The sequence below is a fragment of the Flavobacterium sp. RHBU_3 genome (assembly GCF_046613565.1).
Classification (GTDB): Bacteria; Bacteroidota; Bacteroidia; order Flavobacteriales; family Flavobacteriaceae; genus Flavobacterium.
Genome location: NZ_JBKJHC010000003.1, coordinates 115344 through 172268, shown reverse-complemented (window position 1 = coordinate 172268; position 56925 = coordinate 115344). Strand labels below are relative to the sequence as shown.

General features: G+C 41.7%; 57 protein-coding genes, 1 other RNA gene and 1 riboswitch (2 of these 59 running past the window's edge). Of the genes, 23 read left to right on the top strand and 35 right to left on the bottom strand.

The annotated features are described in order from the left end of the window. From ACLI1A_RS05075 to uvrA, 5 genes are all read right to left on the bottom strand, one after another. Nucleotides 1–53: the beginning of a hypothetical protein gene (locus ACLI1A_RS05075; protein WP_411406763.1), read on the bottom strand. It extends 139 nt beyond the left edge of the window; only the first 53 of its 192 coding nucleotides appear in the window; its start codon is at nt 51–53; its stop codon lies beyond the left edge, outside the window. Nucleotides 54–157: 104 nt separating this feature from the next. Further along, nucleotides 158–433 carry a hypothetical protein gene (locus ACLI1A_RS05070; RefSeq protein WP_411406761.1) on the bottom strand — a complete coding sequence of 92 codons (276 nt, stop codon included), beginning with the start codon at nt 431–433 and terminating at the stop codon, nt 158–160. Between the two features lie 41 nt (nt 434–474). After that, a complete protein-coding gene (locus ACLI1A_RS05065) occupies nt 475–693 on the bottom strand; it encodes a hypothetical protein (protein ID WP_411406759.1) in 219 nt (72 codons plus the stop codon). A 36-nt stretch (nt 694–729) separates the two neighbouring features. Continuing rightward, nucleotides 730–1335, bottom strand: a complete 606-nt coding sequence (locus tag ACLI1A_RS05060; protein ID WP_411406757.1) for a hypothetical protein — start codon at nt 1333–1335, stop codon at nt 730–732. Nucleotides 1336–1432: 97 nt separating this feature from the next. Further along, on the bottom strand, nt 1433–4222 hold the full coding sequence (gene uvrA / locus ACLI1A_RS05055; RefSeq protein ID WP_411406755.1) for an excinuclease ABC subunit UvrA: 2790 nt from the start codon (nt 4220–4222) through the stop codon (nt 1433–1435). A gap of 214 nt (nt 4223–4436) precedes the next feature. Between uvrA and ACLI1A_RS05050 the strand changes: the two genes are divergently transcribed. Then, a complete protein-coding gene (locus tag ACLI1A_RS05050; protein ID WP_411406753.1) occupies nt 4437–4787 on the top strand; it encodes a YciI family protein in 351 nt (116 codons plus the stop codon). Beyond that, nucleotides 4787–5986, top strand: a complete 1200-nt coding sequence (locus tag ACLI1A_RS05045; RefSeq protein WP_411406751.1) for an RNA polymerase sigma factor — start codon at nt 4787–4789, stop codon at nt 5984–5986. The genes ACLI1A_RS05050 and ACLI1A_RS05045 overlap by 1 nt, the downstream gene beginning before the upstream one ends. 227 nt (nt 5987–6213) lie before the next feature. Here the strand turns inward: ACLI1A_RS05045 and ACLI1A_RS05040 are convergent, their stop codons facing one another. Next, the gene (locus ACLI1A_RS05040; RefSeq protein ID WP_411406749.1) at nt 6214–7134 is read right to left on the bottom strand and encodes a DUF2167 domain-containing protein; all 921 of its coding nucleotides are present in this window, start codon (nt 7132–7134) and stop codon (nt 6214–6216) included. A gap of 121 nt (nt 7135–7255) precedes the next feature. Between ACLI1A_RS05040 and ACLI1A_RS05035 the strand changes: the two genes are divergently transcribed. From ACLI1A_RS05035 to ACLI1A_RS05025, 3 genes are all read left to right on the top strand, one after another. Next, nucleotides 7256–7723 carry a DUF1905 domain-containing protein gene (locus ACLI1A_RS05035; protein WP_411406747.1) on the top strand — a complete coding sequence of 156 codons (468 nt, stop codon included), beginning with the start codon at nt 7256–7258 and terminating at the stop codon, nt 7721–7723. Nucleotides 7724–7973: 250 nt separating this feature from the next. Continuing rightward, nucleotides 7974–8558 carry an RNA polymerase sigma factor gene (locus ACLI1A_RS05030; RefSeq protein ID WP_411406745.1) on the top strand — a complete coding sequence of 195 codons (585 nt, stop codon included), beginning with the start codon at nt 7974–7976 and terminating at the stop codon, nt 8556–8558. Between the two features lie 60 nt (nt 8559–8618). Then, nucleotides 8619–8762 carry a hypothetical protein gene (locus tag ACLI1A_RS05025; RefSeq protein WP_411406743.1) on the top strand — a complete coding sequence of 48 codons (144 nt, stop codon included), beginning with the start codon at nt 8619–8621 and terminating at the stop codon, nt 8760–8762. Between the two features lie 23 nt (nt 8763–8785). On the opposite strand, the gene ACLI1A_RS05020 is transcribed toward ACLI1A_RS05025, so the two are convergent. Next, nucleotides 8786–9448, bottom strand: coding sequence for an endonuclease III domain-containing protein (locus tag ACLI1A_RS05020; protein WP_411406741.1), 663 nt, complete (start codon nt 9446–9448; stop codon nt 8786–8788). A 34-nt stretch (nt 9449–9482) separates the two neighbouring features. Between ACLI1A_RS05020 and bcp the strand changes: the two genes are divergently transcribed. Continuing rightward, nucleotides 9483–9938 carry a thioredoxin-dependent thiol peroxidase gene (gene bcp, locus ACLI1A_RS05015; protein ID WP_411406739.1) on the top strand — a complete coding sequence of 152 codons (456 nt, stop codon included), beginning with the start codon at nt 9483–9485 and terminating at the stop codon, nt 9936–9938. A gap of 87 nt (nt 9939–10025) precedes the next feature. Further along, complete coding sequence (locus tag ACLI1A_RS05010) at nt 10026–10778, top strand: LuxR C-terminal-related transcriptional regulator (RefSeq protein WP_411406737.1); 753 nt, start codon at nt 10026–10028, stop codon at nt 10776–10778. Between the two features lie 29 nt (nt 10779–10807). Here ACLI1A_RS05010 and ACLI1A_RS05005 read toward each other — a convergent pair whose 3' ends face one another. From ACLI1A_RS05005 to ACLI1A_RS04980, 6 genes are all read right to left on the bottom strand, one after another. Continuing rightward, on the bottom strand, nt 10808–11416 hold the full coding sequence (locus ACLI1A_RS05005) for a DNA polymerase III subunit gamma/tau (RefSeq protein ID WP_411406735.1): 609 nt from the start codon (nt 11414–11416) through the stop codon (nt 10808–10810). A gap of 59 nt (nt 11417–11475) precedes the next feature. Continuing rightward, the gene (gene dnaX, locus ACLI1A_RS05000; RefSeq protein ID WP_411406733.1) at nt 11476–12561 is read right to left on the bottom strand and encodes a DNA polymerase III subunit gamma/tau; all 1086 of its coding nucleotides are present in this window, start codon (nt 12559–12561) and stop codon (nt 11476–11478) included. A 311-nt stretch (nt 12562–12872) separates the two neighbouring features. Then, the gene (locus ACLI1A_RS04995) at nt 12873–14117 is read right to left on the bottom strand and encodes a T9SS type A sorting domain-containing protein (protein WP_411406731.1); all 1245 of its coding nucleotides are present in this window, start codon (nt 14115–14117) and stop codon (nt 12873–12875) included. Continuing rightward, entirely contained in the window at nt 14117–15373 is a 1257-nt protein-coding gene (locus tag ACLI1A_RS04990) for a Na+/H+ antiporter (protein WP_411406729.1), read from the bottom strand. The genes ACLI1A_RS04995 and ACLI1A_RS04990 overlap by 1 nt, the downstream gene beginning before the upstream one ends. A gap of 263 nt (nt 15374–15636) precedes the next feature. Next, on the bottom strand, nt 15637–16713 hold the full coding sequence (locus ACLI1A_RS04985) for a DNA topoisomerase IB (RefSeq protein WP_411406727.1): 1077 nt from the start codon (nt 16711–16713) through the stop codon (nt 15637–15639). A gap of 3 nt (nt 16714–16716) precedes the next feature. After that, nucleotides 16717–17019: a hypothetical protein gene (locus tag ACLI1A_RS04980; RefSeq protein WP_411406725.1), complete on the bottom strand. Its 303-nt coding sequence runs from the start codon at nt 17017–17019 to the stop codon at nt 16717–16719. A 221-nt stretch (nt 17020–17240) separates the two neighbouring features. On the opposite strand from ACLI1A_RS04980, the gene rnpB reads away from it, so the two are divergent. After that, nucleotides 17241–17559: RNase P RNA component class A (rnpB, locus tag ACLI1A_RS04975), an RNA gene on the top strand. Nucleotides 17560–17575: 16 nt separating this feature from the next. Then, complete coding sequence (locus ACLI1A_RS04970; RefSeq protein WP_411406723.1) at nt 17576–18076, top strand: nuclear transport factor 2 family protein; 501 nt, start codon at nt 17576–17578, stop codon at nt 18074–18076. 103 nt (nt 18077–18179) lie between these two features. On the opposite strand, the gene ACLI1A_RS04965 is transcribed toward ACLI1A_RS04970, so the two are convergent. Both ACLI1A_RS04965 and prmA read right to left on the bottom strand, forming a co-directional pair. Beyond that, nucleotides 18180–18455, bottom strand: a complete 276-nt coding sequence (locus ACLI1A_RS04965; RefSeq protein WP_411406721.1) for an ATP-dependent Clp protease adaptor ClpS — start codon at nt 18453–18455, stop codon at nt 18180–18182. Between the two features lie 19 nt (nt 18456–18474). Beyond that, a complete protein-coding gene (prmA, locus tag ACLI1A_RS04960) occupies nt 18475–19311 on the bottom strand; it encodes a 50S ribosomal protein L11 methyltransferase (RefSeq protein ID WP_411406719.1) in 837 nt (278 codons plus the stop codon). A 203-nt stretch (nt 19312–19514) separates the two neighbouring features. Here prmA and ACLI1A_RS04955 point away from each other — a divergent pair, with 203 nt between their 5' ends. The 7 genes from ACLI1A_RS04955 (at nt 19515) to ACLI1A_RS04925 (ending at nt 26938) form a co-directional block, all read left to right on the top strand. Continuing rightward, nucleotides 19515–20063, top strand: coding sequence for a hypothetical protein (locus ACLI1A_RS04955; RefSeq protein WP_411406717.1), 549 nt, complete (start codon nt 19515–19517; stop codon nt 20061–20063). A 130-nt stretch (nt 20064–20193) separates the two neighbouring features. Further along, nucleotides 20194–21027: a S1 RNA-binding domain-containing protein gene (locus tag ACLI1A_RS04950; RefSeq protein WP_411406715.1), complete on the top strand. Its 834-nt coding sequence runs from the start codon at nt 20194–20196 to the stop codon at nt 21025–21027. A gap of 76 nt (nt 21028–21103) precedes the next feature. After that, complete coding sequence (locus tag ACLI1A_RS04945) at nt 21104–21280, top strand: CAL67264 family membrane protein (protein WP_411407215.1); 177 nt, start codon at nt 21104–21106, stop codon at nt 21278–21280. A gap of 53 nt (nt 21281–21333) precedes the next feature. Then, on the top strand, nt 21334–23028 hold the full coding sequence (ettA, locus tag ACLI1A_RS04940; protein ID WP_411406713.1) for an energy-dependent translational throttle protein EttA: 1695 nt from the start codon (nt 21334–21336) through the stop codon (nt 23026–23028). Between the two features lie 306 nt (nt 23029–23334). Beyond that, entirely contained in the window at nt 23335–24483 is a 1149-nt protein-coding gene (locus ACLI1A_RS04935; protein WP_411406711.1) for an alpha-hydroxy-acid oxidizing protein, read from the top strand. An 82-nt stretch (nt 24484–24565) separates the two neighbouring features. After that, nucleotides 24566–25561: a glycoside hydrolase family 43 protein gene (locus ACLI1A_RS04930; RefSeq protein WP_411406709.1), complete on the top strand. Its 996-nt coding sequence runs from the start codon at nt 24566–24568 to the stop codon at nt 25559–25561. Nucleotides 25562–25690: 129 nt separating this feature from the next. Next, the gene (locus tag ACLI1A_RS04925; protein ID WP_411406707.1) at nt 25691–26938 is read left to right on the top strand and encodes a cation:proton antiporter; all 1248 of its coding nucleotides are present in this window, start codon (nt 25691–25693) and stop codon (nt 26936–26938) included. A 46-nt stretch (nt 26939–26984) separates the two neighbouring features. Here ACLI1A_RS04925 and ACLI1A_RS04920 read toward each other — a convergent pair whose 3' ends face one another. Continuing rightward, entirely contained in the window at nt 26985–27413 is a 429-nt protein-coding gene (locus ACLI1A_RS04920; RefSeq protein ID WP_411406705.1) for a DUF1573 domain-containing protein, read from the bottom strand. Nucleotides 27414–27570: 157 nt separating this feature from the next. On the opposite strand from ACLI1A_RS04920, the gene ACLI1A_RS04915 reads away from it, so the two are divergent. Then, the gene (locus ACLI1A_RS04915; RefSeq protein ID WP_411406703.1) at nt 27571–30201 is read left to right on the top strand and encodes a valine--tRNA ligase; all 2631 of its coding nucleotides are present in this window, start codon (nt 27571–27573) and stop codon (nt 30199–30201) included. A 73-nt stretch (nt 30202–30274) separates the two neighbouring features. On the opposite strand, the gene ACLI1A_RS04910 is transcribed toward ACLI1A_RS04915, so the two are convergent. The 4 genes from ACLI1A_RS04910 to ACLI1A_RS04895 form a co-directional block, all read right to left on the bottom strand. After that, nucleotides 30275–32740 carry a DUF5686 and carboxypeptidase regulatory-like domain-containing protein gene (locus ACLI1A_RS04910; protein ID WP_411406701.1) on the bottom strand — a complete coding sequence of 822 codons (2466 nt, stop codon included), beginning with the start codon at nt 32738–32740 and terminating at the stop codon, nt 30275–30277. Between the two features lie 109 nt (nt 32741–32849). Then, nucleotides 32850–33413: a DUF4256 domain-containing protein gene (locus ACLI1A_RS04905; protein WP_411406699.1), complete on the bottom strand. Its 564-nt coding sequence runs from the start codon at nt 33411–33413 to the stop codon at nt 32850–32852. Nucleotides 33414–33472: 59 nt separating this feature from the next. Continuing rightward, a complete protein-coding gene (locus ACLI1A_RS04900) occupies nt 33473–33943 on the bottom strand; it encodes a hypothetical protein (protein WP_411406697.1) in 471 nt (156 codons plus the stop codon). Nucleotides 33944–33953: 10 nt separating this feature from the next. Continuing rightward, nucleotides 33954–34433 carry a hypothetical protein gene (locus ACLI1A_RS04895; protein ID WP_411406695.1) on the bottom strand — a complete coding sequence of 160 codons (480 nt, stop codon included), beginning with the start codon at nt 34431–34433 and terminating at the stop codon, nt 33954–33956. Nucleotides 34434–34690: 257 nt separating this feature from the next. On the opposite strand from ACLI1A_RS04895, the gene ACLI1A_RS04890 reads away from it, so the two are divergent. The 4 genes from ACLI1A_RS04890 to ACLI1A_RS04875 all read left to right on the top strand — a co-directional run bounded on the left by ACLI1A_RS04890 (nt 34691) and on the right by ACLI1A_RS04875 (nt 37235). Further along, the gene (locus ACLI1A_RS04890; RefSeq protein WP_411406693.1) at nt 34691–35581 is read left to right on the top strand and encodes a cation diffusion facilitator family transporter; all 891 of its coding nucleotides are present in this window, start codon (nt 34691–34693) and stop codon (nt 35579–35581) included. A 29-nt stretch (nt 35582–35610) separates the two neighbouring features. Further along, nucleotides 35611–36180, top strand: coding sequence for a cytochrome b/b6 domain-containing protein (locus tag ACLI1A_RS04885; RefSeq protein ID WP_411406691.1), 570 nt, complete (start codon nt 35611–35613; stop codon nt 36178–36180). Between the two features lie 86 nt (nt 36181–36266). Further along, nucleotides 36267–36569, top strand: a complete 303-nt coding sequence (locus ACLI1A_RS04880) for a hypothetical protein (RefSeq protein WP_411406689.1) — start codon at nt 36267–36269, stop codon at nt 36567–36569. A gap of 6 nt (nt 36570–36575) precedes the next feature. Then, the gene (locus ACLI1A_RS04875) at nt 36576–37235 is read left to right on the top strand and encodes a DUF4279 domain-containing protein (RefSeq protein WP_411406687.1); all 660 of its coding nucleotides are present in this window, start codon (nt 36576–36578) and stop codon (nt 37233–37235) included. A gap of 71 nt (nt 37236–37306) precedes the next feature. Here ACLI1A_RS04875 and ACLI1A_RS04870 read toward each other — a convergent pair whose 3' ends face one another. The 12 genes from ACLI1A_RS04870 to ACLI1A_RS04815 all read right to left on the bottom strand — a co-directional run bounded on the left by ACLI1A_RS04870 (nt 37307) and on the right by ACLI1A_RS04815 (nt 50500). Further along, on the bottom strand, nt 37307–37732 hold the full coding sequence (locus tag ACLI1A_RS04870; RefSeq protein WP_411406685.1) for a DUF1456 family protein: 426 nt from the start codon (nt 37730–37732) through the stop codon (nt 37307–37309). A gap of 97 nt (nt 37733–37829) precedes the next feature. After that, nucleotides 37830–41852, bottom strand: a complete 4023-nt coding sequence (locus ACLI1A_RS04865; protein WP_411406683.1) for a T9SS sorting signal type C domain-containing protein — start codon at nt 41850–41852, stop codon at nt 37830–37832. A gap of 444 nt (nt 41853–42296) precedes the next feature. Then, on the bottom strand, nt 42297–43097 hold the full coding sequence (locus ACLI1A_RS04860) for a hypothetical protein (RefSeq protein ID WP_411406681.1): 801 nt from the start codon (nt 43095–43097) through the stop codon (nt 42297–42299). A gap of 233 nt (nt 43098–43330) precedes the next feature. Further along, nucleotides 43331–44389: a nucleoid-associated protein gene (locus ACLI1A_RS04855; protein WP_411406679.1), complete on the bottom strand. Its 1059-nt coding sequence runs from the start codon at nt 44387–44389 to the stop codon at nt 43331–43333. Between the two features lie 50 nt (nt 44390–44439). After that, nucleotides 44440–44799: a four helix bundle protein gene (locus tag ACLI1A_RS04850; protein WP_411406677.1), complete on the bottom strand. Its 360-nt coding sequence runs from the start codon at nt 44797–44799 to the stop codon at nt 44440–44442. Between the two features lie 61 nt (nt 44800–44860). After that, nucleotides 44861–45403 carry an IS1096 element passenger TnpR family protein gene (locus ACLI1A_RS04845; RefSeq protein ID WP_411406675.1) on the bottom strand — a complete coding sequence of 181 codons (543 nt, stop codon included), beginning with the start codon at nt 45401–45403 and terminating at the stop codon, nt 44861–44863. An 84-nt stretch (nt 45404–45487) separates the two neighbouring features. Beyond that, nucleotides 45488–45877, bottom strand: a complete 390-nt coding sequence (locus tag ACLI1A_RS04840; protein WP_411406673.1) for a VOC family protein — start codon at nt 45875–45877, stop codon at nt 45488–45490. A gap of 9 nt (nt 45878–45886) precedes the next feature. Then, nucleotides 45887–46258 (bottom strand): VOC family protein, encoded by a 372-nt coding sequence (locus ACLI1A_RS04835; protein WP_411406671.1) that lies wholly within the window; start codon nt 46256–46258, stop codon nt 45887–45889. A gap of 56 nt (nt 46259–46314) precedes the next feature. After that, on the bottom strand, nt 46315–47514 hold the full coding sequence (locus ACLI1A_RS04830) for an outer membrane beta-barrel protein (RefSeq protein ID WP_411406669.1): 1200 nt from the start codon (nt 47512–47514) through the stop codon (nt 46315–46317). Nucleotides 47515–47529: 15 nt separating this feature from the next. After that, nucleotides 47530–48741, bottom strand: a complete 1212-nt coding sequence (locus tag ACLI1A_RS04825; protein WP_411406667.1) for a hypothetical protein — start codon at nt 48739–48741, stop codon at nt 47530–47532. A 14-nt stretch (nt 48742–48755) separates the two neighbouring features. After that, nucleotides 48756–50003: a hypothetical protein gene (locus tag ACLI1A_RS04820; RefSeq protein ID WP_411406665.1), complete on the bottom strand. Its 1248-nt coding sequence runs from the start codon at nt 50001–50003 to the stop codon at nt 48756–48758. Nucleotides 50004–50098: 95 nt separating this feature from the next. Continuing rightward, nucleotides 50099–50500 (bottom strand): hypothetical protein, encoded by a 402-nt coding sequence (locus tag ACLI1A_RS04815; RefSeq protein ID WP_411406663.1) that lies wholly within the window; start codon nt 50498–50500, stop codon nt 50099–50101. A 177-nt stretch (nt 50501–50677) separates the two neighbouring features. On the opposite strand from ACLI1A_RS04815, the gene ACLI1A_RS04810 reads away from it, so the two are divergent. After that, nucleotides 50678–52831, top strand: a complete 2154-nt coding sequence (locus ACLI1A_RS04810) for a TonB-dependent receptor (protein WP_411406661.1) — start codon at nt 50678–50680, stop codon at nt 52829–52831. An 88-nt stretch (nt 52832–52919) separates the two neighbouring features. Here the strand turns inward: ACLI1A_RS04810 and ACLI1A_RS04805 are convergent, their stop codons facing one another. The 3 genes from ACLI1A_RS04805 to ACLI1A_RS04795 all read right to left on the bottom strand — a co-directional run bounded on the left by ACLI1A_RS04805 (nt 52920) and on the right by ACLI1A_RS04795 (nt 56436). Continuing rightward, nucleotides 52920–53171 (bottom strand): hypothetical protein, encoded by a 252-nt coding sequence (locus ACLI1A_RS04805; RefSeq protein WP_411406659.1) that lies wholly within the window; start codon nt 53169–53171, stop codon nt 52920–52922. Between the two features lie 359 nt (nt 53172–53530). Continuing rightward, a complete protein-coding gene (locus ACLI1A_RS04800) occupies nt 53531–54598 on the bottom strand; it encodes a YncE family protein (RefSeq protein ID WP_411406657.1) in 1068 nt (355 codons plus the stop codon). Nucleotides 54599–54609: 11 nt separating this feature from the next. Next, on the bottom strand, nt 54610–56436 hold the full coding sequence (locus tag ACLI1A_RS04795) for a TonB-dependent receptor plug domain-containing protein (protein ID WP_411406655.1): 1827 nt from the start codon (nt 56434–56436) through the stop codon (nt 54610–54612). A gap of 30 nt (nt 56437–56466) precedes the next feature. After that, nucleotides 56467–56675: riboswitch (cobalamin riboswitch) on the bottom strand. Between the two features lie 55 nt (nt 56676–56730). On the opposite strand from ACLI1A_RS04795, the gene ACLI1A_RS04790 reads away from it, so the two are divergent. Beyond that, nucleotides 56731–56925: the 5' portion of an ABC transporter substrate-binding protein gene (locus ACLI1A_RS04790; protein ID WP_411406653.1), read on the top strand. 942 nt of this gene lie beyond the right edge of the window; 195 of the gene's 1137 nt are visible here — the first part of the coding sequence; the start codon lies at nt 56731–56733; its stop codon lies off the right edge, out of view.

Below are 56925 nucleotides of genomic sequence, written 5' to 3'. Positions count from 1 at the left end.
GCTGCTGTAGTACAAAGTAGTGTAAAAAGGCTTAGCGTAAATAGTTTTTTCACTGAAGGTTGACTTAGATAATTAATAAATACGGAGCAGTTTCCTGCTCCGCATAAAAGTATAAAATATTTTATTCTCTGGTAGGAGTGTAGCCCTAACCGGAAAATTATTTTGTTTTAAGCGAGTTCATTATTTCCTTAGCCACAGGAGTCCAGTTGGTTATATCTTTTTTAGTGCAGTTAAAAGAGCAAATGAGCAGCTTGCCATTAAGATCTGTAATAAAAATAAGGTTGTAAATTTGGGTATCCATTGCCGGGGTCACTAATTCTATATACGCCACTTTTTTACCGTTAATGGTTTTCAGTCCGCTGTCTTTCCAGTCGGCAGTGGGGTGCATGCTTTTAAAACTTTTTACAAAGCTGTCCTTAAGGCTTGGCATCATTTGTTGGTTTGCCTGGTTATTTGTAAGGTTTACTGTTACGTTTATACTTCCTGGTTCGTTAGTGTATACCAGGCTGGCCTGCTTTGAGACGGGTATTTTACTTTTATCATCTCTTCAGGCATTATTGTAAAATCCTTCGGTATTTTTAGCTGCACCTTATTGTTAAGCAGCGATTTTAGTTCTAAATCTACAGGAGTGGTAAATGCAGAGGTGATTACAATTGTAAAAATAATCAGGCCGATTGTTTTGATGCTTTTCATGGTTTTGGGTTGTATGTTTTTTGTTTGTGAGGTGTCTTAATTTAGGAAGAACTCAATAGGTTTTTTATAGTCATTAAACAAAGCGTCTAACTCGGCAAGGAATTCCTGGTATTCTTTTGGGGTTATGACTTCGTTTGCCTTTAGAGAATTCAGGCTGTTTAATTGTAGCTCGTATGAGAGGTTTTTGGTAATGCGTAAATAAGTTTCCCGTAGATATCTTTGTCGCTGGTTAAATAATTCTTCAATAAATTCATCTACTTCAACTTTACTGGGTTTTTTGATGTTAATGAAGATATTACTGTTGTTATGGATGCGTAACCGCCATACTTCTTCTTTATAAAGGAAATGAAATATACAGGTAGCTACCATAAATCCTGCAAGTATCATCCATATATAGGGAATTACATCTTTTTCATTTCGTACTGTAAATGCGATTAAACTGCTTAATGTGAAAGCGCCTATTAGTACTTTAATGTCTTTAATTTCAGAAGTAAATGGTGTGATATGGGCAGTAATATCTTCATAAGGTATACTAACACCCATTTCTTTTCCAAATCTGTTAATATGGATTACAACTTTAGTTTCCTCTATTATGATTTTCCGTTTAATAAAAACGGTGTTTTGGTTTAGCTCCCGAATCATTTTCAGTTGGTTTATATTGCGGTCTCCCAAATTTATAAAATATTTCCTTCAATAGCATGAGTGAAGCTCCAACCTTAAACTTTAAACCTCAAACAAACTACAACTTACTCTTCAAATACTCTCCTGTAATGGATTTAGGGTTCTTAGCCACTTCTTCCGGTGAGCCAAAAGCAATCAGGTGCCCGCCGTTTTCGCCACCCTCAGGGCCTATGTCTATAATATAATCAGCACACTTAATCAGGTCTAAGTTATGCTCTATCACTATGATAGAGTGGCCTTTATCCAACAGGGCATCAAAGCTGGCCAGCAATTTTTTAATATCGTGGAAGTGCAGCCCGGTAGTAGGCTCGTCAAATACAAACAAAGCTTTTTCTTTAGTAGCACCTTTAACCAGAAACGATGCCAGTTTAATACGCTGCGCCTCACCACCCGAAAGGGTAGAGGAGCTTTGCCCCAGCTGTACATAGCCAAGTCCCACATCCTGAAGCGGTTGTAGCTTGGTCATTATCTTGGTTTGCTTATGTTCCCCAAAGAACGCCACGGCATCGTCTATGGTCATGGTCAGGATGTCGTCTATGTTCTTATCCTGAAACATAATTTCAAGGATTTCCTTTTTAAAACGCTTACCACCACAGGTTTCGCACACCAGGTGTACGTCTGCCATAAACTGCATTTCTATGGTTACTTCACCATCTCCTTTACACGTTTCGCAACGGCCGCCATCTACGTTAAACGAAAAATGCTTGCTTTGGTAGCCACGTGCCTGTGCCAGTTTTTGTTTGGCAAACAGGTCGCGTATATCGTCGTAAGCTTTAATGTACGTAACCGGGTTAGAGCGAGAACTACGACCTATAGGGTTTTGGTCTACGTATTCAATATGCTTAATGTGGCCGTAACTGCCACGCAGTTCGGTAAACTGTCCGGCTTTTTCGCCCACGCCTTCCAGTTCTTTTTGCAAGGCAGGGAAGAGGATCTTTTTTACCAGTGTACTCTTTCCACTACCTGATACCCCGGTAATTACCGTAAGGCAATCCAGCGGGAAGGTAACATCTATGCTTTTCAGGTTGTTTTCGCGTGCGCCCACCACATCAATATGGTTTTTAAACTTACGGCGTTTTTTTGGTACCGAAATTTCAAGTTCGCCGTTGAGGTATTTAGCGGTAAGGGAATCGCTTTTTAGTATTTCGTCAAACGTTCCCTGGGCTACCAGCTGGCCGCCGTGTGTACCTGCTTCCGGCCCGATGTCAATAATCATATCGGCCATTTTCATGATGTCCTCGTCGTGCTCTACTACGATAACGGTATTGCCAAGGTCACGCAGGCCTTCCAGTACCTTAATAAGACGTTCGGTGTCTTTTGGATGCAGGCCAATAGAAGGCTCATCCAGTATGTACATACTACCTACCAAGCTACTGCCTAATGATGTTGCAAGGTTAATGCGCTGGCTTTCCCCACCCGAAAGCGTATTAGAACGGCGGTTTAGGGTAAGGTAATCCAGCCCCACTTCCTGCAAAAAGCGCAAGCGATTATTAATCTCTATTAATAGTCTTTTGGCTACTTTGGCATCGTATTCATTTAGTTCCAGCTTGTTAAAGAACTCAACCAGGTTCTTAATTGGCTGGTCTACCAGGTCGGTAATGGTGCTGCCGCCCACTTTTACGTAATTGGCTTCCGGGCGCAGGCGTTTGCCTTTACAGTCAGGGCATTTTGTTTTGCCGCGGTAACGGCTCAGCATTACGCGGTTTTGTATCTTGTAGTTCTTCTCCTCAAGCTCGGCAAAGAAGTCATTCAATCCTGTAAAGTATTGGTTACCGTGCCAAACCAGCAGACGGTCTTTCTCACTAAGCTGGTAGTAGGGCTTATGCACGGGAAAGTTGAACTTATGGCTGTTGTTTACCAGCTGGTCGCGGTACCAGCCCATGCTTTCGCCCCTCCACGGGAAGATGGCGTTTTCGTATATAGAAAGCGCAGTGTTTGGAATCACCAAATCTTCGTCGATACCAATGATGCTGCCGTAACCTTCACAAGAAGGGCAGGCACCATACGGGTTGTTAAAGCTGAACAGATGCACGTTTGGCTCTACGAACGTTACGCCGTCCAACTCAAAGTTGCTGCTAAACGGCAGGCGGTTACCTGTGCTTACATCCTGAAGGAATGCTTCGCCTTTACCTTCGTAAAACGCTGTCTGTATAGCATCGGCAAGGCGGTTGTAAAATTCTTCCTCGTGCTTTACCACAATACGGTCTACCACGAGCAGCACCTCTTTATTGGTAAGGTCTGTACCGGCAAGTTCGTCAAGCCTGAGGGTTTCTCCATCTACCAAAATACGCGCAAAACCCTGCTGTAGCAGTACGCCCAGCTTTTCCTCTATGGTACGGCCTTTCTCGGTATGCACGGGCGCAAGGAGCAGCCAGCGCGTACCTTCTTCAAAGCCCTTAACTGCGTTTACAATATCGGTCACCGTGTGCTTCTTCACCTCACGTCCCGATACGGGTGAGTAGGTGCGGCCCACACGTGCAAACAGCAGCTTCAGGTAGTCGTATATTTCGGTACTGGTGCCCACGGTACTGCGGGCATTGGTAGTATTTACTTTTTGCTCTATGGCTATGGCAGGGGCTATGCCCTTAATGTACTCTACTTTTGGCTTATCAAGACGACCCAAAAACTGGCGCGCGTAAGACGACAGGCTCTCCACATAGCGGCGCTGCCCCTCGGCATACAGCGTATCAAACGCCAGACTCGACTTACCTGAACCCGAAAGCCCGGTTACCACCACCAGCTTATTACGTGGAATGGCTACGTCTATGTTCTTCAGGTTGTGTAGCCCTGCGCCTTTTATCAGTATGTTTTTCTTTGGTTCTAACTTCGAAAAATCAGTCTTTATCATGATGCAAAAGTAATGTACAAAGATACGGGTTTTGAGGGAGATTTTTGTTAAGGGATGAAGAAGTTCCCCAGGTTTTAAAATACAAATATTACTTTGTAAAAAGGATCATAACATTTGTAACCGTTAGAAGTATTAAATTTGGAAAGCTTGAAATAAAATGTCCAATACCTGCTATATGCTGCGTCATTAGGGTATAACATTAAAAAAATATATCATGAAACAGTTTATGCTTATTTTCAGGAACGATTTTAAATCGGAATTTCAGCAATCTCCGGAACAAATGCAACAGGTAATGACACAGTGGATAGACTGGCTTGCCGGTATTACTGCCGAAGGCAAAATGGCCGATAACGGAAACAGACTGGGAAGCACCGGAAAAACCGTAAGAAATGAGCTTGTAACCGATGGGCCTTTTACAGAGATTAAAGAGATAGTAGGAGGCTATATAATTGTTCATGGCAATGAGGTTGGCGAAGCAGTGCTGATTGCACAAAAATGCCCGATACTTAGCTTAGGGGGAAGCGTAGAAGTGCGAAATGTAGTGGATATTAACGGTAATGCCTGATGCAAGGTAAAGGCGTAAATATTATTCCGGGATTATTCAGAACAGAGTACGGCAAAATATTAGCCACACTCTGTTCCCGTTTTTCACAGGTGGAGCTTGAGGTTCTTGAAGATGTGCTTTCTGATACTTTTTTTAAGGCAATGCAGGTATGGCCACACATGGGAGTGCCTAAAAAACCTCAGGCATGGCTGTATACAGTTTCTAAAAATGCGGTATTAAGCTACCTGCGCAGTAAAAAGACAACTGATGTACCACAGCATTTGGGGCAGGATGCAGATGAACCTGACTTTACCAAGGCTGAAATGGACGACAGTCAGTTAAAAATGATTTTGGCTGTATGCAGTACAGATATTGGGGACAAAGCTAAAATAGCTCTGGTGCTTAATGTTTTGTGCGGATTCAGCCCGCAAGAAATTGCCGCCGCATTATTAACCGAAAGAGATACTGTTTATAAAAATCTTCAACGGTCTAAAGCCGCTTTAAAAGATAGTTTAGTATTATCTGAATATATCTGTAGTGCTGAAAATATGGACGTGGTTTTACATATATTGTATTTGCTGTTTAATGAGGGCTACCGCACTGCGGTGTCTGATACCGTGGTAAAACATGAACTTTGTTTTGAAGCCATGCAGCTTTTGTATTTCCTGTTACAATATCCGGAAGTAGCCAATAATAAGTCAAATGCGTTAATGGCTCTTATGTGCTATCAGGCTTCACGAATTGATGCCCGGCTAAAAGACGACCGGCAGCTATTATATCATAAGCAGGATGTTTCACTATGGAACGGTGAATTAATACAAAAAGGGGATTATTATTTACAGAAGTGTATAGGTAATACATTTGCCGAACGCTATACCATTGAGGCGTCTATAGCATACTGGCATGCCCACCCCGAAGTTGATCCTGAAAAATGGGAGTATATTTTAAAGCTTTATGCTTTACTGATACCGATAAATCAGTCGCCGGTTGTGGTGCTTAATTATGTTTACGCTTATTCAAAAGTATACGATAGTAAGAGTGCCTTAAAAATACTGTATGCATCACAAGTACCTCAAGATCATTACTATTATACACTTGCAGGGGTGCTCCTTAAAGAAGATAATCCTCAGGAAGCTATAAAGTGTTTTCAGGCAGCGCTTGTTACTGCCCGGGATAAACAGGTTATAGAGGGGTATATTAATGAAATTTTGTATGATTGATATTTTCCTGAAATTGGAGATTCGGCGACTCAAAAACAAAAAAGATGTAAGTGATTAGGAGTTAAAGGAGGCGCTAATAAAACTATATTTACAATATGAACCATCTTATACAATCTTCCCTTTTAGGGCTTGCCGAAGGTGATGCCCTTGAAGTGTTTTTTATATTTTAAAGCATAAAAAAAATACCCATTGAAAATATGTTTTTCTCAATGGGTATTTAGTTTCTTTTAAGCCTCAGATGTTGGCTCTATTGCGGGAGTGTCATTATTGTCTGACTCCTCTTCTTTTTTCCTGCCTCTCATTCGTCTCCACAGAGCGGTGAAAAATCCGCCAACAGCTATGGCAATTACTTTCCCAAATTTCGCAATTACTGCAAAGAAGCCCACTTTGGCTAATACTTTACCGGCTACAAGTCCACCTATGGTCCATGCTGCAACCTGGTCTACCGATGGGTCGAAATCAGAGTATTTATAACCGTCATTAAACGTTACAATGTTAAGTACGTTATGTATGTCTTTTTTTACCAGTGGTAATTCCTGCATAGACGAAATGGCGTTTAATACCAGTACACCTTTTCGGCCAAGAATCCTTACGTTGTAGTTAAGGGTGTGTAGTTTGTCGTTTCCAAACTGTATATCTTTAGCCCAGTGAAGTATTTTGTGCTCTTTGTCATAAAAAGGACTCGAAGCCCAACCCACAAGTTGTATTGGGTCATAACCCTGCTTGGTGCGCTCTTTGTTTTCTTCTTCAGTGTCTTTTTGCATTTCTGCAAGCAGGTCGTCATAGTTTATATCGTCTGCATCATCATCTTTTACATAGCCTATTTCGTCGTACTGAATATTAAAAACATAGCCATGTTCATCAAGTATACCTTGTTTTTCGGGCAGTATCATACCTAATGAAATGTCTTCGCTGTCCGGGTTTCCCCAAATATCTACAATAACATATTTAGATTGTTCGGGGTTCAGGTATTTAAAACCTTCCGGTACTGTGATTTCTCCAATACCGTTTTTTAGCTGAACTTTACCATGCTGGTACTTAAATGTGTTTTCTATAGAGTCTATTACCGCCTGGTTATCGTTTTGGGCGTGTAAAATCGTGGTAAATACAGTAACCATTAAGGCACTGAATAGCAGTCTCATTTTCATAGTTCGTTGATTTCTGTTAAAGGGGCCAAATATATACATTAGGTTTTTTTTAACAAATTTTTTTAAGTTACCGAAAGAATAAAAAATCATGCCCGGTAATAAATTTTTATTTTTACACATAATGGAAGTAATTATAAACACACAAATAACCCTTGAACGCATACCCGGTAAGGGCGGGTGGACGTACGCGCGTATACCCGGCATTCAAAAGGAAGACGGAGCGGCATTTGGTATGGTACGGGTTAAGGGCAGTATAGACGGTTACGAAATTGATACCTGCAGCATTATGCCTATGGGCAACGGAGGGCATTTTTTGCCGGTAAAGGCCGAGATACGCAAAGCCATTAAAAAGGAGGAGGGCGACTCCGTACACATCATACTCTACAAAGACGATGAGCCTTATAAAGTGCCTGCCGAATTGCAGCTAAGGCTGGAAGAGGAGGGCGTATACAAAAACTTCCTGAAACACAAGCAGTGGGAACAGCGCATGTGTGCCAAATGGATATTCTCGGCTAAACGTACCGAAACAGTAAACGAACGTATTATTAAAACAATATTGAGGCTAAAGCGGAACGAGAAGATTATTTAAGAGTTGTGCCAAAAGCGTAGTACTATACCGTTGTAACCCGAAATTTCGGCAGTTGTATGGGGCCTTAACAAATATTATTGCCTTTTTATTGTTAAAATTTTCTCTGACACTTGTTTTTTATGATTTAATTATATTATATTTGGCTCAACATTAATTCTTAATTAACAAGTAGCCTATAGCATACAATTACTTTTTAGAAAAAACCCGTAAGGTTAGAAACCAAAAATTAAAAACGCTAAAAAGTATCGCTATGGCTAATGTTGTAATCCCTGACGCTGTTCTGGTAACAAATTACATAGGTGGAGATGAAAATGCTCTATCTGTATTAATTAACAGGCACCAATCGAAGATTTACGGTTTTATCTACTCTAAAGTATCTGATAGGGATATCGCTGATGATATCTTTCAGGACACTTTTATAAAAGTGATAAAAACGCTGAAAAGTAACTCCTACAACGAAGAAGGTAAATTTTTGCCATGGGTAATGCGCATTTCGCACAACCTTATTGTGGACCATTTCCGCCGCAACAAAAAAATGCCGATGCAACGTGATACTGAAGAGTTTTCAATTTTCTCTATCATGACCGATAACAGCCCTAACGTGGAAACCCGCATTATAGGCGAACAGGTAGAAAACGACCTGCAGCGCATTATAGAGGAGCTTCCGGCAGACCAGAAAGAGGTGCTGTTAATGCGTATATACCAGGATCTTAGCTTTAAAGAAATAGCTGATCTTACAGGTGTAAGCATCAACACAGCGCTGGGACGTATGCGCTACGCGCTGATGAACCTACGTAAGGTAATTGAAAAAAATAATATTATTTTGACCAATTAGGCAATATAAGAGGGAGTCTTGCGTTCTATTGTTGTAAAGATAACAAATACGCAACTTAGCATGGCAAAACTCTACTCTGAACAAAAACCGGCAACACAGGTTATGCTGCCTAAAACTGAAACAATCGAATTTCTGCTGAACTATTCTAAAGCGCTTTCTTTTGTAAAGACTGAGAATGGTACCTTCGAAAATATTGCTAATTAATTTTTCCTTAAGCCTCCCGTGATTTATTTTCGGGAGGCTTTTTTGTAATATTCTTCGAGCACTGATTTACGGCCTATGGTGGCCGTAATAATATCTTTGTCCAGCTTCCAGCCACGTGCCGGGCTGTACTCTCTTCCGTACCATATTATTTGCAGGTGCAGGTCGTTCCAGCGGTTGCGTGGAAACAGCTTTTTTGCATCCTTTTCGGTTTGTACCACATTTTTCCCGTCGCTCAGTCCCCAGCGGTACATCAGGCGGTGTATGTGCGTATCTACTGGAAATGCAGGTACGCCAAACGCCTGACTCATTACCACACTTGCCGTTTTATGGCCCACACCGGGCAGTTCCTCAAGTTCTTCAAAGCTTTGGGGTACTTCACCGTTGTGTTTTTCCAGTAAAATTTCGCTTAATCCGTGTATTGCCTTAGCTTTAGCAGGTGACAGGCCTACGGGTTTTATAATTTCGCGTATCTCATCTATATCCAGCTTTACCATCATTTTTGGGTTGTCTGCCCTTTCAAATAACAGTGGCGTTATCAGGTTTACGCGTACATCGGTACTCTGTGCACTCATCAGTACGGCAATAAGAAGGGTATACGGGTCTTTATGATCCAGCGGTATGGGAATATTAGGATAAAGTTCATCCAGCGTTTTTATTATGAAAGCGGCCTTTTCTGCTTTGGTCATTTTTCGGTAAATTTGTACACAAATATAAGCCTAAATGACTACACTTAACAAAGGAGATAAAGCGCCTGCCTTTACTGGCGTTGACCAAAACAATAATACCCACACACTTGCCGATTATATAGGAAAAAAACTGGTGGTATTCTTTTATCCTAAAGCCGATACCCCCGGTTGTACAGCTGAAGCGTGCGACCTGCGTGATAACTATCACCGTTTTGAAGCACAGGGGTATGCACTGCTGGGTGTAAGTGCCGATCCGGTAAAGAAACAAGCTAAATTTGCCGATAAATACAAGCTGCCTTTTCCGTTGCTGGCCGATGAAGACCATAGTATACTGAATGCCTTTGGGGTATGGGGACCAAAGAAGTTTATGGGACGCGAATTTGACGGCATACACCGCACTACATTTGTAATAAATGAAGAGGGAATTATTGATGAGGTTATAACTACCGTGAAAACTAAAGAACATACTGCGCAGATACTGGGAGAGTAATTGATAATTACTTAAATGGTGTTAAACTATTGTTTTTTCAGTAGTGTTTTTAGTTATTTTTGAAAGCCAACTTTAGCGACCGAAGAGATGGATATTTATAATGAAGTGAGAAAAATATGGGATATAATACCTACTTCCCAGCAGGCTGTAAATACTGAGTTAAGAGAAGTCCTATACAAAAAGCTTGTTAGTATCTTTCAGGTGGGCACTAACTTTAACTACATTGTTAATGTGCGTAAGCCTTCTATTGAATACATGAGCCCAGAGTTTACACAGGTTTTGGGCTATGATAATGTAGATGTTGACCTTTCTTTCTTCATTAGTATCCTGCATCCCGAAGATGCTCCTTTTTTTGTTAATTTTGAAGCTGAAGCAGAACGTTTTTTTAGTGAAAAAACAAATGACGAATTGTTTAACTACAAAGTGCAATACGATCTTCGGTTTAAACATCTTAATGGTAATTATGTTAGGATACTGCACCAGTACATTATAGTGCAGCATGATGCTGATAACGTACTTACCCTTGCTGTAGATACAGATATTACCCACCTTAAAAGCAGCGGCAACCCGCAGTTGTCTTTCATTGGGCTTAATGGAGCACCTTCTTATTATAATTTAGATATTAAGAGGATTGCCGTTCAGGCGGTTTCTATGTTTACCAAAAGAGAAAAAGAAGTGTTAGCTGCCCTGGCTGAAGGATTGAGCAGTATTGCGGTAGCCGAAAGACTTCATATAAGCCGGCATACTGTAGATGTGCACCGAAAAAGCCTGTTGCGCAAGGCCGAAGTACATTCTACTTTTGATTTAATTCAAAAGGCGCAAAAAAACGGTTGGGTATAATTGTAGGTAATCGTTTGTTTTGACTGATATTACACATCAAGGTCAAACATCTTACGCAGGGCATCCAATGCCGGGTTTATAGCCTTAAGCTTCTCGTATTTTTCTTCGGGGGTAAAGGCATGACGCGATGAAACTTCTTCGTTTACATGGGTTTCTATTACCACATCGTGGTTGTGCAGCTTACCGCGCAGGTAGCCCAGTAGTTCCAACTTATCCCCGTCAAACTGTGCCTTACTGCCCTCATTTGGCAATTCCAGCCTGATGGTAAAACCGTCAGGGGCTAGCACCGGGTCGTTAATCTGCATGTATGTAGCCATGATTTTTTTACCACTGTCGTTAAGACGTTGGGCAAATTTATTCCACAGCAGCTTCATATCAGTTTCGCTAAACGATTGTTTTGGCAGTTCTTCCGCGCGCCTTTGTATGTTCTTCTGGTTTTCCTGAAGTTCTCGTTTTTTAACAATACTCGAAAGTGAAAAAGCGTTAACCCTCGGGCTACCATCATCCAGTGGTTTTTGTACCACAGGAGGTTTTACCACTACGGGCTCTGCTACATCAAGTTGGGTAGGAGGTAAAGGTGTTATTCCGACAGGTTTTTCGGCTACTGCTTCTGCTACTACAGGAGCCACCACAGGCATTTCAGCAGGTTGCGGAACCGCTATTTTTGGGTTGTATTGTTCAAAGTAATGTGCGGGTATTATAAACCCATCAACTTTTTTTTTTCTCCATCAAAGGTGATGGAGGCCAGTTGCATAAGACACAGTTCTACCAGCAGGCGCTGATTTTGGCTGGCCTTGTAGCGCAGGTCGCACTCATTAGCTATGTCTATTCCTTGTAACAAAAATGCCTGGCTGGCCTTTTGGCTTTGGGCGCGGTACAGGTTTTGGGCTACTTCACCGGCTTCAAGCAGGGTAAGGGTTGCCGGGTTTTGGCATACCAAAAGGTCTCGGAAATGCGAGGCAAGGCCGGCTACAAAGTGGTGCCCGTCAAAGCCTTTAGCCAAAACTTCGTTGTATAATAGTAATAAATCGGGTATACGGTTTTCCAGTATCAGGTCGGTTACCTTAATGTAGTACTCATAGTCCAGTACGTTCAGGTTTTCGGTAACGGCCACACGGGTAAGGTTGGTTCCGCAATAGCTCACCACCCTGTCAAATATAGATAGGGCATCGCGCATGGCGCCATCAGCCTTTTGGGCTATAATGTGTAGTGCATCATCTTCTGCTGTTATACCCTGGCTGCGTGCTACCTCGGCAAGGTGTTCCTTGGCATCCTTTACGGTAATACGCTTAAAATCGAATATCTGGCAGCGCGACAGTATGGTAGGGATAATCTTGTGCTTTTCGGTAGTAGCCAGGATGAAGATGGCATGACGCGGCGGTTCTTCCAGCGTTTTCAGGAACGCGTTAAACGCCGCCTGAGACAGCATGTGTACCTCGTCTATAATATACACCTTGTACTTACCGGTTTGTGGCGGTATGCGTACTTGGTCTATAAGGCTACGAATGTCGTCTACCGAGTTGTTACTGGCAGCATCGAGCTCAAACACGTTAAAGGCAAAATCCTCGCTCGGATCGTCATAACCCTCCTGGTTAATTTTGCGTGCCAGGATACGTGCACAGGTGGTTTTACCCACACCACGCGGCCCTGTAAATAACAATGCCTGTGCTAAGTGGTTGTTTTCTATGGCATTCAGCAGCGTATTAGTAATAGCCTGCTGCCCCACAACATCCTTAAAGGTTTGCGGGCGGTATTTACGAGCTGATACAATGAATTGTTCCATAGAATGGCAAAGATACTCAGATTATCGGATTGTTGGATTCTTAGATTGTTAGATTTTTGAAAGAATTATCCACAATAGTTCATTTACCACGAAGAGCACAAAGTTTTCTCACAATGTACACAAGTCAGGCAAGAATATTGGGCTTGTTCCAAACTACTAAGTACACAAGGTTTTACGCGCCTGCTTTGTGTCCGTCATCCTGTGTAACAGGATTAAAATCTTTATGAAGATTTTTTTAGGGACTTTCTTTGTGTTCCCTCGTGGAAAAACTTTGTGTGCTTAGTGGTAAAATTTTTTGCATTAAATCAGGGCTAATTACGTATCACCTTATGGGCGATGCCATTAACCTCTACCAGGTACATGCCTTTTGGCAATGCCTGCATGTTTATGGTTGCGGCGTTTTGGTTTAACTCATAATGATTAACCTGTTGCCCCATTGTTGAATAAATGTTGATTGAAAGTGTAGCTAATGTAGTGGTAATGTTTATTACTTCTGTTGCAGGATTAGGATAAATGGAAACAACATTGTTAGAAATTTCCTCTATTCCCGCTGTGGTAGTGCAATAGTCTATTCTAGGATTATCATCGGCGTTATTACACGGAAACTCATAGTAGCTTTGTAAGTGCAAAGGGTAAGGATTAGAAAAACTTTGTAACGGAGTCATTTCGCCGGGCATGGTTACCTGCGCGGTGCTTCCGTGTCCCAGAGCTACATCCTTACCCGCTGTATTCCCATTAAAGGCATAATCTGCCAACGCATCTATAAAACGGTAATAGGCATAATAATCAAGAGCATCAAAGGCTGTAGCCGTATTCGGCAGGCTGTGGGTGGCCTCGTAGTTATACCCATTTACAGTACTGGATGATACCAATACATAATCCTTTTCTGCCGCACTTACATTCAGGTGGTTAAATACATCAATGGCCATACGGTGGTCGTTTGTACTATCGTCTGCAAATACTTCAATAAGTACTTTTGTGTTGTCTGGGTAGTTGTCCAGTAGGCTATTATCGGCAAAATATGAGTACCACTGGGCCAATGCATAGATAAAGCGCCCGTTGGTTCCCCAGCCATCATTAGTAAACAGTTCCTGAGCAATGGCAAACGAAGCTCCGCCGCCAAACGAGTGCCCCATAAAGCCCACCTTGTCGGTACTGATAATGTTAGGGTAGTCCTGCGCTGCCTTACGGAAACCGGCTTTCAGGTTGTCATAGCGCTGTTGTATGGTAGTGGTTGCCAGGGTTTGGTAAGGCACATACACTATGGCGTAGCCTTTTTTGGCAACAAATTCCAGCATGCCTATAATGTTTTCGGGGTCGTTACCGCCGTAAGCATGGCTGTAAAATATAGTGGGTACCGGGGTGCTAATATCGCCGGGGTGGTAAATGTTTATGGTATGCCCGGCGAAGTTTACATTGGCAAACGTTTCCACGGCTACCGTGTGGCTGCCGTCGCTGCCGTAACCCGTAGCGGGAATAGCGTAATTCGGGTCGGCGTACTGCGCAAAGGCAATTTGGCTTAAAGCCAAAGCAAGAAGGTAAAAATATTTCTTCATTATTGGGATGTGTGTTTCTGTGGAATAAGCTTTTTTACAAGCAGAGGCAGGGTAAGTCCCTGGCCTAACAACGTAAATAATACGGTGGCTACAGAAATGTAGATGATTTCGTTTCGCATAGGGAAGGGGCTGCCATCGGCAAGGGTTGTAGGTAAACCTATCGCTACAGCCAGTGAAACGATGCCACGCATGCCACTCCAGCTGATGATGAGGCTATTGCGTGAATCAATCAACATGTCCTCCTTTACCCGTTTATGGTTGCGCCCGAAGGCTTTTTGCAGGTTCACTTTTTGCATGTATACCCTAAGCATCCGGATGAGCAGCGCCACTACGGTAATTAGTAGAGCGTAAATGGTATATGATGTAACATTGGCTGCGGGTATGTTTTCTAACACATAAGGTAATTGCATGCCAATAAGTATAAAAATGAGTCCGTTCAGCATAAAGATGATGATTTCCCAAATGTGTTTCGACTGGTTTTTTAGCCTGTCCGGGAAAAACTTATTACTGATGAATGATATGCCGAAACCGAATGTTACCACGGCTATTACGCCAGATACGTGCAGTTCTTCGGCTATAAGGTAGACCACAAAGGGCATAAGCAGCAGGAAGCTTACCATAGCCACACTGTTTCCTTTCATAAACTTGAGCAGGAACGAAAGACGCGACATAACAAAGCCGACAAGAAAACCGCCTCCTAAGAGCTTTAAAAACTCAAATGAGGCATCTAAAAATACAAATGCACTGCCTGTAACAGCTGCTACTGCAAAGCGGTAGGCTACCAGCGCCGAGGCATCATTTATAAGGCTTTCTCCCTCTAAAATCACGGTGGTTTTGTGCGATAGCCCTAAGCCTTTTGTAATACCCATAGCGGCTACTGCATCGGTTGCCGATAGTATAGAACCCAATACAAACGCCAGCGGCCAGGTCATGCCCGGTATAAGGTAGCGTGCCACAACGGCTATGCCCAGTGTGGTAAGGAATACCAAGGTTATAGCCAACGTGCTTATGGTATTAATGTGCATTTTAAAATCTTTAAACGATATATTAAATGCGGCATCGTACAATAGCGGTGGCAGGAAGATAAGGAAAATGATTTCAGGATTTAACTCTATTGCGGGCATGGATGGTGTAAAGCCTATGGCTATGCCTGCAATAATAAGCAGTATGGGGTAGGGGAACCTTGTTTTATCGGCTACTGCCGAAAGGCATATCATTACGGCAAGTATAAGTAGTACTACGGTGTAGTTTTCCATTGGCTGCTTAATGTTTTAGGCTATCAGTCGACACAGGTGCTTTTAGCTTTTCGGAGGAAAGCCTTTTTGGCTTTTTGTAATTCCGGAACATTTGGCTCCTTTGTTAAACTTTGTGCTTCCTTGGTGTGCTTTGTGGTAAAATTTCACGCAAAGCCGCCAAGTCGCTAAGATGTGTGTGATAGCTTGTGGTGTAAAAATACAAATATAACCTTTAGCGGTAAGATTATTCGTAGTGAAAGTGCCATTTTGCGGTATGAATAGGCTTATGCTACAACCTTTGCTATATCTTCGGTGCAAAGCAGTTCCAGCAGGGCTTGTTCCTGCTTGTTAAAGGTGTTTTCTGCGTTTCCGTCATTGGTACAATAGTTCCAGATAGAACCCTTTTCATAAGCGGCAATCACCGTAGGGTGCACGTAGTATTTTTTACACACGGTGCGGGTATTACCCAGTTTTTTCGCAACGGAATCCAGTACAACTACAATTTTCTTTTTGCAGTCCGTTATCCCTGTATGTTCACCAATTTCCTGAAAAGCACACAGTGCATTAAGGCTGCCGGCCCACGAACGGAAGTCTTTTGCCGTAAAATCCTCTCCGGTTATTTGCTTAATGTATTGGTTTATATCAGATGAACCAATACTATGGTGTTCACCATTATTATCATAATACTGAAAAAGTTGTTGCCCAGGTATATCCTGACATTTTTTTACCAGGCGTGCCATGCGGCGGCTTTGTAGTTTTATTTTGTGCTTCACACCTTTTTTACCTACAAATTCAAACCATACAGTATCTCCCTGAAACTTAGCGTGCCGGTCGCGCAGGGTGGTTAACCCAAATGAACCGTACAACTTCTTGTAAGCATCATTACCTATACGGATGTTTGTCAACTCTATTAGCTTTACCACCAGTGCTACTACCTTTTCGTAGGGCAATCCATGGCGTGCCAGGTCTTTTTCTACCTGTGCTCGAATGAGAGGCAGGGCGTTGGCAAAATTCCGCATGCGGTAAAACTTGCTTTGGTTGCGTATGCGGTTCCACTCGGGGTGGTAGCGGTACTGCTTGCGGCCTTTAGCATCTATGCCTGTAACCTGCAGGTGACCGTTTTCATGAGGTGAAATCCATACGTTTTGCCATGCCGGCGGAATTACAAGTTGCTTTATACGTGCCAAAACTTCTTTATCGCGCACCGTTGTTCCGTTTTCATCCACATACATAAAGCCGTTTCCCCAGCGCTTCCTGTAATACCCTTTGTGGGTGTCCAATGAATAACGCAGGCCAACGGCTTTGGCTGTAATTTTAGGGTCGCGCCCTATTTTATCGAGCTTTTTCTGAAAACGGTTCATGGTTTAGTGTGTTGCCATCCTTCCCTGTATGCTCATATCCAGCAGTATTTTGGCTGCCTTTTTTTCGGTATACGCTCCCGGGCTTACTACATATACACCTTTTTCACCGCTTTTAATGCTTATGCCGTATACGGTGGCTTCATCTCCGGGGTCGCTTTCACCCTCATAGCGGTAAATGTGTTCTATGGTTACATCTTCTTTTTTAATACGGTCTTCCTCCAGGTTAAAATCTGTAGTATACCCTTTTTCTGCCAGTTCCTGCAATGCTTTGGAAACAGTGGCGTAATGATACATTTGACTGTCCATGATATTATGTTTTTAAGTTAGATTGCTTATTTATAATAAAGTTAGATATTACCTTAATGCACCACAGCCAATGGAGTGTTAAGGGAATGTTTTAGAAGTCATAAAAGTATATGAGTCATAAAGTCTAAAGTCGAAGGTCTTAAAGTTCGCTCTGTATAGACTTACGTCCCTTTCGACTTTCGACATTTGACTTTCGACTAAAAAGCGTACTTTTGCCCACGAAAGCAGGCGGCCTTATCGCTTCCGCAATGGCGGAGGAGGAAAGTCCGGACACCACAGGGCAGCATAGCGGGTAACGCCCGTCACTTTCCGTTTCGGCGGAAGGGAGGACAAGTGCAACAGAAAGTATGTACAGGTAATGCTGTAGTGAAACCAGGTAAACTCTATGCGGTGAAATGCCATGTACACCGGTTATATGTAGGGCGGCTCGCCCGATGCCGGGGGGTAGGCAGATAGATGGTAACAGTAATGTTGCTGCCAGATAAATGATAAGGGTTCCGTTAAGGAGCACAGAATCCGGCTTACAAGCCTGCTTTTAATTTTTTAACTTCCGGCCATGAAAAAGCTATCCCAATTATTTACAATTGCTATTTTCTTTACTGGTTTAATTGCTTCGGCTCAGGTACAGCATACCGACCCGCTGTATGCCCAAATGATACAGATGGACAGCCAACTTTTTGAGCAAGGATTTAATAACTGCAACTATAAAGTATTGGAAGACATACTGGCACCCGACCTGGAGTTTTATCACGACCAGGGTGGTGTGCAAAACAAAAAAGAATTTATAGAGGCTACCCGTAAAAACATTTGCGGGTCTGCTTACGGAAAAATAACCCGCATGCCTGTAAACGGGAGTATTGAGGTATTTCCGATGTATAAAAATGGTGTTTTGTATGGTGTGTATGTAACCGGAACCCATGAGTTTTTTATACAACCTACGGGCAAAGCAAGACAGAAAACCGGCGTGGCGCGATTTTCATGCCTGTGGCTTTTAAACGATAATAAGCAATGGATACTTAAAAGGGTAATAAGCTACGACCATAAGGCTACCGAGTAAATGACAAAAGTGTTTATTCAGTAAATAAATCGTATAGCTAAAAAGAGGATGTTGAAACCGTTTCAATATCCTCTTTTTGTATGTGTACATCAATATGTGTCTGTTATACTATTTCTGCGCTTAGGCCTGCTTCCAGCAGTTGGGTGCATTGCGGTACCAGCTCATTTAAAATGCCGGTTTTTACAGTGCATTTGCCGTTATAGTGCACTATAAGCGAACATTGTTCGGCTTGGTGCGGGGTGTGTTCGCACACACGCATTAGGGTTTCTATTACGTGGTCAAAGGTATTTACATCATCGTTATACAACACAATTTCATTATTATTGGCAATATCCTCTTCAACCAATAAATCCTCTAATACTTGTTCTCTTGTGCTCATATTCAAAACTTTAATAATGCTAATTTATATATTTTAGCGCTACCCAGTTATTTTTTTTATGCTTTTTTATTAACTGTAAACCTTTGGTACTACAGCTTTCGTCTATAGCAGGTATGTCCTCTTCATAGAAGCCGCTAAGCAGCAAAGTACCTCCCTGGTTAAGGCAGTCTACATACGCCTGCATATCGTTTAACAGTATGTTTCGGTTAATGTTGGCTATAATTACATCATATTTTTTGCCAGGCAGTAATGAAGCATCCCCTTCATACACGCTAATATGCTTACAGTTGTTGCGCTCTGCGTTTTCTATAGAGTTCAGGTAACACCAGTTGTCTATGTCAATGGCGTCAATAGGTTGGGCGCCTTTCATTTCGGCAAGAATGGCAAGGATAGCAGTACCGCAACCCATATCAAGGGTTTTCTTACCAGTAAGTTCGGTTTCCAGCAGGTGTTGTATCACCATAAAAGTAGTTTCGTGGTGGCCAGTACCAAAACTCATTTTAGGCTCAATAACAATGTCGTACTGTACCTCTTTGTATTCGTGGAATGGCGCACGCACACGGCATATTCCGTCTACTTCAATAGGGTCGAAGTTCTTTTCCCACTCTTCGTTCCAGTTTACCTGCTCTATTTCTTCATACGTATAGGTAATCTTAAACTCCTCCGATTGCAGTATGTATACATCAGCCAGTACATCTTCCGTCCAGAATTGTTTCTGGATGTAAGCACTAAGTCCGGTTTCGGTTTCCTCAAAACTCTCAAACGGGGTTTCGCCCAGTTCGGCAATAAGTATTTCGGTAGCAGGTTCTTTTGGTTCTATGGTAAAGTGGTATCCTATGTAAGCTAATTCGGCCATCGTGTAAAATTTGGCACAAAGGTAGTATTAATGTGATAATGTATCAATTGTTTAATGTAGCAATTTCCAAATGTAGCAGTATATAAATTTTTCAATGTAGCAATTTAGAGTTCCATTAATTGATGAATTGGTACATCGAAGAATTGTTACATCATTGCACTGGTACATTGAAAAAATGCTACATTAGCATAAACCAAACAATCATGAAAAAGAATACCAAAAAAATCCTGAAAGTTATTTCTGTCATCATCGGGGGATTAGGCTTGATTTACTTAATATTGTTATTCATTAATGTTGGTTTTTGCTGGAAAGACTACAACAAAGCATACTACGAGTGGTTACCATATTCTAAAGATGATATTATTTTATTTAGTAATGGAAAAACTGACCAGCAATATAAAGTTACGGAAGTACATAAATACCACACAGAAAGTTATCGCCGTTTTTGTAAATGTGGTTATTGTGATGACACTTTTATGGCCACTCTGACCGGGGATTCTAATGTTATTAATATCATTGTTAGAAACTATGACAATCCGGATTCTAATGAACAAGCAGAAATTGAAGTAATTATTGACAAAGATTATTATACAAGTGATACTGTTTTTCCTGAATCGGGAAAACAACTTATTTCAAAGCATATCTTGTTAAAAAAAGCCGAAGGACTTACTCGGTTTAGTTATAAAGGAAAGGTTTGGCAACTAAAACAACATACTAAAAAGGGAACTGAACCTGAGATTGAATCAATTTAGTTAATGTAACAATTCTTTAATGTAGCAATTTGGCGCCCCCTTTAATTGGTACATTGATACATTATACAATCGCTACATTAAACAATTGCTACATTAAAACACTACCTTTGCAGCTTATAATGAACAATTAATGATTGAAATAGGAAAACACAATGCCCTTACCATAGCGCGTGGCACCAGCGTAGGCCTGTACCTTACCGATGGTTCTACCGATGTACTGTTACCCAACAAGTACGTGCCGGCCGAATGGAATGAGGGGGACGAAATGACCGTATTTATTTACCTGGACCAGGAGGAACGCCTTGTAGCCACTACCTTGGAACCGCTTATCAGGCTGAATGATTTTGCACTACTTCGTGTAAACTTTATAAACAAGTTTGGCGCCTTTGTAGGTATAGGCCTTGAGAAAGACTTGTTTGTACCCTTTAGGGAGCAGGCACGCCCTATGGAAGTAGGTAAACGCTACCTGGTACACATGTACCTGGACGAAAAGAGCAACCGCCTTGCCGGAAGTAGCAAGCTAAGCCAGTTTTTAGACAACGAAACCCTTACCGTAACCGAAGGCGAGGAAGTAGACATTATTGTGTCGCACTTTACCGATCTGGGTATAAACGTAATTATAAACAGTAAGCACCGTGGCTTACTATACAAAAACGATGTTTACGACGATATTCGCTTAGGTGAAAGGCTTGTGGCTTACATAAAAACCATTCGCCCGGATAATAAGATAGACGTTAGCCTGCAAAAACCGGGTGTAGAAGGCATAGAACCAAATGCGGAAAAGATACTGGACGAACTGCGCGCCAGCCGCGGGTTTCTGCGCCTGCACGACGACAGCCACCCTGAGGACATAAAAACAGTACTGAAAATGAGTAAGAAGGCGTTTAAAAAAGCCATAGGCTCATTGTACAAACAAAGGCTTATCGATATTAAAGAAGATGGTATTTACCTTATACAATCCTAATGGTATATTAATTTTATAAATACACAATCTTTACCGATATTTGCTTTACTATAACGATAGGAGGAAACACGAAATGATGAATAAAAATACTGTACTGGGATGGGCTACACTCATCATGGTACTTATGGGAGTTTTACTGATATGCCTTGGTGCATTTCGGTACGACGATATTGCCGGTTATGGATTTGCAGCCGTAGGTGTAGGATTTTTTTCCATAGCATGGGTTTTTAATGCGCTTAAGGGGCGTGTTTAGTGGCAGAGTAAGCAACCTTAAACTTGAAACTTTAAACAAATAGAACATTAACAATGTCTGACGATAAGAAAGTAATATTTTCAATGTCCCGCGTCAATAAGACGTATCAGGGAGCGCAAAAACCGGTACTTAAGGATATTTACCTTAGCTTCTTTTACGGGGCTAAAATTGGTATCCTTGGTCTTAATGGTTCGGGTAAATCAACCCTTTTAAAAATCATTGCCGGTGTAGACAAGAGCTACCAGGGCGATGTGGTGTTTTCACCGGGTTATACCGTGGGTTACCTTGAGCAGGAGCCTAAGCTGGACGAAACCAAAACGGTTATAGAAATTGTACGCGAAGGCGTAGCCGAAACCGTAGCCATCCTTGAGGAGTTTAACAGCATTAACGACCAGTTTATGCTACCCGAGGTATACGAGGACGCCGATAAAATGCAGAAACTGATGGACCGCCAGGCCGATTTACAAGATAAAATCGATGCTGCCGGCGCATGGGAACTGGATACCAAGCTGGAAATAGCAATGGACGCACTACGCACTCCTGATGCTGATACGCCTATCAGTGTACTTTCGGGTGGTGAAAAACGCCGTGTGGCACTATGCCGCCTATTGCTTCAGCAGCCTGATGTACTGTTACTGGATGAGCCTACCAACCACCTTGACGCCGAGAGCGTACTGTGGCTGGAACAACACTTGTCGCAATATGCAGGTACGGTAATCGCCGTAACGCACGACCGTTATTTCCTTGATAACGTAGCAGGTTGGATCCTTGAGCTTGACCGTGGCGAGGGTATTCCTTGGAAAGGTAACTACTCGTCTTGGCTGGATCAGAAAGCAAAACGCCTGGAGCAGGAAGAGAAAACCGCTTCTAAGCGCCGTAAGACCCTGGAGCGCGAGCTCGACTGGGTACGTCAGGGTGCCAAAGGCCGCCAGACAAAACAGAAAGCACGTTTACAGAACTACGACAGGCTACTTAACGAGGACCAAAAGGAACTTGACGAAAAACTGGAACTTTATATACCTAACGGGCCAAGGCTTGGTACTAATGTTATTGAAGCTAAAGGCGTTGCCAAAGGTTTTGGTGATAAACTATTGTATGACAACCTGAACTTTACACTGCCACAGGCGGGTATAGTAGGTATCATTGGGCCGAACGGTGCCGGTAAAACCACTATTTTCCGTATGATAATGGGCGAACAGCAGCCTGACAAAGGTGAGTTTGCAGTGGGCGAAACCGTAAAGATTGCCTATGTAGACCAAAGCCACGCCAACATAGATCCTGAAAAGTCAATTTGGGAAAACTTTGCCGATGGACAGGAACTTATCATGATGGGAGGCCGCCAGGTAAACAGCCGTGCTTACCTTAGCCGTTTTAACTTTAGCGGAAGCGACCAGAATAAGAAAGTAAGCACGCTTTCGGGTGGTGAGCGAAACAGGCTGCACCTTGCCATAACACTTAAGGAAGAAGGTAACGTACTCCTACTGGATGAGCCTACTAACGACCTTGACGTTAACACGCTGCGTGCACTTGAAGAAGGTCTTGACAACTTTGCGGGTTGTGCCGTAATCATCAGCCACGACCGTTGGTTCCTGGATAGGGTATGTACGCACATCCTTGCTTTTGAAGGTGACTCTGAGGTGTACTTCTTTGAAGGCAGTTTCTCTGAATACGAAGAAAACCGCAGGAAACGCCTTGGTGGCGACCTTACTCCTAAGCGTATTAAATACAAAAAACTTATAAGGGGATAATTGAGTCTAAGGTCGAAAGTCCTAAAGTCATAACGTCCCGTACTGCAATAGCAAACCCCGTTCGAAAGAGCGGGGTTTTTCTATTTTGGGCGTAGTCGGAAAATCTTGTGGCTTTTTTCAAGCATCGTCTTTGCGGGCATAGCGCGGCAATCTTTTTGTATAGCCAGAGTTAGTTCATCTAATAGACTAAAGCCGTATCTTATATCTCCTCGTTTTCCCCAAAGCAAAATTATCCCACGAAAAAAATACCGGTGCCCTTTTATGAACTGTAAGAGTATTGTACATTTACAACAAAGTAAACCAGTAATGCAACTACAATACAACAGCACTTACCCATCGGTAGAAGATCTTATAAAACGAGCAAAGCAAAAAATACCCCGCTTTGCATTTGAATATCTGGATGGCGGGTGTAACGAGGACGTAAACCTTGTAAAGAATACTGCCGAAATACGTGAGGTAGAGCTTAAACCGTACTACCTGAGCAAACACATAAAATCGGAACAAAAAACCGAATTGTTCGGGCATACCTATGATGCACCGTTTGGTATATCTCCGGTAGGCCTGCAGGGACTTATGTGGCCTAATGCCCCGGAAATCCTTGCCAAGGCGGCGTATGAGCATAACATACCTTTTATACTGAGTACCGTTACTACAGCCAGCATAGAACGTATAGCCGAGATAACCCATGGCCAAGCATGGTACCAGCTGTACCACCCGGCTGAGGCAGCAGTGCGTAACGATATTATTAAAAGGGCAGAGGCTGCTGAATATCCTGTATTGGTTGTGCTTTGTGATGTACCTACGTTTGGGGTACGCCCAAGAGACATTCGTAATGGTCTTGCCATGCCACCAAGGATGACGCTAAAAAACATACTGCAAATACTGGGCAGGCCGGAATGGGCCATGAAAACCCTGATTCACGGGCAGCCAAGCTTTAAAACCCTGGAACCATACATGGAAAAGGGTATGAACATGAAGCAACTGGGTCAGTTTATGAACCGCACCTTTAGCGGCAGGGTAAACGAAGAACGCATAGCACCCATCCGTGATATGTGGAACGGCAAGCTGGTGCTGAAAGGAGTAGCCAGTGAGGAAGATACTGAGATGGCTATTAAACTGGGTTTTGATGGAGTAATAGTGTCAAATCACGGCGGCAGACAACTCGATGCCGGGCAAAGCGCCATAGCATCTATGGAGCCCATTGTACAGAACTATAAAGACAAGATAAAGATAATGATGGACAGCGGTATTCGCAGTGGTGTGGATGTAGCCCGTACACTGGCCAGTGGCGCCGACTTTACCTTTATGGGGCGTACGTTTATGTACAGCGTGGCAGCATTGGGGAACGAAGGAGGTAACCACGCCATAAGCATGCTGAAAGTGCAGCTGCAACAGGTAATGGAGCAGGTGTGCTGCGAAAGGGTGGAGGATTTCCCGAACCATCTTATAAAATAGTTATCTGCTTTTTAAGAAGAAATAATCATAATATATCCGGGGAGTAATGCTTTATTTTCCGGATTTTTTATTCATAATCTTTATGAAAAAACACAGTATTGTTTTGTGCCTGTTGCTGGTTTCAGCATTTGCATTTGGTCAACGAAAAAATAAGGAGGTACGCACTAATGTACCTCTTGATTCCATCAGGCTAAGCGACCCGTTTGTATTGGCCGATAAGAAAACCAATATGTACTACATGACAGGTACGGGTGGTATGCTGTGGAAAAGTAAAGACCTGAAGCTTTGGGATGGTCCGTATGCTGTGGCAAAAACCGATGATGCTTCATGGATGGGTCCGGACCCAATGATATGGGCTGCCGAGATTCATGAATATAAGGGCAAGTATTACTACTTTGCCACATTTACCAATAAGAATGTTATTATAGATACCGTAAAGGGAAACAAAATAGAACGCAGGGCATCGCACGTGCTGGTAAGCAATAAGCCGGATGGACCTTTCGTGCCTATGAAAGACAAAACCTACCTGCCGGCTGATAAGCCTACGCTCGATGGTACTTTTTGGGTAGATGAAAATGGCAAGCCCTATATGGTGTATTGCTACGAATGGCTTCAGGCTATAGACGGCACTATAGAAAAGATAGAACTAAAGTCCGACCTGAGTGGTACGATAGGGGAAGGTAAGCTGCTGTTTAAAGCAAGTGCTTCGCCGTGGAGCCGGGAAAAGGATGAAAACGCTAAGGATGTACCAAACCGTGTTACAGATGGGCCTTATGTGTTTAAAACCGGTACGGGCCGCCTGGGTATGATATGGACCAGCTGGATATACAATGTGTATACGCAGGGTGTGGCGTATTCGGTAAGCGGCACCTTAGACGGACCGTGGGTACAGGAGCCGCAGCCGATAACCCCGCCAAATTTTGGTCATGGTATGTTATTCCGAACGCTCGATGGCAGGTTGTTAATGAGCCTTCATAGCCATAAGGAGATTAACGGGCACTACCACAGAGTACCTCATTTTTTTGAAGTTGATATTACCGGTGACAACCTTATTGTAGGCAAACCTTACATCCCTTAAAAGATTTACTCAGGGCAATTTGTTATGTAAAAGGTAAATAACTTTCCGGTTGTTAGTAAAACAACGATAATAAATAAGGTAGTTCTCTAAAAAATGACGAAATTTATGTTTGTACCTAAAACCAATTAAATGAACATTTATCTTATCCTGGTAGCCTTAATAAGCCTGTCGGCTGCATTTGCATACATAAACCACCGGTTTATAAAAATGCCTTTTGTTATAGGGCTGTTTTTTCTGTCTACTATTTTATCGCTCTTTATTTTAAGCGAGCACTGGTGGGATTTAGGACTGTACCTTGAAACCAAAGCATACCTTGCCCAGGTTAAGCTAAGTAGCGTGATTTTAGACGTAATGCTTGGGTTCCTGTTATTTGCAGGCTCGTTACACACCCGTTGGGATGAAATCAAATTACAGCTTAAACCCATTTCGTTTTTTGCAGTGCCGGGCGTTGTGTTTTCTACCATAATAATAGGCGGTGTTGTATTTTATGTTTCCTCGCTTATTGATGTTCAACTGAGCTTATTGCATTGTCTTATTTTCGGGGCTTTAATTTCACCTACCGATCCTATTGCGGTGTTAGGTATTCTTACCAAGGCCAATGTATCAAAAAAGGTAGAGTCTACCATAGTAGGCGAGTCGCTTTTTAATGATGGTATAGGTGTGGTAATTTTTGTTGCCCTGCTGGAAACCTTAAAATTAGGCAACAACCATATAGACTTTAGTCATTTTGGTACTTTGTTCCTTCAGGAAGCTGTGGGAGGTTTACTGTTTGGGCTTGTACTTGGCTATCTGCTCCATTATCTTTTAAAGAGCATAGACAATTATGAAACCGAGGTACTGCTAACCATTGCTTTTGTAATGGGAGGGTATGCCCTTAGTAATTACTTCCATTTATCAGGGGCGCTTGCCATGGTGGTAATGGGGCTTTTTGTGGGGAACTATAAACGTGAAGCTTCTATGAGTGATAAAACGCAGGAATACGTGCATAAGTTTTGGGAGCTGGTAGATGTTATCCTGAATGCGGTATTGTTTATCAGTATAGGCTTTGTTTTGGTATTTATCAACTTTAAAACCGAATACATCATCATCGGCGCAATTTCAGTTTTGGTAGTCCTTTTATCGCGCATTATGGTTATAGGTCTTCCTGCCATGATTTTTAAAAGCATTATACCATTTACAAAAAATGAGGTGAAAATTATTGCCTGGGGAGGTCTGCGTGGTGGTCTTTCTATAGCCCTTGTATTGTCTTTACCGGACAGTGAAGCCAAGAATATTTTAATTGTGGCTACTTACTGCTGTGTTGTATTCAGTATACTTGTGCAGGGGCTTACGGTAGGTACTATAGCCCAAAAACTCATAAAAAAAACCGGAAAATAGCATTGCTGTGTTTCCGGTTCTTTTATTAAGGTTTTAATAATGTTTTTTACTGATCCATTATTGTTTTTTTCTTTTGTAGCACGTCTACCTTTTCTTTTTCTATAACTTCACCTTTAAGTTTTAGCACCACAGTGCCTCCGGTAACGTTTACGGCATTGCTTTGTACCGTAATTGTTTTGCGTATGGGGCCTGCATGCATGTTGTATTTCACCTCTATTTTACCGGTTTGTCCGGGTTTTATAGGGTCTTTTGGCTTGCTGGGTACCGTACATCCGCAAGATGATTTTACATCGGTAATTATCAGGTCGGCATCGCCGGTATTTTTAAACTCAAACACCCTCAGTCCGTTATCGTCGTCTTTGTTAGTGGTACCGTAATCTATGGTATCGCTTTTATACTCTATTTTGGCGCCCTGTTGTGCATTTGCTGCAACAACAATAAATAACATGGCTACTAAGTGTAAAAATTTTTTCATTGTTTAACCCATTTTATATCCGTAAAAATAAACATATCCATTGTACCCACAAATAATGCCCGTGTTTTTTTGTAATTGTGCTTATATGGTTACTTTTGCATTTAATTTTACAAAATTCACACCATTTTTTTGGATGATTATTTAAGTTAACTGATATATGAGTATTCCAGCACAATTTGACCCAAAAGCAGTAGAGAGTAAGTGGTACGACTACTGGATGAAAAACAATTATTTTCATTCAGAGCCAGACAGCCGTACACCATACACCATAGTAATCCCGCCACCAAACGTCACCGGGGTGCTGCACATGGGCCATATGCTAAATAATACCATACAGGATGTGCTTATACGCCGTGCACGCCTTAAGGGCTTTAATGCCTGCTGGGTGCCGGGTACAGACCATGCCAGTATAGCTACCGAAGCTAAGGTTGTGGCTAAGCTGAAAGCTGAAGGCATTAATAAAGCCGACCTTAGCCGCGAGGAGTTTCTGAAACATGCATGGGAATGGACTGATAAGTACGGCGGTGTAATTTTGGAACAGCTTAAAAAACTGGGCGCATCATGCGACTGGGAGCGTACCAAGTTTACTATGGACCCGGACATGAGTGCTTCGGTTATAAGGTCGTTTGTAGACCTGTATAACAAAGGCCTTATTTACCGCGGTTACCGTATGGTAAACTGGGACCCGGAAGCTAAAACCACACTATCTGACGAAGAAGTTATTTATGAAGAACGTCAGGGTAAACTGTACCACATTAAGTACCAGATAGAAGGTACTAATGATGTTATTATCATAGCTACTACACGCCCTGAAACTATTTTGGGTGATACCGCTATATGTATTAACCCGAACGACGAGCGCTACACACACCTGCAAGGCAAAAAGGCTATTGTGCCGATTGCTAACCGTGTAATACCTATCATTTTTGATGAGTATGTAGACATGGAATTTGGTACGGGTGCGCTAAAAGTTACCCCGGCACACGATGTGAATGACAAGGAACTGGGCGAAAAGCACAACCTTGAAATCATAGATATATTTAATGAAGATGCTACGCTTAACAGTTTTGGCCTGCATTATGCCGGTAAAGACCGTTTTGTGGTGCGCGATGAAATAGCTAAGGAGCTTGAAACTATAGGCAGCCTTGAAAAAATTGAAACGCACATTAACAAAGTAGGTACATCTGAACGTACCAAGGCAGTTATAGAGCCAAGGCTAAGCGATCAGTGGTTCCTGAAAATGGAAGAGCTTGTTAAGCCGGCCATTAAAGCAGTACTTGAAACTGAAGAAGTAAAGTTGTACCCAAGCCGTTTTAACAACACTTACCGCCACTGGATGGAAAACATACGCGACTGGAACATTTCGCGCCAGCTGTGGTGGGGCCAGCAGATACCTGCTTATTATTATGGCGATGGCAAAGAGGACTTTGTTGTAGCCGAAACTCCTGCACAGGCACTGGAGTTGGCAATAGCCAAAACGGGTAATGCAGCACTAACGGCTAACGATCTTACTCAGGACGTAGATGCCCTTGATACCTGGTTCAGTTCATGGCTGTGGCCAATGAGCGTTTTTGGCGGTATTATGGATCCTGAAAGTGAAGACTTTAAATACTATTATCCTACTAACGACCTTGTTACCGGACCGGATATCCTGTTCTTCTGGGTAGCACGTATGATTATTGCCGGATATGAGTATGCCGGAGATAAGCCGTTTACCAATGTATACCTTACGGGTATTGTGCGTGATAAACAGCGCCGTAAAATGAGTAAGTCTCTTGGTAACTCACCGGATCCGCTGGATTTGATTGAAAAATTCGGTGCCGATGGTGTACGCGTGGGGCTACTATTAAGTGCTTCTGCGGGTAACGATATCCTTTTTGATGAGGAACTTTGCGCACAGGGTAAAGGCTTTACCACTAAGGTGTGGAATGCATTCCGACTGATTAAAGGGTGGGAGGTAGCCGATATAGCCCAACCGGAACATTCGGCGAAAGCCATAGCATGGTACGAGGCCAAATTGCAAAAAACACTTGCAGAGATTGAAGACCATTTTGAAAAATACCGTATCAGCGATGCGCTTATGGCTATTTACAAGCTGGTGTGGGATGATTTCTGCTCGTGGTTCCTGGAAATGATTAAACCGGGATACCAGCAGCCAATAGACAGTACTACATTTGCTAAGGCAATAGAACTGCTTGAAAGCAACCTGAAATTGCTGCATCCGTTTATGCCATTCCTTTCAGAAGAGATATGGCAGCACATAGCAGACCGTAGTACTGAGGAAGCACTTATCATTTCGAAATGGCCTGAAGCCAAACCGTATGATGAGAAACTGCTTGCCGATTTTGATTTTGCTACTGAGGTTATTGCAGGTATCCGTACCATAAGGAAAGATAAGAACATTCCGTTTAAAGATGCTATAGAGCTTAAGGTGGTTAACGCCGAAAATGCTTCTGAAGCGTTTGACAGCGTGATTTCTAAATTAGGTAATGTAACTGCTGTAGAGTATATTACAGACAAAGTAAGCGGTGCACTTACCTTCCGTGTTAAGAGTAATGAGTATTTTATTCCGGTAACGGGTAATGTAAACATAGAGGAAGAAATAGCCAAACTACAACAGGAGCTTGACTATAACCGTGGTTTCCTAAAATCAGTACAGGGCAAGCTGAGCAACGAGAAATTTGTAAATAGCGCCCCAGAAAAGGTAGTAGCCATAGAGCGCCAAAAGGAAGCTGATGCCCTGGCTAAAATAGCCGTACTGGAGCAAAGTATTGCAAGCCTTAAATAAAATACAGCCTTTGTATACATAAGAAAAGGGAACCATTTGGTTCCCTTTTTTAGTACTGTGTAACGCGTGTTGTTTACAGGTTAACCCCAAACATTACGCCGTTTGAGCCTACATTGCCTATCTGTGTATGAACGAAGTCTACACGCAGTACCCTGAATGCACCAATGCCTATGTGGTCAAAGCCCACGGTAAACTCGTGGTAAGGCTTGGTATCAGGTGTCATAAGGCCGTGGTAGCCTACTATAAGGTTCCATTGCAGCAGGTTCAGCAACGGTATTTTGTTCATAATATAGCCTTTAAAATCATGCTCGGCGTGCACTTCCAGGAAACTGTTGTTAGTGCTGGCAGTATAGTATGGCAGCATATTAAATGCGCTTAGCCTGTCGCCTTTATCTGTAAAGTGCGTTTGGTTACCGTTAAAGTGGTGGTAGTCGGCAAATGAGATACCATCAGCGCCAAAGAATTTCCCTGCCTTAACTGATACCCCGAAGTCACCTTTGTTAGAAAAACTGGTTTTGTACATAGAAAACACACTTGCATAATCATACTTGTACTCGTCTTTATTTGCTGCAACGGCCTTTTCGTAATGAAAACGCAGGCTTGGGTAAATATCCTCACTCACCTTTATTTTACCGCCATCGGGCCTGCTTATGTAATCATAAGGCCATATAAAGCTACCGTCTATGCTGGCTTTGGTTACATAGTGCGTGGCAAATGGCACACTGGTTTCGTCTAACGGGTTAAGCGGGTTGTTCGAAAAGTAATCGTCCTTGTTTTTAATCAGTACATAATCGGTATTGTTAAACAACGCTTTACGGCGCGAATATTCTACCCTTCCGGTTAGGGTAATCCTGTCAAACAATGTTTTAGAATATGATACCCCTGCAAAGGTTTTATCATACAACTTCATGTAATTGTCTTTAAACACTAAAGTGCTTACCATGTTTACCAATGGTGATATAGGCTCACTTGGGTTAAATTGCGCTATGCTGTTACCTCCGGTAAAATAAAAGGTTCCCACCTTTTTTATGTATGGTGCAAAGCTTCCGCGTACCCTAAGCCTGTCTTCGGCAAGGCCGTAGTTAAAGGTAACTGATGCCGAGAATGGAAACTTTTTGCCGTATTTGCTGTAGCTGAAACCGTTTTCTACATTCCAGCCCTGAACCGTATTGTAAGACGGCAGGTCGAAACCATTATATGTAAACTGGTTTTTAATAACACGTGCTGTAGTATCCTTGCGGGTACCGTACCAGGTATGGCCTGTAATAATGTCCATTACCGCAAAATGATTTCGAGCTTTGGCTATGGAGTCCAGTTTTACCGGATCATTTTTTGCAATGCGTATGCTGTCTTTTTTTACGTAGTCTTTAGATTCCTCATCTGTTAATGGAACGGGGCGTGTGGTTTTCCAGTAGGTAGAGTCTTTTTTATTGGCTTCCTTTTCGTAAGATACTATTTCATGCCCGAAAGTTTTCTTTTCAAAAGCGTCATGAAAGGTATAATTACTGTATACGTGGGTAAACTTGCCTGAGAAGTTAATGCCAAACATTCCGGCTTTAAAGTCGAAGGTTTGCGAGTTTTTTGCCCATAATCCGTTTGACTCGTTGTAGCTGAAATTCTGCTGAAGGTTTAGCGTTTCCAGTGGAGGCATTTGCACGCGGTAGCCCTTAACATCAAGGTCTATTGCATAAATGGCCCAACTGCCACTGATGATATAGATATACCCTTCAAAAACAGGCTCTTTATCCCTTTTTGGAATTACTTTTATCTTGTTTATTTCATGTCCCTGTTCGTCAAACGTGCTACCTTCAAATTTGAATTTGTAATACCCCATAGCACCTTTAGCAATAGGAGATACCATTTTTACTTCAAAGTCGATATAATCGTCATAAAAATTATAAAAGGTACCCAGTGCAGTGTTATAGCTAAAACCGCTGTCGCTGCCACTTACCTTACTGGCTATAATGCGCTCTTTTAGCTTATTGGGTTGTTCAAAGGTAATGTGCGATACGGTTTCGCTCAGGTAAATAACCCCTGTGCCCTCTTTGTCCAGCCCTTCAGGGGCTTCTATGGTCATGCCCATAAGCTTTTTAGGCAGGTTAGCCACCCTGAATATTCCCTTGCTGTAAAAGTCGGCCTCAAATCGTCCCAGCTTTTCGCTGTTTTCTTTTTTATGTTTTATAGCCTGTCGGATGATTTCATAAGCAGGGTCTTCAGCATTGCTTACCACTAATTCTTTAAGCTCATAAATATCTTCGTCAAGCGTTACGTTTTCGGTATAGGGCAGTTGGGTAACGTTTAACGCTACTTTTTTTGTTTTGTAGCCCAGGCTCTGAAATACCAGGGTGTATTTACCCGGTTGCTTTACCGCTATTTCGTAGCCGCCGTTTTCATTGGCTGTAGTGTTATTGTAGGTGTTTTCTATGGCAACGCTTACAAACGGAATTCCTTGTCCTGATTTGTCTGTAATGCGCCCTTTAATTTGTGCCTGTAGCGAAAAGCCTGCCAGCACCAGCAGTAGTGTAAGTAGTTGTTTCATTTAGGTTACTATTGGTTAATGATTTGCCCTCATTTTAAGGATAGACGTATAACGCTGCAATAAGGTTGTATGGTATACGAAAAAAAGTGCTTTAGCCAAAAAACAAGCCTTATACTCGTAACAACCCACGAAAACCGCGTGCCGCGTAATAAGACGATGCCCCATTATGGTACACAAACACAGTGCCGTAGCGATAGTCGGCAAAGATGGCGCCACCCAACTTACGAATGTTATCGGGAGTTTTTATCCAGCTCGAAGTTTTTGCATCAAAAGCTCCCAGTTGTTGCAGGTAGCGGTATTGTTCCTCGTCCAGTAGTGCTATGCCCATAGCATCGGCTACGGCTTCTACACTATTTTCAGGCTTATGTTCCTTGCGTTCGTCCAGTGCCTTTTGGTCGTAACAATAGCTGCGTCGTCCTTTAGGGCTTTCGGCAGCACAGTCCATAAACAAATATTCGGCTGTGGTGGAGTCAAATCCCACCACATCGGGTTCGCCGCCGGTATCTTCCATTTCGCTTAGCGACCAAAGTTTTTGCGGATTAGCCTCAAGCTTTGCCTGTACGGCGGGCCACTCTATGCCCTCATGTCGTTTTGAGTTTTTCCCGAACCGGGTTTTGAGTATGCTTATAAGCGCTTCAGTTTCCTGCGGGGATAGTGTTTTTGATGTGGCCATACTGTTGTTGTTTGATTGTATGCTAAGATACTAAAAACACCTGAAGACCAAACGGAAGACTATTGCGTAATATACCATTTATAGAGGTAATAGTCTTTTTCTTCAATATCTTTTCTCATTAGAACTGATTCTTCTAATGATTTTTTGATTCGTCTTTTTACAGTAAATAAATAAAAGTTATACTCAGTTAATATTTTTTGTTTTCCTATATGTTTTTTCGGCTCTAAAAATATCCTGTTATTTACTATGGTATAGGTGCCTTCTTCAAGGAACCATCCTTCGTCTCGTCCTACAAATGAAAATAAGGTGTATTGATACAGTCCGTCTTCTGTTAATTTAAAGATATAGCCGGCATCAGGTGCAAAGCTTAACTGAAAACTTGCATTAACAGTCGTGTTTATTTTTTCACTTGCATGCGCGAGCTTTTTAAAGAAAGCGTCTATTTCAGATTTATCCTGTGCTGTGCATGTGGTACAGGTAAATAATAAACTACACAGTAAATAAAATAATTGGCGGTGTAAGGTATTCATACTAAAAATATTATTTATCAAACAAATTTACGGTACTGTTCTCTACATTTTCAACTTTACCTTCACTTAATATAAATTGCCATACCGGCATTTCTCCTACAAGCGCACTTTCGTCATCTGGTGCTTTATTCAGCCATGCACCCGAAATACTGTCTCCGGTTTTTGTAAAGAGCTTACCGGTTTCACCGATAACCACAACCACAATGCCGTTGTACATAAAGTATCCTCCCAGGGTATACTTTTTGTCTTTCAGGGGTTGCGAATTATCAGGGGGTAAGGCTACCCTTATATCGTAGGTATTGTTTTGCTTTATAAAATTCATAAGGTACACACGCTGGTCCGGCATAAAACGTTGAGAGTTGTTGTACACTGTTTCTACAATGGTATTAATAGCAGCATCGGTAGGTTTTAGTTCCTGCAAGCGGTTGTTTTGCTGCGCATGTATAAATTGGAATACGAAGGTAAATACAATTAGTAGTGTTCTTTTCATGGCTTTATTACCTCTCTAAAGATTATTGGTTTATTATGTTTTAGCTTATGTGGTTGCGGTTCAAATATAAATAAAAATGGCTGTTTTGGTTAGGTGTTTGCTGTTAAGGTTTGTTTGTTTTGTTGAAAAACGTCTCAGGAAAATGTACTTTTGTTTCATGGTTAAGCCGTAGTTTTGTTTACCGCAGTTTAGCCGTTATGCGCCGCAATTTTTTACAGGATTGCTGTGCAAAATTTAACTTTACCCTGGTTACAATAATGAAAGAAACAACCGAGGCACACGATGCCGGGCTAAAAACCACCCTTACCGGTATAGTAGTAAGCAGCATACTTGCTGTGGCTAAGGCATTGGGCGGTATTTTTGGTAATTCTTATGCCCTTATTGCCGATGCTATAGAAAGCACTACCGATATAGTAACCAGTGGCTTACTGTATGTAGGCCTTAAATGGAGTGGCAAGCCTGCCGACAAAGAACACCCGTACGGGCATGGCAAGGCCGAAGCACTTATAGCACTGGGTATAGCCCTGGCGCTTTGTGGAGCAGCTGCGCTTATAGCAGTAGATAGTGTGCATAATATAAATACTCCGCACAAGGCACCTAAGGCGTTTACGCTTATAATACTGGCAGGGGTGATTATAACCAAAGAGCTGCTGTACCGTTATGTGCTTAAAACAGGGGAAGAGCTGAACAGTGGTGCGGTAAAGGCCGATGCTTTTCATCATCGTAGTGATGCCATAAGCAGCGGTGCTGCGTTTATAGGCATTACCATTGGCATACTGGGCGGACCGGGTTATGAAGTGGCCGATGACTGGGCTGCGCTTATTGCTGCCATAATAATTGTAATAAATGCCTGGCTGATAGCCCGCCCTGCCATAGGGGAACTGCTGGACGAAAATCTGCAGCCGGAACTAATAGAGCGGGTAAAGGAACTGGCAAGCGAAGTAGCAGGGGTGGTGTATGTACAAAAGGTGCACATTCGTAAAATGGGGATTATGAACCATGCCGATATGCACGTGTGGGTTAACAAACATCTTACAGTAGAGGAGGGGCACAATATAGCCCATGCCGTAAAAGACCACATACAGCATACATTACCGCAATTTGCGTATATTCACATCCATATAGAGCCCGATGGGCACATAGATTAAGTACACCAAACCTAAAAACAAATACAGATATGAACGAAAAACGTTTTACACTTGCCAACAGGCTTATACACTGGGGCATTGCATTTACTTTTCTTTACCTTATGCTTACCGTGTTTTTGCGCATCGGCTGGATGAACAAAGGCGGAATGGCACAAACCATACAGCACAACCTGGCTGAAAAAAGCCTTACGGTAGATGACGATACAGCCCGCGGTGTTGCCGGTGCTATACGCCACCCTATGTGGGAAACACACGAACTTGCCGGTTATGTAATACTGGGCCTGTTTATAATACGCCTTATTATTACTTTTACCCAGGGTGCAGCATTTCCTAATCCGTTTAAAAAAGACGTTAGCGGAAAAGATAAGTTTAAATCATGGGTATATATAGTATTTTATGTATTGCTTGCCATGTCTTTAATTTCGGCACTGCTTATGGAGTTTGGCCCGGGCAGTATTCATCATGAAATGGAAGAGCTGCACGAAAAAGGCACCGTATACATGATAGCCTTTATAGTAATACATACTGCCGGTGTACTCCTTGCCGAAACCGGAAAAGAGCGCGGTATTATCTCTAAAATGATTAGCGGCGACAAATAAGCTGTTACCCCAATAAACATCTTTTAAAAACCAAAGTGCGGTATTGTTATGTGCCGTATCTTTGGTTTTTTGCTATTTTTACCGATATGAAAAAGATTACTGAGGCCCTTATGCGGAAAGATGCTTCTGTGCGCAAGTTGCAGTTTGACCGCGAATGGTTTTATGCCATAGACGATGTAGCTGATTACCTGGGGGAAGATTTGAGCGGTGTAGAAACCGTAACACTGCCTGTAATTGTAGATGGCGAAAGCTATAACGAAAAGTGTGCTACCTGGGAAGATATAGAACGCTACCGCAACCGTGAGCCCCTGAAGGATTATAAGGGAAGTATTTTCCGTACCCCAACTGTTGAGGTTAAGAAGGTTGTAAATAACCGTAAGAATAAATAATTATACATGACCAACCATATTAAGCAACTTGTTGCGGAGGAATTGCAAAACCCTTCTTTCTTCATGACGGGTGAGTATTTAAAAGTACTGCAACCGCTTTATAAAAATGGTTTACCTCAGGTTATTAAAGTTGACATAGACAATGTTAATGCAATTGCAAAGGCTTATGTGGTGGTTAAAGATGAGTCTTTTTATCTTCTTTTTTTGTTTGATATAGAAAAGGAGGTAGTGCTTTCATGTGTAGAAACGGCTCCTTTTGTGCGTATTAGCTACACTGCTGTTTCAAAGGAATTAGAATTAGAAGATTTACTTGGTTTAACTACTGTTTTGCCTACAACTATAATTAAAAAAGGCGAAAAATGTGGCAGGGGCTTTGAGTATGATTATAACGGACTCGAGTTTGTAAGTACCGATGACCCTGCGGATTTTTTGGATAAACTAGCCGCTTTTCTGGATGTACTTGAAACGGATAGTGAAGGAATAAAACACCTATCTGAAAAAACCTTGTGCCATGAGATTTTTGTTACCATTATCTATCATAATGATGTGGCCAGTTTTACAGGGCTTTGGCTGGAAAGTGTTTTAATGAAACGACTGTCTGAACTTAATCTTGGTCTTACATTTGATATTTATCCAAGCGGAAAAAGATTATACAGCGGTGATTAGTTTCTTCTTTATAGCCAAAAATAACAAAGCAGCCTCAAGTGGGCTGCTTTGTTATTTTAGGACTAGTCAGATTACTTGTCTTTACTTTTTCCGTTTTTAAAACGAACTTTTTCCACTACCGGAATTGGCTTTTTAGCTTTTGGTGGCGCAGCTTTTTTAAAAGGCTTTTTAGCTGGCGCCTTAGCAGCCGGTTTATTATCTGTACTTTCCTGCTTTGGCCTGGCAGTTTTTACAGCCTGTTTGTTTTGATCCAATATTACTTTTGGGTCTCTTGGGTTATCCTTAGTGCCGCGCAAGTGGATTATAAGCCCGTTAAGGAAGTTTCGTAATACCTGGTCGCCACAATCCATATAGTTAGGGTGGTCTGCATTACGGAAAAAAGCGCCCAATTCGGCTTTGGTAATCCTGAAATCAACAAGCTGTAGTATTTCTACAATCTGGTCATCGCGCAGTTGCAGTGCCACTCTTAGCTTTTTGAATATATCGTTGTTGTTCATGTACTATTTTTTGCAAAGGTAGCCTTTTTTTAATGGCGGTTAAAAAAATAACCGCCACAATGTGACGGTTATTGGGGGAACAATATATAAAGGGGGCTTAGAAGACAATGCGTTTGCTTACTTTACCGTTTACAGTATTTATTTCTACGATAAGTACCTGCTGTTCTGCTGTTAGATTACTTATTTTCACTTGAGAGTTGTTAATGCCGTTTTGGCTGTAAAGTTGCCTTCCGCGCATGTCGTAAATTGCTACACTGTTCATTAGGGTGTTACCGCTGTTTATGCCTATTGTTGCACCTTCTGTGTATACAATTACGTTGTTGTTTGTAAGGGTAGGATTATCTGTACTCAGTGCCTGAGTAGTGTAGAATACTTCAAAACGTGTATTAAATGTACCTGCCTCAGTAGTAAATGTATAATCATATTGAGTAAGATCTCTTACAAGGCCTTCTACATTATCTCTAACATAGATTTTCTGTCCTTCGGTAAAGATGCCTTCTGCATGATCCAGCGCTATTGTAAATGTACCTGCTGCTGGGGTGGTAAAGCCCACAGATACAACATCTGAGTTTTCGAAGCCCGGCCTTGCCTGTATGGCAAGTGGTGTTTCTTCGGCAATAGAATACATTACCGGCATACCGCCTTCGGTAAACTGTTTTGCATCATAGCCATAATCAATCCCCAATGTACTTTCGTTAAAGTATCCTATCATGGTTTGGCTCGCTGCGTTGTTATCGCCTGTAAGGTTCAGCCAAAAACGTGAAGGGGTTTCTGTACTGACAGTTGCGGCTGCAGCAGCCGACTTGAAGAAGGCCATTGATGCACCCGGAGTTGCACGGCGCATACTGTTTGTAAAGGTAATTTGTGGATTAGTAACACCACTTTTGGTTTTTACAAAGAAACCCTGCCCTTGCGAAAGTACCCATGATGTATTTAATCCTGAGAAGAAACTTGCCAAATCTGAACCACCACCTTCTGCAGGGTTGGCTACATACCCTGCCTGGCTTAAAGTAGCATATGTAGGATTGTTTTGGTTGTTACGTTTTCTCCACAGATAGATACCCGATGCCATGTTCATAACATCACTGTTAGCATTAAAGAAGTCAATTATACTTATTGGTGAGGGGTATGGGTTACCTATAGCAGTATAAAGATTACCTTCAGTAGATAGCGGGTACGTAATTGTTCCATTATGGGGTACTCCTGTAAACACTCCATCAAATAGGTAGTTTCCGGTTCCGTTTGCATATTCAGACGGTGTGGTTACACCGCCGTTTGTAGTGCCTGTTACATTAGCTGTAAGCACATTGGGCATACGGATAAGGAACCCTTTGGCGGTAACAAAGTTCATGGCGCTGTTTACTGTTGAGTAAAGATTTGCATTTTCTGAGTAATCGTATTTGTACTCATAGAAACGGCTGCTTGCTGTAGCCGGAGAGAAATTGAACAGGTTTTGTCCGTCTACCGGAGAAGACCATAGTGTGTAATCCAGCCTGTATAGCGGGTTGGTTGTTTTATGCACGGTTATGTTTCCTGTGTTTGTAGCATTATTAACCTGTACAAGAGCTGCGTTGTTATTAAAAGTAAGGCTACTGCCTGTGGCTACATTCACAGCATTTTGTACTGTTGCAGTATACCCTGATGGTACCACCACCTGTGCATTGTTTTGTACTGTAAGTGTACATGCAGCAAAGCTTGATGTTGCGGTATAATTTGCATTGAATATTACTGCTGTTCCGCCAGACGGGAAACCATTACTCCATGAAGTACCATCCCATATTGTAGAGCCTACAGAAAGAATAGCCACACCAGAGTAAGCTGAGCCACAGTTACCACTTTGTACTAATGCACGGAAGTAGGTTGTAGCAGAAAGTGTTCCTATTTCGTTACTACTTAGTGTGGCAGTTGTATTATTTATAGTTGTATAGCTTCCAAAATCAGCGGTTGCAGAACGTTCCCAGTGTACTACGTTTCCTGTATAACCTGTAAGGGTAAGCGCTCCAGGCAGGTCACCGTTACATACAGCCTGTGATGAAGGAAGACTACCGCCGTTTACTGCTGGAGTTACCGTTATAAGGGTTACAGTAGACGTTACTGTACTACAGGTACCGCTGCCTACCATAGCCCTGTAATAAGTATTTGTTGTTAATGCTGCCGTAGTGTAGGTTGCAGCAGTAGCATTTGATATATAACTCCAGTTACTGTTATCAGTAGACTGCTGCCATTGTATTGTACCCGAATATCCGCTTAGTGTTAAAGAAGCTGTATTACCTGAACAAATTGTTGATTGGGTTGCTGCTGTAGTACCTGCCACAGGTGTTCCATATACTGTTACCTGCATTACATTAGAATAAGTTGGGGCACAGCTCATACCTACAGGATAGGTAGCCACATAATAACGTTTTGTTCCGGCTTCGGTTACCGGTGGAGTGTATGTTGATGAGGTAGCTCCGCTTATAGCAGTCCCACCTGTTGTTGTAGTACCAGTACCATTGTTAGATGTTAAATACCATTGATATTGTGGGTTAGTGCCCGTTCCCGTAGCGGTTAATGTAGATGAGGTGCCCAGGCAGGTGTTAAAACCTGTACTCGATGTAGTGGTTAAGAAAATACTGTTTAGGTAAGCCATATTACTAAAAGCCGCACCTGTAACATTAGTAACCACACAGCGGTAAATACCGTAATCTGCCGAGGTTATATTGGTTATAGTTAGAGTAGCCGATGTGGCTCCGCTTACATTACCACCATTAGATATTGCCACACCGTTTTTTTCCCACTGATATGTAGGAGATTCGGTACCGGTAGAATTATTAGTAAGCGTAACGGTAAATGTTGCGGTACTACCCGGGCATAAATTCTGGTCTGCTGGTTGGTTAGCAATTTCAGGCGCAGGTACCTCAAAAGTATCCCTGTTGTACGCCATAAAGGCCATATCGTCAGTACCATTTGTAAGTACCTGAAAACGTTTAACAGCTGTTCTGTTAGTTTCGTTAATACCAAAATCTGAAAGTTGATACGCTAGTATGCGTATATCCCTGGTGGGCCCTCCTGGGTTTCCTACACCATTTACAGTGGCGGTGTTAAACGACTGCCCCGATGTAAGTGTAAAGAAATCACTTTTGTAAGTGCCTAACTTTGATATTGAGTACATGTTTATCTCTACAGGATTACCCACAATATTACCGTTTACATCAACAAAGCAGTAGGTGGTAAAAGCAGAATTAGTGGGGTCGGCAATTTGGGTAACCATAATATCCGGCACTCCGTCTGTTGATTTTTCTGCAACGATAGATCCTGAATCAAATGACAAAGGGCTGGTAGATGGCAGGTTTGTTAAACCTGTTCCTAATCCAAGTCCGCGTGTACCGTCTATAAGGACATCACGGGCAGAAAGGCCTACCACAGACGGAGCAGTGGATACTGATGTTGTAGCGCTACCGTCTATAAGACCTGCAAGAACAATATATACCGATGAGCTTGAAGGTACATTCCCTGAAATGCTATTAATAGGTATGGCGCGCCAGTTACCTGTTGTGTATGTTCCTGTAGTTGTAGCATTACTGCCACCTAATACATTTGTTATAGCAGTTTCGCTACCGGTACTGTACAGTGTGGTACCATATCTAAAAGCCATAAGGCTGTGTTGCAGGTCGGGCATTGTACTGTTTACAGCATAGGTCGAGCCGTTTCCACTACTCCAGTAGCCATTATAGTCTGTTATAATACGGTTTACTACAGAACTGCTTGGCGTTGCAGCGCATGGGGTAAAGGTATACGCTACTGCATTACTGGTTAATACTGTGCCCGATACTGTTTTAGATACGCTTAGGTATTTTGTTGCTGCGGCATTGCCCGTAGCTATTACTGCCGGTACCACAACCGTAAGCTTTGTAGACGAAACGTATGTAGTGCTAAGAGCCGCTACTGAGGTACCACTACTACCACTTGCATAGAAGTTTACAGAGGTGCCAGATGTAAAGTTTGTACCGGTAATAGTCATTGTGGTACGGTAAGTAACATTAGTAGGTGAAGTTGCTGTTACCGTGGGAGCTTGTGAAAATGAGGTGGTTACGCTCATTAATAAAATAAATAATGAGAAGAATTTCGTAATATTTTTCATAGGTTTTACTTGGTGTTGTTGCCACAAAAGTAGCATCAAAATCCTTTGAAATATTTTGCGCAATCGTTAAAATGCATTTTTAACCGACGAATTACACACTTTTCTATGTTTTAATTTTTTTTTAGTTAATTATTCAATTTTTAACACACAAAACTGAAGTTGTTGTAAAACAGTTGGTTAACATATGTTAGGCTTTTTGTGAAAGATTTGTGTTTAGAGTAAATATTACGAGTGTTTTACTAAGAAAATTCTGTGTAGTAACAGAATTTTACTCATTAGACCGTTTTGAAATAGGTTAATGCAAGAGCAAATTCATTCGGAGGTAATTTCCATTTCAATAATAAGTAGACTGACTATACTATCTTAGAATGAGATAGTCTTTAAATAGAAAACGGGATTGTATAAACTTACAATCCCGTTTTTTTATTCGTTGAGTCTATGTTTCTAAAAAACTATTTTTTTAGAAATCATGCCCTTTGAAGTATATATCTGAATAATGAGCAGTTGTTTTTTTGCTTCAATCGCATCTATTACTATTTCAGTAAGGTTGAGGCCTGATTTACCATGTAGTTTCCTGCCGTTAATGTCATATAAGGTAATGCCGGTAATAGTTGCAGTATCCGATTTTATATTTATGCCTCCTGCATTTTGAAATACAGTTACATTTGAATTTAGTTCCGTAACCGCATCGGTTCCTAGAGCATTAGGGGTATACTGTACGTGAAAACGGTCGTTAAACTCGCCTGCTGTGCTGGTAAAACTGTAGCTACCCTCACTTAAGTTTGTTGTAATTCCATTTAAATTGTCTTTGATATACACATTTTGTCCTTCCGAAAATACACCTTCATAATGGTTTATGTTTATAGTATAGGTACCTGCTGCCGATGCCGTATACCCCAATACAACATTACCGGAATCATTAAATTCGGGTAGTGCCTGTATAATTAAATGATAGTCTTCTACAATTGTGTAGATAGAGGTTACATTTGATTGTGGAAAAATGCTTGCATCAAAACCATAATCTATGCCTTCTGTACATGGAGACATGTATACAATAAGTGTTTGTGCAGCAATTCCTGCCGAATCTAAAATATCAAGGTATAAACGCGAAACAGTAGAAGTAGTAGTAACAGGCTGTACCTGCAAACCGGTTGTAAATACTACATTTTCAGCAGCTTTAGCTGATCCAAATGCCATAAAAAGCATTAAGAATGTAGCAATCTTAGGGGTGTATATTTTTTCCATATCTTAAATTTACTACTGTAAAATTATTAATATGGTAATATTTAACATTAAATTTACCTAAATATGCATTTTTATGCAGTTCAGCGGTTGTTTAGCTCAGTTCAACCGTTTGTCGATACTTTTTGTAGTCTTATTCTTGGTATTTTTTGCTAAAAATAAACGTTTCTTACTGTATCTAAAAAAAGCACCCGAATTTTATCCGGGTGCTTTCTATATAATATTTGCTGTGGGTATTAGCTCTTTTGTTCTTTATTAAAGTAAACCAGATAGTAGTACATCTGTTTTTCTTCGTCCCAGCCTTTTTCCACAAATTTCTCTGCACTATCTGCATTCACAAAATCCAGTTTAATCTGAATATTAGTGTCCAGGTTAATTACGTTCTTTATTTTTTTTCTGGCATCAGTTACGGCAGCATTAGCAATAGGGAAGTTAGTCACATCTTCTATGCTGTACTTAGGTGCTTTTTCTACCTTGTAATTTTTAAATTCAGGTATCAGATCCGGGTTGTCCAATACCTCATTAAGGAAAGCCGTTTCTTCAAACTCGTCGTTCTTAGCAAAATAGTTAACCGAACGGTTCATAAACATTACTTCCTCTTTTTTATCTTCAGCCGGCAGTACTACATCTTTTGCAAAGTCTTTTACAAACTGCATGTACTTCTTAGTCATAAAGTTTTCATCCTGAAAAACATCTACACTAAGAAAATGCTCCAGCCAGTAGCGGGCGTCGTAGCGGTTATGGTCTATAGTAAGTATTTTGTAGCCTTCTTCTTTTTTGTAGTTAAATATAAGGCAGCCTTTGTCCAGCTTATTAAGGTTGATACCCTGTTGCAACTTCATTTCCAGGTTAGTGCCTTCCTCGTCTACCAAAAGGAAGTCGGTTTTAATCTCACTTTTAAAAATGCCTATAGCATCTACAGGGTTATTATCTACAGTAAGGTTTGTAAGGTACAGCACATACACTTCGCCATTTTTTATATGCGGGTGGTTACTTTGCTCAAAAAGGTGTTTGGTTATTTTCTTAGATACCTCATGCGCAGCTCCGGGGTTATTAAACACTTCCGAAGCGTAGTTGTACATATCATTATAGTCCAAATCCACATCGTGGGCAAACTGGTAGTAGTTTTCTTCCTTTTCTCGAAACGGTTTAAAGAAATACTCCTTTAGTAGTGGTGTAAGCTCATCGCTAAGTGCATAAGGTGTTTCCGATAAAAATATAGCCTCACTGCGGCTTTTGTTGCCCACGCGGTGCACCGAAAGGCAATCTATATGTGCATTAAATAAGTTAATCATTTTTTAGAGCTACTTAGCTACTTAGTTGCTTAGCTTCTTAGCAAACAACATTAGCTGTCGTGTTTAATTTTATTAATAAATGACATGAGCATTATTTCAAGCTCACGAGTATTCTCGTAAAGTTTTTTGAAAGTAGCTTCATCAATATACTTAATATTATATGCTATTTCAATTTGGGTTTGTAATTCAAAAAGAGACCCAAGGGTAATACCAAAAAAACGTTTCAGTTCTATATCACCACCCCTTCCATAGCCTTCGGCAATATTACTGGGTATTGATACACTGCAACGCCTTATTTGGCTTGTAAGGCCATAAGCCTCTTCTTTAGGGAAAGCTTGAGTTACTTCATAAATTTTAGTAACTAGGACCATTGACTTTTGCCAAATGAGCAAATTCCTGAAATTTCCCATATCTAAATTTTGGTGCTTGGCTAAGGGGCTTAAAAGCTAAGAAGCTCAGACGCTTTTTCTTTTAATTCCAATTATGGTCGTCGTAACCACCTATGTCTTCAAAGCCTTCGTCGTTAAACATATCCATGTCTTCTTCGTCATAGTCGTCGTCAAACTCGCCATAAATATCATCATCCATATCTGCGCTAAACGCATTTTCAGGAGCACTTGCAGGCATTTCACCGTGAGCAAAAAGCAGGTCTGGGTACGTAGCACCTGATTCTGATTCTTCTATTGCGGCAAGTTCTACAAAGAAAGTCCACATATTAAGGAAATCGTATACATAGATAATCTTAGTAGCGTCCTCGTTTAAAATAGCGTTAAGCGGATAGTCTGCCATAGTTTTTTGCTCGCCCGGGGTATCGCCGGTGTCAAAAAGCGGAATTTCATCACCCTGGCTCCATTCGTCGTCACTGGTGTAAAAAGAACCCGGTTCCAGTCCGTCAAAGCCAAACGCATTAATAATAGCGTTATGCAGGTCTTCCAGCGTATCTTCTTCTAATATAGCTATGTCCCTGAATACATCCTCTTCAGCATCCAGGATTACCCTAAATTTGTAAACCATTTTCTTCGTAATTATTTAGGCCAAAGGTAGCCATTAATTCTATATTTCTGTTTTTGGATTTTTAGAAAAAAATAATATCGGTAATTACTTTACCTCATAAAATTCTATCGGTAATCCGTCGGGATCGGCAATGAATGTAAAGCGGCTTCCGGTAAACTCATCTATGCGAAGTGGCTCGTATGCAACGCCTTTTTCATCCAGGCATTTCAGGGTTTCCTCAATATCCGGTACCTGGAAGGCTATGTGGCGTAATCCTACTGCTTCTGGGCGCGATGGCCTTGCCGGTGGGGCAGGGAAGGAGAATAGCTCTATGACATACTCACCATTAAGGGCTAAATCCAGCTTGTACGACTGCCTTTCCTCACGGTATACCTCTGCAAGCACGCTAAGCCCCAGCACATCGGTATAAAACGTTTTTGAAACTTCGTAGTTACTGCATATTATGGCAGTATGGTGTATTTTGTGTATGTTCATAACTTAGATTTATCCCTGGCAAATCCACCATTGGTTACCAAACAGATCTTCAAATCCGCCGCTGTAACCGTAGTTTTGTTGCGTGGGTTTCATTAGCGATGTTGCTCCATGCTGCAGTGCAGCGTTGTATATGGCATCGGCATCATTTACAAATATAAACATTCCGCTTGTTTTGGTTCCCCACTGTTCGCTGCCACCGGCAAACATAATCACGGCATCGCCAATCCTTATTTCGCCATGCATTATGGCTCTTTCGCTTTCGCCGGGTACTATAAGCTGCTCTAGTGCGCTAAATACATTTTTACAAAAATCAAGAAATGCCACTGCATCATCTACAATAATGTACGGCATTACAGGCAGGTATTGTTGCGGAATGGTCATGGTACTTTAATTTTTAGTTAAATTACACAATTAAATCCGGAACAATTATTTAAGCATTACAAAATTTGGTACGAAAGCACCAGTCCATAGCTGCTGTAAAGTGCAGAACGATAAGCGTAGTTAATTAAATCACGGTTAAAAGTGTAGCGTAGCTCTGCATTAATACGTTTGTAGCTGTAACCTGCACCTGCCAGCCAGTTCAGGCGGTTTGAAAGGTCGTAGACAGTTGTGTTTTTTTGCAATTTGCCATCGCCAATATTTACATTAATAGCATAGGCAACATTTATAAACACTTTAGAACTCTGGTTTAAAAACATATAATAACGGAAACCAACAGGTATGCTTATCGATTTAAACTCGGCACTCCAGTGCTGGGGTACCTGGCTGCCCTGTGCAGGCATATTTGTTCCGTCATTTTTGTATGATGTAAAGTAAGGACTTATAAAAACCGACCATTTGTTGTTATTAAACGGTAATACCATTTCTGCTTCGCCTCCTACGTTAAATACGGCTTTAGCATCAAAATCATAATTATCAGGATACGTGCCCAGAGACGATTCCATTTTAAGGGAAGACATAGCCGCGCCTGCGGTTACCCTCAGCATAAATTTCGATTTGTTTTGATGCACAGTTTTATCTACTGCGGCTTCAGTACCTTCGACGCCGCTGTTTTTTATAAAGAAATCTTTTAACGATTCTTCACTGTATTTAACTCTTGCAAAGGCGCTTTGAGGAAGCTTTGCGTCAGCAAACAAAAATGCAAGCTGGTATTGGTAGCGTTTATTTTCCTTAACCATTTGCTCTTCTTCATATTGTTTAAACAGTAAAAGCTGCGGTACATTATCGGTGCCGGTTTTATAAAAGAACTTGCGTACGTTACCGTCTTCATAACCGTACAGCGTTGTTTTACCTTCAACAATTACTTTTAAGAAAAGTGTTTCGGTGGTATAATCAGGAGCAGGTTTGGTATCCATATACCCCACATTAGTAAGCGAGCGTTCTATTTGTACCGTATAACGTTCAAATTTATACCCGCCTGTTTCAAATGCCGATACATGGGTTATTTGTTGCTGCTTTTCGGTATCATTTTCACTAAGCTTATAGTCAAACGACGTTGGGCTATTTTTCCAGGCTACGTTTTTAATAAGGCATTCTGTTTTTGTACCGTTGTTATCTATAAAGTAACCCGGTTCAAATTTAATTTGTGCAAAAACCGCAATAGGGAAAAGCATTAGTGATAAAAGTAATTTTTTCATTGGTTAGGTTTTTATTTAGAAAATCTTGTAATTCAAAAGTAATGCTGTGCCAGAGTATTTGCTGCCCCAAAATGCGTAATTGTTCATTATTTCTCGTTGAAAATAGTAACGCATTTCTATACCTGCATTTTTATAATGATAAGCAAGGCCGGCCATTAGCCCGGAACTGTTAGTAATATCAGCCTGGTTTTGATATTCGGAAAAATTGCTGGTGCTGGAAAATTTCACTTTGTTATTACCCAGCTTAAACGAATATAGATATGCAAGACTTAACGATATTTTTGAGCCAGCATTCAGGAAAAAATGGTGCTTAATGCCCAGTGGCACATCTATACTGGTGTATTTAATATCCCAGTTATAGTACTCAGTGCTTATACCTTCATACCTGGAAGTACTTCCAGTTTGTGAATATGATTGATAATAAGGCTGTACAAATACTGACCATTTGTTTCTGTTTACAGGTAGCACCCATTCGGCTTCAAAACCCAGTTGTGGAGTTATTTTAGCATCCATATCCATGCTAACGTCTAAATTTCGGTTTGTATTTTTGGTCGTTATTAATCCGGCTCCTGCAACAACTCTAAAATTAAAGGTGTGTTTTGTTTCTGTATTTTGGGTTACCGGAAGGTTTTCCTGACCATTATATTTTAAAAATAGCTTTGTAAGTTCGCGTTCAGAGCAATTTGTTTTTTTTATAAGCTCATTATCCTTAATCTTATCATTCATCAGCCTGTACAGCTGTCCTTTGTAGGTACTGTTGTACGCTATACCATCGTCGGCTTTATAGGGTTTATATACCAGTTGCTCCGGGTTTAAACCATCCTTACTGTAAAAGAAACGGAGCAGGTTACCATCCTCATATTTATACAAAGTAGCATTGCCTGATACAAGTTCTAGAAGGTAAACGGTTTCCTGTACATAAACCGGCTGCTTCTCGTTGCTCATTTCGCTAACATCATTACTGCTACGGTCTATATTCACGGTAAAGCGCTTAAAATGATATGAACCCACACTAAATTCAGAAACGGTTGTTAGTTCATTTTTCAGGGAAGAGGCTGTTTCATTTTGTTTATAATCAAAACTTTTCGGATTGTTTTTCCACCCTATATTTCGGATAAGACATTCTGTTTTTGTACCATTGTTATCTATAAAATAACCCGGTTCAAATTTAATTTGTGCAAAAACCGCGATAGGGAAAAGTAGTAGGGATAAGAGTAATTTTTTCATTTATTGGTTGTTGTTTAAAAAATGGTGTAACTGGCAAAGGCGCCTATACCTGTAAAATTTGAGCTCCAGTTTCCGTAGCCGTTGGTAATAGATCTTTTACCAAAGTAACGAACGCTAAGCGCAAACTTTGAATAAGAAACCCCCAAGCCGGCCATATAGCTCGATTGCTTTTTTATTTCTGCATCTACAACTAACGACGGACCATTAACGTTACCCTCAGTAAAGGTTAGTTTAGAATCACCCAAGCCAGTGCTGTATACATAAGTGCCCTCTACAAAAAGTTTTGTCTTATCGTTTAAAAACATATAATAACGGGCACCTAAAGGCACGTTTATGGCCTTATAGTCCACATCCCATTTGTTGTAAGTCTGGCTGATGCCTTCGCCGTAGGTTTTAGAACTACTATTGGTATACGACATATACGACGGCGCTATAAAAAATGCCCATTTGTTTTTATTAATAGGTAGTATCCATTCTACTTCGGCACCCATTACGGCAATGGCCTTACTACCCGAATCAAATTCTTCGTCGGCATACGTAGCAAAGTCTGCTTTTAATGATGCAAGCAGCGCACCTGCAGTAACTTTCAGGTGAATTTTACCACGGCTTTTCTCTTCATTTTCAGCAACGCTGCTTTTATCAGCAGTAATGCCATTGTAAGAATTGAATAATTTTACAAGGTCTTTATCTTTATAGTCTAAGTCCTTAAAAACTGTGGCATCAACAATTTTATCCCTCATCAGCTTTTGAAGGGTACTCTTATAGGTTTTATTGTATAGGATTTTGTTGTCTTCACGATCTACTTTGCCCCTGTACATTTTGCAGATAAGCTGTTGAGGCCCTTCCATATCCGGAGTAGAATAAAAGTAGCGCAGCATTTCGCCATCATAGTATTTGTATAATGATACAGGCGCCGCAACCATTACCTTTAAAAATACTTTTTCTCTTTGGTACACAGGATCGCTGCTGGTTGTAAGATATGCTACCGCATCAGATGAACGGTCTATATTTACCGTATACTTCCTGAAAGTTTGGTTGCCTACACTTATCTCGAGTGTGTTTTCGGTTGTGGCTTTTTCTACTGCGGCATTTTCAGAAACCTTATATTCAAAGCTTTCCGGGGTTTGGTGCCAGTCGCGGTTTTTTACAAGGCATTCGGTTTTTACACCTTCGTTATTAACAATATAGCCTTGTTCAAATTTAATTTGTGCAAAAATGCTGAAGCACGGCATTAACAGTAATGCCATCAGGAGTTTTTTCATGATTTGATTGGTTTAATAAAAATGCAAATGTAACTTTTTTAGATAAAAGCATAAAAAAAGCCACCGGTTAAAGTGGCTTTGCTGTAAAATGTTTTTTAGCGTTTAAATACCCGCGTGGTGCCGTTTTGGTTCGATGCACTGGTGCTTAATACCAGGTTAGAGCCCGTTATTACATATGCACCTTCGTTTTCTCCGTTAACATACAGGTAGTTTACTCCACGATTTTTTTGAACATAATATTCGTATGTTCCTCCGGGCAGGCCGGCGTAGGTATCTGTTGTAAGTGTCATTAGGGTGGTGGTTACCGTAAGGGAATGGCTTTGGTCATTAAATAGCCATACCACAGCACCTTCTTCATATTCTATATTTGCGCCATCGGCGGCAGTAGCATTTATCAGTTTCCATGTACCGTTAAGTTCTTCAGTGTCATTATCTGCACTACATGAAGACAATGCTATACTGCAAACTACAGGTATCAGTAATTTATATAACCTCATAGGCTGTATTAGTAGTTACTTTTGTTTTGGCAGGGCTAAAATATAAAAAATAACATTACTATTTCGATTTCTCTCGTTACGGTTACATTTCGTCATGCTTATGCTACAGTTCGGTAACAATTTTTGGCTTAGCTAATAGGTAATATACATCTTTGCGGTATCAAAAACGAACCAGTTATGAAAACAATTATTACGCTATTTACATTTTTAAGCTGCCTGATAATACAGGCACAAACAACTCTTACGGGTAAGGTTACCGATGCCAAAGGCCACCCGGTGGCATATGCAAATGTATTTGTAGATGGTACTTATGATGGTGCAATAACAGGCGAAGACGGTACTTTTAGCTTTACGACCGATGCTACCGGGAGCCAAATATTGTCTATAACCTCATTAGGATTTGAAAATGTAAAGCAGCCTGTTAATATAGAAAACTATACACCTCAGGATATTAAACTTCGTGAAAGCGTTAATACGCTTGATGCCGTGGTAATATCGGCAGGTACGTTTAGTGCCGGTGATAATACCAAGGTTACGGCGCTTAAGCCCATGGATATTGTTACCACAGCAGGTTCGGCGGGTAATATTATTGCCGCCCTGCAAACCCTGCCCGGTACGCAAACGGTGGGCGAAAGCGGCAGGCTGTTTGTACGCGGTGGCGAGTCGGACGAAACACAAACTTTTGTAGACGGTATCCGTGTGGCACAACCTTACAGTGCTACGGCAAATAACCTGCCTACACGCGGGCGTTTTTCGCCCTTCCTTTTTAAGGGGATGACGTTTTCTACCGGAGGGTATTCGGCTGAGTTTGGTGAGGCGCTGTCCAGTGTTTTGCTCATGAATACCATTGAAGAGCCCGACATGGCACGTACCGACGTATCGCTTATGACGGTAGGGGCAGGAGTGGGGCACACCTCTAAATGGGAAAAAAGCTCGCTGAGTGTTAATACCTCTTATATTAATCTGCAGCCTTATCAGTGGGTAGTACCACAAAACGTATCGTGGAATAAAGCATACCAAACTTTTTCAGGTGAAACGGTTTACCGCTATAAGCTGGCAAGCGGTACCATAAAATTTTACACTGCCTTTGATCATTCTGATTTTAGCGTAAACCAGGACGACGTAAACCAACCCGAACCCATACGTACCGGTATAAACAACGATAACCTGTACATGAATACGTCTTACAAAGGTTCGCTGGGCAATCAATGGACACTGCAAGCGGGCATTGGCTATGGGTACAGCCATAATAAAATTGGTCTTGATGAAAACAGGGTGAAAAATACCGAAAACAGTGCTCACCTTAAACTTAAAGTTATTAAAGGATTTGGCAGCCGATTTAAGGTAACCTTTGGGGCCGACCATTTTATTACTGACTTTAGCGAGGACTACAATGAGCCAGCCGGATTTTCATACAACAGCGGTTACTACAATGGTATTACAGCCGGCTATGCCGAAGGCGATTTGATTTTCTCTAAAGATTTTGCGCTTAAGGCAGGTGTGCGTACTACATATAGTAGCGTAATAGGGCAGGGTGCTGTAGAACCCCGTGTAGCACTGGGCTATAAGCCCGGAAAAAAAGGACAGTTTTCATTAGCTTATGGCGATTTTCATCAAACGCCAAAGCAGGATTACCTGAAATACTTCCGTAACCTGGAATACGAAACCACAGCACACTATATTTTTAACTACATGTACAATGCCGAAGGCAAAACCTTTAGGGCTGAAGCCTATTATAAAGACTATAACAACCTTGTAAAATATGATGGTACACAGGCTGCTTACGATAGTAATTATAATAACAAGGGGTATGGCTATGCGCAGGGTATTGATTTGTTTTACAGGGATAGCAAAAGCATACGCTACCTTGATTATTGGATTTCATATTCTTATATAGACAGTAAGCGTGATTACAGAAATTATGAAAAAGAGGTAACACCATCATACATAGCACGCCACAATTTTTCTATTGTTACTAAGTACTGGATAGACAGTATGCGTTCTCAGCTCGGCGTTACCTACAGCTACAACAGCGGAAGGCCGTATGATAATGCCAATGAAGCTGCTTTTATGAACAGCCATACCAAAAGCTACAATAACCTTAGCCTTAGCTGGGCTTATCTTATCAGCCAACAAAAGATATTGTACTTTTCTGTGTCTAACGTTACGGGGAGCAATAATATATTTGGCTATACGTATGCTAACAATCCAGGAGCCGATGGTATGTATGCACGCCAGGCTATAACCCAGCCTGCAAGCCGTTTCTTTTTTGTAGGCTTCTTCTGGACGATAAGCGACAACAAAAAAACAAACCAACTGGAAAACCTATAGCCTTAAAGTTTATATAAATAGAGTACGGCACAGTGTTTACTACTGTGCCGTACTCCGTTTTAAAAATATTTAATCCCCGTATTATTGTTTATTCTTGTGGTTCGTACCAGCCGTAACGGTTGTCGCTCCTGTTGTGATTACTATGGTCGCAGTTTATATAATCGCCTGCATCATGGTGTCCTTCTTCAAATTGGTACTCATAGTTTTCCTCTTCATCCTGGCTACCGGTCCAAAGTTCTTCATTACCATTAGTGGTAAACAGGTTAAAATTGTTATGGTTTACAATCCTGCCTATCAGTAAAGGATTTCTGTTTTCAAGGTTTTTATCAGCGGTTCTCATGGCTATAGTATTAAAGTTTATTTTCGTGTTGATAATAGTTAAGGTGGCTTTACATGGTCTTCAGCTGTGGTTGTAGCACAGGCGGTATCTGTCTTTCTCAAAGAATCACAATCCTTACGCTTTATAATTTCTTAAATATGATTGTAACTTTTTGATTTTTAATCACTTTGTAAAGTTCAGAAACTTTTTTCATTATCCGAATGCTAATTAACACTGCATTCTGAAAGAGTTTCTTACAGGCTTGTGTTAAAATGTATTATAATGATAAAATTTGGTTTTAAACCATAAAAAATCCCGCCTGCTATATGGGACATAGCAAGCGGGAACCTAAAAAAAGAACTGGAAAAAAATTGGTTTTCTTAGTTGTTAAAGTAAAAACCTGCCGGGGCCACACCTACACTAAAACTTGATGTAAGGGTACCGCTAAGCGAGTAGATGTATACATCACCATTAGATGTATAATCACCGGCATCGGCTACATATACTTTACCGTTGTTTACTGCAAAAGCATACAGGCTTGTTACCCCTTCACCGTCTACGTTAAATAACGCAGCAGTAGGCAGGCTTGTAGCGGTTACAGGCATACTGTATATTTCATTGCCCAGTGTGTAGTAAAAAGTATTGTTATCTTCTACCAGGTAAGCAGGGTGCTGTCCTGTGGTAAAAGAAAGCGTGCTTGTTACCGTATTTGTAGCAAGGTTTATAACGCTAAGGCTGCCCGGTGTTTCAGCGTCTGCATAATATGGAAGACCACTGTTTAGTACATATAGGTTACCATTTTCTATTTCAAGAGAATCAGGCAGGTCACCAACTGTTATGGTTGTTGTAACAGTGTTTGTGTGGCCGTTAATCACTGTTATTGTGTTACCAAAATTCCAGCCACCTTTGTGTGCCACGTACAGGTTGCCGTCTTCTTCTATAATGCGTTCCGGGCCTTCGGCTACGGGTATTGTATTGGTTACCTCGTTTGTAGCAAGGTTTATTATTGCCACATAGTCGTCTGTAGTATCGCTGCCAAGTCCCCAGTTAGTTACATACGCCTTACCACCTTCAAAAGCTATATAACGAGGGTTTTCTAAACCGTCTTCTATGGTAGCCACATGCTGGAAGCTATAGCGGTTTACCACCTCTATTTTGTTAGAGTAGTTTACTACTATATAAGCGTAGTCTCCCTCCAGGCCTATGTCCTGTCCGGTATCGCCCAGTGTTAAGCCCGGGTTGTTAGAACCGTAAACATCTGTTGAAAGTAGTGCATCTGAATTAAATGAAACCGAAGCATTACCGGCCAAAAAGCCGCCTTGGTTTAATATAAATACACCATTGTCATAAGTGCCTTGTGGAGCATCGTTGTTGTTGTCATCATCAGAACAGGAAACGAAGAAAAGTGATCCTGCAATGGCTGTAAGTAGTAGTTTGTTCAGTTTCATATTGGGTTATATTAAAATTTAAAGATTAAATACATAGTATAGTTTCGCCCAGGCATCGGCCTGCTGGCTACGTTCATATAATGCTCGTTGTACAGGTTGTTTGCCTGTGCACCTACACTAAGTCCTTTTATTACCTTAAAGGTGTATTGTGCACCAATTCCCGATACATTATAGTGGTCAATTCCCGCACTGTTATCGGTAGTGTAGTAAACTTTGCCTGTAAATAGCTGCCTGTAATACACCGAAAACCGATTATAAGCGTAAGCCGCTGTAGCCACGGCACGGTGTTTTGGTACATACATAAGTTGAGCATTGCTGCCGTCTTTTTTAGATACGGTATATGAGTACGAAGCATCAAGGTTTATGTGGTGCGGGCCGAACGCTTTTTGGTAACTTAGTGTTGTTTCTGCGCCATAGCTTTTGGCTTTATCCAGGTTTTCAGGCCTCCATACGCCATCTGTGCCGGGTACCCAACGCAGCATATCCTGTAGCCTGATGTAATAGCCCGTAATACCCAGCTTTACATTTTTGTATTCAAACATATTGCCCAGCTCTGCTTGGTACGAGTGTTCGGGCTTCAGGTTTTTGTTGCCCGTACTTTCCCAGTACAGGTCGTTAAAGGTAGGAGCACGGAAGTTCCTCGACCCGTTTATCCTGATGCTGTACAGCGGGTTTACGGTGTAGCGGGCTCCTGCCGAAAACAGCAACGGGCTGCTGTATACGTTACCCGATTCCTGTCGTAGTCCTCCTTCGTATTGAAACTTGTCGGTTACGGCATGGCTCCATAGTAATGCTCCCGAAAATGTAGTACGCGTATTATTGCCAAAACTGCTGCCTATACCGTGGTTAGACGTAAGGTCGGCTATGCCGTTCAGTTTCATCTTTGGGTTGAACTGGTACAGTGCATCGTAGCGGCCCACTATGGTTTGTACTTTGCCGTAGCTGTATGTAGGCGAAGTATAGCTTTCGTGGTATTTAAAATACTCGTACAGGTATGCAGCCTTAACACGCGATGTAAATTTGCCGTACAATCCCGTCCATTCCAGCAGGTGGCGGGTATTGGTGTCGTTATACAGGCTCTTAGAAGGCGCCGCAAGTGTACGGCTAAAATGCCTTTCGCCATCAAAAACATAGTTGTACAGGCGCAGTATGTTCTTGTTATTCAGCTTAAAACCCAGTGCTGAGTTCAGGCTGGTGTTATAAAATTGACCGTTGTCGTTGTAGGTATTGTAGCCGGGATATTTGTAGCGGTTGTCGCTGCCATTGCGGCTTAAAGATAACCCCGCACTGAAATTTTCGGTACCTGCATCAAGCTTGTAGTTCAGCCCGTAGGTGTCGTAGCTGCCACCATCGGCACGAAGTTCGTTGTTAAAGTGCTTGTTAAACAGTAGTTTGTTATCCAGGTGTACACTGCCGCCTATGGCGCTGCTGCCGTATACCACGCTGCCGCCACCTGCTTTTACGGCTACTTCGGTAAAATCACGTGCGTTTAGGGTATTAAAGTCGGTTTGCCCGTTCAGTTGCGAATTGATGTTGATTCCGTTCCACACTACGGCGGTCTGCTGTGCTGAGGTACCCCTGAAGGATGGTGATGATACCATGCCGGGGCCATTTTCCTTAAAGTATATGGCAGAATTGTTTAGCAGTAATGCCGTAAGTGAGGCTCCGCTGCGGGCAATGGTAGAATCTGAAAGTTGCTGTACCGATTGTGTTTTGGCAAAATCATGCAGTTGTGTATCAGATATTACTACTTCCTTAAGGGCAATAGTATCCTGCTGGGCGCGTGCTATAGCGAACCCTAAAATAAACAATGCGATAAACAGATTTCTTAATGCCATAACCGGTAAGCCTTTTTTCCCGAAGGCCATACGTTTTGTTATGCTTAAGGCAGGTCTCCTGGCTTGCGTACTGTTGTGTGCCTTCCCATCTTTTACAGACAGTGGCTTAGCAGAGCTACAACAGCCTCCCCGTGTGGGGATAAGCTTACAGTTGCGGGAACAGCCCAGGTATTTAACCTGATTCCCTTTTAATGCATGTACACGTTAGTGCACCTACAACCTTAAACCGCTGCAAAGATAAACGTTTTGTTGAAACATTGTAATTTATACCTTTGCCCTCACCGAATATTTTTTATGAAAAAGCTTACCGTTATATTTTTTGTGTTTTCTCTGGCATTATTTTCCTGTAAGGGAGAATCTGCAAAAAAAGATGTTACACAATCTGTGCAGGCCAACAGCATTAAGTACGCCAAAGGGCTTCGATTGTATAGATACAAGGACTTTAGTGTTGTAAAAGTTACCCGTCCGTGGCCCGATGCCACTACCACA

Bases quoted from the DNA above. Each gene is read 5' to 3' on its own strand.
- ACLI1A_RS05005 (WP_411406735.1), bottom strand. From the start codon at position 11,416: ATGCCTGTGGTGGCTCCTGTAGTAGCAGAAGCAGTAGCCGAAAAACCT.
- ACLI1A_RS05050 (WP_411406753.1), top strand. From the start codon at position 4,437: ATGAAACAGTTTATGCTTATTTTCAGGAACGATTTTAAATCGGAATTT.
- ACLI1A_RS04950 (WP_411406715.1), top strand. From the start codon at position 20,194: ATGATTGAAATAGGAAAACACAATGCCCTTACCATAGCGCGTGGCACC.
- ACLI1A_RS05060 (WP_411406757.1), bottom strand. From the start codon at position 1,335: ATGATTCGGGAGCTAAACCAAAACACCGTTTTTATTAAACGGAAAATC.
- ACLI1A_RS04820 (WP_411406665.1), bottom strand. From the start codon at position 50,003: ATGAAAAAACTCCTGATGGCATTACTGTTAATGCCGTGCTTCAGCATT.
- ACLI1A_RS04995 (WP_411406731.1), bottom strand. From the start codon at position 14,117: ATGAAGAAATATTTTTACCTTCTTGCTTTGGCTTTAAGCCAAATTGCC.
- ACLI1A_RS04865 (WP_411406683.1), bottom strand. From the start codon at position 41,852: ATGAAAAATATTACGAAATTCTTCTCATTATTTATTTTATTAATGAGC.
- ACLI1A_RS04850 (WP_411406677.1), bottom strand. From the start codon at position 44,799: ATGGGAAATTTCAGGAATTTGCTCATTTGGCAAAAGTCAATGGTCCTA.
- dnaX (WP_411406733.1), bottom strand. From the start codon at position 12,561: ATGGAACAATTCATTGTATCAGCTCGTAAATACCGCCCGCAAACCTTT.
- ACLI1A_RS04835 (WP_411406671.1), bottom strand. From the start codon at position 46,258: ATGACCATTCCGCAACAATACCTGCCTGTAATGCCGTACATTATTGTA.
- ACLI1A_RS04830 (WP_411406669.1), bottom strand. From the start codon at position 47,514: ATGAAAAAATTACTTTTATCACTAATGCTTTTCCCTATTGCGGTTTTT.
- ACLI1A_RS04980 (WP_411406725.1), bottom strand. From the start codon at position 17,019: ATGGACAGTCAAATGTATCATTACGCCACTGTTTCCAAAGCATTGCAG.
- ACLI1A_RS04945 (WP_411407215.1), top strand. From the start codon at position 21,104: ATGAATAAAAATACTGTACTGGGATGGGCTACACTCATCATGGTACTT.
- ACLI1A_RS04815 (WP_411406663.1), bottom strand. From the start codon at position 50,500: ATGAGGTTATATAAATTACTGATACCTGTAGTTTGCAGTATAGCATTG.
- ACLI1A_RS05020 (WP_411406741.1), bottom strand. From the start codon at position 9,448: ATGACCAAAGCAGAAAAGGCCGCTTTCATAATAAAAACGCTGGATGAA.
- ACLI1A_RS05025 (WP_411406743.1), top strand. From the start codon at position 8,619: ATGGCAAAACTCTACTCTGAACAAAAACCGGCAACACAGGTTATGCTG.
- ACLI1A_RS04935 (WP_411406711.1), top strand. From the start codon at position 23,335: ATGCAACTACAATACAACAGCACTTACCCATCGGTAGAAGATCTTATA.
- prmA (WP_411406719.1), bottom strand. From the start codon at position 19,311: ATGGCCGAATTAGCTTACATAGGATACCACTTTACCATAGAACCAAAA.
- ACLI1A_RS04900 (WP_411406697.1), bottom strand. From the start codon at position 33,943: ATGAATACCTTACACCGCCAATTATTTTATTTACTGTGTAGTTTATTA.
- ACLI1A_RS04985 (WP_411406727.1), bottom strand. From the start codon at position 16,713: ATGAACCGTTTTCAGAAAAAGCTCGATAAAATAGGGCGCGACCCTAAA.
- ettA (WP_411406713.1), top strand. From the start codon at position 21,334: ATGTCTGACGATAAGAAAGTAATATTTTCAATGTCCCGCGTCAATAAG.
- ACLI1A_RS04810 (WP_411406661.1), top strand. From the start codon at position 50,678: ATGAAAACAATTATTACGCTATTTACATTTTTAAGCTGCCTGATAATA.
- ACLI1A_RS04895 (WP_411406695.1), bottom strand. From the start codon at position 34,433: ATGAAAAGAACACTACTAATTGTATTTACCTTCGTATTCCAATTTATA.
- ACLI1A_RS04885 (WP_411406691.1), top strand. From the start codon at position 35,611: ATGAACGAAAAACGTTTTACACTTGCCAACAGGCTTATACACTGGGGC.
- ACLI1A_RS05030 (WP_411406745.1), top strand. From the start codon at position 7,974: ATGGCTAATGTTGTAATCCCTGACGCTGTTCTGGTAACAAATTACATA.
- bcp (WP_411406739.1), top strand. From the start codon at position 9,483: ATGACTACACTTAACAAAGGAGATAAAGCGCCTGCCTTTACTGGCGTT.
- ACLI1A_RS04910 (WP_411406701.1), bottom strand. From the start codon at position 32,740: ATGAAACAACTACTTACACTACTGCTGGTGCTGGCAGGCTTTTCGCTA.
- ACLI1A_RS04990 (WP_411406729.1), bottom strand. From the start codon at position 15,373: ATGGAAAACTACACCGTAGTACTACTTATACTTGCCGTAATGATATGC.
- ACLI1A_RS04880 (WP_411406689.1), top strand. From the start codon at position 36,267: ATGAAAAAGATTACTGAGGCCCTTATGCGGAAAGATGCTTCTGTGCGC.
- ACLI1A_RS05065 (WP_411406759.1), bottom strand. From the start codon at position 693: ATGAAAAGCATCAAAACAATCGGCCTGATTATTTTTACAATTGTAATC.
- ACLI1A_RS04845 (WP_411406675.1), bottom strand. From the start codon at position 45,403: ATGGTTTACAAATTTAGGGTAATCCTGGATGCTGAAGAGGATGTATTC.
- ACLI1A_RS04800 (WP_411406657.1), bottom strand. From the start codon at position 54,598: ATGAAACTGAACAAACTACTACTTACAGCCATTGCAGGATCACTTTTC.
- ACLI1A_RS04875 (WP_411406687.1), top strand. From the start codon at position 36,576: ATGACCAACCATATTAAGCAACTTGTTGCGGAGGAATTGCAAAACCCT.
- uvrA (WP_411406755.1), bottom strand. From the start codon at position 4,222: ATGATAAAGACTGATTTTTCGAAGTTAGAACCAAAGAAAAACATACTG.
- ACLI1A_RS05070 (WP_411406761.1), bottom strand. From the start codon at position 433: ATGATGCCAAGCCTTAAGGACAGCTTTGTAAAAAGTTTTAAAAGCATG.
- ACLI1A_RS05035 (WP_411406747.1), top strand. From the start codon at position 7,256: ATGGAAGTAATTATAAACACACAAATAACCCTTGAACGCATACCCGGT.
- ACLI1A_RS04890 (WP_411406693.1), top strand. From the start codon at position 34,691: ATGAAAGAAACAACCGAGGCACACGATGCCGGGCTAAAAACCACCCTT.
- ACLI1A_RS04825 (WP_411406667.1), bottom strand. From the start codon at position 48,741: ATGAAAAAATTACTCTTATCCCTACTACTTTTCCCTATCGCGGTTTTT.
- ACLI1A_RS05010 (WP_411406737.1), top strand. From the start codon at position 10,026: ATGGATATTTATAATGAAGTGAGAAAAATATGGGATATAATACCTACT.
- ACLI1A_RS04915 (WP_411406703.1), top strand. From the start codon at position 27,571: ATGAGTATTCCAGCACAATTTGACCCAAAAGCAGTAGAGAGTAAGTGG.
- ACLI1A_RS04955 (WP_411406717.1), top strand. From the start codon at position 19,515: ATGAAAAAGAATACCAAAAAAATCCTGAAAGTTATTTCTGTCATCATC.
- ACLI1A_RS04965 (WP_411406721.1), bottom strand. From the start codon at position 18,455: ATGAGCACAAGAGAACAAGTATTAGAGGATTTATTGGTTGAAGAGGAT.
- ACLI1A_RS05040 (WP_411406749.1), bottom strand. From the start codon at position 7,134: ATGAAAATGAGACTGCTATTCAGTGCCTTAATGGTTACTGTATTTACC.
- ACLI1A_RS04860 (WP_411406681.1), bottom strand. From the start codon at position 43,097: ATGGAAAAAATATACACCCCTAAGATTGCTACATTCTTAATGCTTTTT.
- ACLI1A_RS04855 (WP_411406679.1), bottom strand. From the start codon at position 44,389: ATGATTAACTTATTTAATGCACATATAGATTGCCTTTCGGTGCACCGC.
- ACLI1A_RS05045 (WP_411406751.1), top strand. From the start codon at position 4,787: ATGCAAGGTAAAGGCGTAAATATTATTCCGGGATTATTCAGAACAGAG.
- ACLI1A_RS04870 (WP_411406685.1), bottom strand. From the start codon at position 37,732: ATGAACAACAACGATATATTCAAAAAGCTAAGAGTGGCACTGCAACTG.
- ACLI1A_RS04905 (WP_411406699.1), bottom strand. From the start codon at position 33,413: ATGGCCACATCAAAAACACTATCCCCGCAGGAAACTGAAGCGCTTATA.
- ACLI1A_RS04840 (WP_411406673.1), bottom strand. From the start codon at position 45,877: ATGAACATACACAAAATACACCATACTGCCATAATATGCAGTAACTAC.
- ACLI1A_RS04970 (WP_411406723.1), top strand. From the start codon at position 17,576: ATGAAAAAGCTATCCCAATTATTTACAATTGCTATTTTCTTTACTGGT.
- ACLI1A_RS04930 (WP_411406709.1), top strand. From the start codon at position 24,566: ATGAAAAAACACAGTATTGTTTTGTGCCTGTTGCTGGTTTCAGCATTT.
- ACLI1A_RS04925 (WP_411406707.1), top strand. From the start codon at position 25,691: ATGAACATTTATCTTATCCTGGTAGCCTTAATAAGCCTGTCGGCTGCA.
- ACLI1A_RS04805 (WP_411406659.1), bottom strand. From the start codon at position 53,171: ATGAGAACCGCTGATAAAAACCTTGAAAACAGAAATCCTTTACTGATA.
- ACLI1A_RS04920 (WP_411406705.1), bottom strand. From the start codon at position 27,413: ATGAAAAAATTTTTACACTTAGTAGCCATGTTATTTATTGTTGTTGCA.
- ACLI1A_RS04795 (WP_411406655.1), bottom strand. From the start codon at position 56,436: ATGGCATTAAGAAATCTGTTTATCGCATTGTTTATTTTAGGGTTCGCT.